This window comes from Thermococcus sp. M36 (assembly GCF_012027355.1).
In the GTDB taxonomy this organism is placed as follows: Archaea; Methanobacteriota_B; Thermococci; order Thermococcales; family Thermococcaceae; genus Thermococcus.
This window is the reverse complement of the sequence record NZ_SNUH01000001.1, coordinates 220,415-277,186: the sequence shown is the minus strand read 5'-3', so window position 1 is coordinate 277,186 and position 56,772 is coordinate 220,415. Positions and strand designations below refer to the sequence as shown.

The following is a 56,772-nucleotide window of genomic DNA, read 5'->3' as shown; positions in this document are numbered from 1 at the left end:
ACCGTACCCCTCTGGAGCGAGCATATCTGCCGCGAGAACCTTTCTCGGATCGTCTGGATCCTCCTTCATGTAGAATGCTTTGATGTGCTTCGGATAGCCGTAGACGAAGAACGGGGCCTCGAACTCCTGGGTCAGAATGCGCTCCTCGTCGGCGCCCATGTCCTCGCCCCACTCTATCTGAACGCCCTTGCTCTGGAGTATGTCTATCGCCTCGTCGTAGCTTATCCTCGGGAACGGCGGGACCGTGTTCTTGAGGGTCTTGATGTCGTCCTTTCTGTAGAGCTCTATCTCCTTCTTCCTGAGCTCAAGCGTCCTCTGCACCATGTAGCTGACGAGCTCCTCCTCGACCTTCATGATGTCCCAGAGGTCCATCCAGGCGGCCTCAAGCTCCAGGTGCCAGAACTCGGTGAGGTGCCTTCTCGTCCTGCTCTTCTCTGCTCTGAAGCTGGGCGTGAGGCTCCAGACCTTTTCGAGGCCGAATATCGCCGCCTCAAGGTAGAGCTGGGCGGACTGGCTCAGGTACGCATACCTGTCGAAGTACTTGAGCTTGAAGAGCGTTGCGCCGCCCTCAACAGCTCCAGTGACGAGTATCGGCGGGAAGACCTCGTACCAGCCGTCCTGGAGGAGCCACTCTCTCGCCGCCTGCATCATTGTCGCTTTTACCTTCATTACCGCGGCAACCTTCGGCGAGTGGAGATGCAGGTGCCTGATATCGAGCAGGAACTCCTCGCTCGCGTCCTTTGTTATGGGGAAGAACTCAACGTCCTGGACGACCTCTATCTTGTCTGCCTGAACCTCGACCCCGGTAGGCGCGCGGGGGTCTGCCTTCACGGTGCCCTCAATGATGACGCTCGACTCTATGCCAACCTTCCTGGCCCTGGTGTAGGCCTCCTCACCCACTTCTTTCTTGAATATCGTCTGGATTATCCCGCTCGAGTCGCGGAGGACTATGAAGACCTTTTTTCCAACTTCCCTCTTTCTGTAAACCCAACCTGCCAGCTTAACACGCTTGCCTTCCATCTCGGGCTTAACGTCAGCGCAATAAACCTTTTCAATCATCTTCAATCACCTCCGGAGGCTTTGAGGGCGGGTTTATAACGGTAGCGATAGGCCGGCTGCCAGAAGAGGACTATTTGCCCACGGCTCAATGACGAGGATTCTGTTTTTGACCAGGAGGATCGGCGGCATGCTGGTAGTTTGGGTGTTCCCAATTTAAACTCTTTGCCTTCTTTTTTGATGTTATGTCATCAGAGGGGATGGTACGGCAGTAATCTGACAACGCCCAACCCTCTTGGGAGTCCTGGGGCTGTTTGGATCTTATCCAAATCCTGGAGTTGTGCTGAATATGTGCAAGAAATTTCCAATCATGGAAAAAATGCCCCAGATAATGGCTTCATTTTGAAAAATTAGAACCCCTTTGAATTTCGTTAATGGTAATACTTATATAGTTTATCCCTATTATATTATACGGCTGATTGTAGGGTATACAACGTTCGAAGATTCAATGCTCGGATCACGCGGGTGATGTCTAATGTTCATTGACCCCTTTGTGATAAGATCCATCAACCGCAGTGAGCTGAGGAAGAGGATACTCTTCTATCTGGATGAGATCTACCCCACCCCCACATACCTCTCTGAAATAGCAAGGGCCGTCAAATCGGACCCGTCCAACGTGAAGGGAGCACTCATCGGGCTCGGAAACAGGTACAACGGACACAGCTCCCTGGTAAGTCTTGGTCTCGTCGAGGTCGTAACCGAGAAGGGCTTCAAGTACTACAGGCTCACAGAGTACGGGAAACAGGTTGTCAAGCTGTTAAAATCGTACTACCCGTATTATTCCAGGTACACGTGAGGTGGAGTCCATGGCATCGTTACTAAAGGTCCTCGACCGGAACATTGAGCTCATGACAGAGCTTTCCGTTGGCTACGTCTTCCACCTGGGGCTCAAGCACGGGCTGTTCGGCAACCTGGTGGCCGGAAAGTCCTGCGAGGAGATCCTGGCCTCAACACCCCTGCCGAACAAGGCCCGTCTGAGGGAGCTCGTGAAGACGTACATCTCCCTCGGCATCGTAAAGGGAGCTGGATGCACCTTTGAACAGGCCGGCTTTTCCTATGAGTTCCGCCTCACCCCGGAGGACGCGGGGCTCCTCCTCCCCGACTGGGTTCAGATATTGGATGAGATATATAAAATGGCTGACTACGCATTTATCTCCCAGGAGCACCCCAAGGTCCTGATGGACTTTGACAGGGGTGCCGATTTCTGGGACATGCGGCTCATGACGGAGATCAACAGGCTGTCGCGCCGGCTCGCCGTGGAACTGACGGGCATAGAGGACGGCATGCGTGTCCTGGATCTCGGATGCGGCTCGGTTTCTCCGGTTGAGATAGGAGAAGCGGTCGGGCCCAACGGAAAGTACGTTGGGGTTGACTTCTCTCCGGGGCTCATGAGCATAGCGAATACCCGTGTTAGAAATTCGAGGATGGACTGGGTGGTTTTAAAGGAGATGGACATCAGGAAAATCCTCCCGAGAAACACCTACGATGCTGTCATCATGAGCTTTGTCCTGGAGTACGTTGAGAACCCGGAGGCTGTCGTCCGTAAAGCGCTTGATCTGCTGGATCCGGGTGCCAAGCTCGTTATTATCGAGCCGTTCAGGGACATGTATCCAGCTGCCCCGGCACTGGAGTTTTTTGAGTCTCTTACACCCGAGTTTGCCGGATTTCCAGCGACCTCCCAGATAATAAGTGCCGTTGAGGGTAGTCCCCACGACACCAAGGTCGAGACCTACGGAAAGTCAGCGGTCGTCGTGACCAAACGTGCATGAGTTTGCTCCACTCCGTTATGTGCCCTGGAGGATCCTTGAATCATATTTTAATTCTTTGGAGTAGTACCAACCTACATATGTAGTTACATTAGTTTCTACATAATTACAAACAAAAAATTGATTTATATTCAAACTCTATTATTGTATATTGCAAAATCCCTAAGGGGGTGCCACGTGATGAAGTTGCTCAGGAAAAAGAGGGGTGCTGTGGGTATCGGCACCCTGATTGTGTTCATAGCCATGGTTCTTGTGGCTGCAGTGGCTGCCGCGGTTCTCATCAACACCAGCGGCTACCTCCAGCAGAGGGCTGAGTCCACCGGCAGGCAGACGACCCAGCAGGTTGCTACGGGTATAAGCATTGACAAGGTTCTTGGACACGTTGACTCTACTGGCAGCAGCATGGACAAGATGGCTGTTTATGTCAGCCTCAGGCCGGGTTCGGAGCCAATTGATCTCAACCAGACTGTTCTCATCCTTGACGACGGTAACACTGTTGCTACTCTTAGATACAAGTGGGGTAATGCAACTACCGCGGCTTTTAGCTCAGTAATCCCAAGCGATCTCTTTAGCAACACGAGCAACCTTGCTTGGACAAACCTGGACAGCACACACTTTGGTATCATCGTCATACAGGATGCAGATGGATCCCTCAGTGCAAGCAACCCGACCATCAACGCTGGTGATGTAGTCATCCTTACTATTGACACCAGCCAGGTCTTTGGTACTGTTAAGCCAAGAACCGAGATTTCCGTTGAGCTCAAACCCGAAGTCGGTGCTCCTGGCTACACCAAGGTTGTTACCCCGTCCAGCTACAGCCAGCAGACTATCCTCGACCTCAAGTGACATCTTTCCCGCCTTTTTCACTTTTCCTTTTCCCTAACAACATTCCAAGGTGATCACGATGTCCTTTTCATACCTGAAGAACAAGTTCAAGAAAGGGAACGGGGAGGGCGGAAAGGAAGGGGATGGTGTTGAGGCTCCGGTGGAAAACCGGGAAATCATAAAGCTGGACGAGCTCCAGGAGGGGCCCGCGCAGGAGACCCTCGAGGAGGGGCCCGGAAAGGGGGCCGAGGACGAGCTCCTGACCCAGGTCATGACCCGGATAAACGAGATTGAGAACGACATTCCCCGCATCAAGGTCAGCATAGACACCCTCAAGACCCAGATAAACGAGCTCCGTGAGGAGATAGACAGGCTCGACAGGGTGATAAAGGACGTTATGGTCCTCTACGAAATCGTCTCACAGCAGATTAACCCGTTCAAGGACGTTGATTCGTCCAACCCCCTGCTTGGCGAGATACAGGAGCTTAGTGAGCAGGTTGAGAGCCTGAAAGCCGAGATATCCCAGATAAAATCTGATCTCAGGCTCCTTGTCATAGATGGTGTTGATCTCGATGAGCTGATATACGATGCCCTGTCGGAGGGGAGAACATGATCACAGAGGTGGAGATAGACGAGAGGCTGAAACGTCTTAGGGGCAAGGTTCCGAACTTCCTCATCGAAGACCTAAAGGGACGGCTTATGAAAAAGAAAGACATACTGACTCCCGAGCAGGTTGACAGGGTCGTGGACAGGGTGCTCCAGGTCTACACTGGACAGATAGAGAAGCTGTCCAGGCTGGACAGCCGTGTGGAGGAGATAGGCCGCTACCTTGAGGAGATCAGGAATCAGCTTTTGAATCTGTCTCAGAGCCAGTCAGGTTTACCTGAAGTGAACGGGGGACGGAACGCTTCAGCAGGGGAGGCCCCGTCAGGTTCCGTGGGGGATATTCTTGATTCCAAAGGTTCGCTAGATCCCAGCAGGGGGTCTCCCGCCGTTGAGTCTGAGACTGCCACGGGGGCATTAAACGCTTCAGCCCCCGATAGCCGGGAGGTGGGTCAGGTGGAAAGGGAGTTTGAGGTTCCAAAGGGCTTTGATATTCCTCAGGATATCAAGAACCTCCTCATAAGCCCGTCGGACACAAAGGCCCGGCTCGAACGCATACCGACGGACATGGTGTCCACAATGATGGCCCTGAAGTGGCTTGGGTTCCTCATAGACCGGGTCGGCATGCAGAACCTTGAGAACGTCCTTGAGTTCTACTACCAGATAGGGTGGATCTCTGAGGAGGTGCTGTACACACTGCTGAGGTACGCGGAAGGCATAAGGCCCCACCACAGGGAGTCGGACTGGAGGCCCGATGAGAAGCTCACGATTCAGGATCACCTCGTCTCCCTGCTATTCATAGAGCGGCTCAGGGGTGTCAGGATAACCCGGGAGGTTATGGACGCCATAGAGAGGGAGATGAGGATAATCGGCAGAGTGCTGGAGGACGTCTATGGTGTTTAGGGGATCCCGATGGGTGTCAGCGTTCCCGCGGCCTTTGCAGTGGTGCTCATAGCCGCACTAGTCTCGTTCGGGGTGCTCTATGTCTCAAGCGAGAACGCCTATTCCGAGATACACGGGGCGCTGGAGGACTACAACAGAATGGTGCTGAAGGAGAGGACCATAAGGCTCGAACTCTCAGGCTACAGCTTTGCAACACTCTCCAACGTCACAGTCTACGACATAACCTTCAACATCACCAACGCGGGGAGCGTAACCTCCCCCACGAGATGGGCGTTTATCTATGACGGCGTCATCGCCGCACCGTCCGTTGTGTCCCCCCGGACGGAGTACCTCCTGCCGGGAGAATGGGCCAACGTGACGGTGCTCAACGTCCAGAAGGATCCCGGAGTGGTTCACTCCCTGGTGGTGAGCACGGAGGTCGGATGCGCCCTGAAGGTAAAGTGGGAGTGGGTGGGAAACACCACCAGTGGGGCCCCCCAGGTGGTCAGCAGTGCATGGTACTGTCCGGTGGAGGGGTAGCGATGGCGGGCTCAGTGGTGTCAGAGCTGGTGCTGTTCATAGTCTCGCTGCTGGTGGCAGGGATGGTGGCTGGGGGGCTGTACGTGGTTACGCAGGATATATCGGACGGTATAGTCATAAAGGGGCGTGCCGTTGCCAAAGACCTGCGCACTGACTTTGAAATAATCAACGACCCTGAGAGGATACCCCTGCTGAACAATTCGTATGTTTTCTACGTTCGCAATACTGGCAGTACGCCCATATCCTTTGACGCGAGCTCGATAATTGTCATGGTTGACGGGGGGATGATCCCGCCCTCCAACCTGACCTTTGATCCCTCCGGCATGCTGGCCCCCTACGATGTGGGCATGATCTACGTGCCCTCGTCCTTCATAAACTCGACCGGCTATCACAGGATCACCGTTGTCCTTGAAACCGGGAAGAGGAGGTCTCTGGTGTTCCGCACAGGGTGATCAACATGGGGCGCCTCTTTAAGATCCAGATACCCAACGACGAGCTCCACAGGCGTCTTGGTGGCGGGATTCCCGCGGGAAGCGTCGTGCTCATAGAAGGTGACAGGGGAACGGGTAAGTCCATATTCTCCCAGAGACTGCTCTACGGCTTCCTCAAAAACGGCCACACCGCCACGTACGTCTCCAGCCAGTACACCACGCCGGAGTTCATAAGCCAGATGGACTCGCTGGGGTATGGGATAATCCAGGATCTCATCAGGAGGCGTCTTGTTTTCGTATCATTCTACCCTCTACTTGTCGGGCTTTCTGAGAGGAAAAGGTTCCTGTCCAGGTTCATGGGTGAGCCGAGGCTCTGGAAGACCGACGCCGTCATAATAGATTCACTGTCATCCCTCCTGCCGCCCGAGCTGGGGGAGGACGAAATACGGGCGTTCTCACTTCATATCAAGAGGGTGAGCTCCCTGGGAAGGGTAGTCATAATGACGGTAAACCCCGACGATGTCGAGAGGAGGTTTCTCAGGATCCTTGAAGAGGCGTCGAGCCTGCTCATCAGGCTGAGCGTAAAGACCTTCGGCGGGGATCTGAAGAACTCTGCCACGATAGTGAAGTACAACAACGCCGCGGGGATATTCCAGAAGATAATACCCTTCAGGGTCGAGCCTAGGGTGGGGTTCATCGTTGAAATAGCCGCGGTGGTGTAGCATGCCGGCAGTGGGGAACGTCAGCGACAGTCTTGAGGCTGCGGTTGCAAGGAACCCCCACCTGAGGAAGTATATAGACCAGTTCGTCAGGAAGACGGGCAAGTTCCCCGAGTTCCATCCCCAGCTCAGCAGGGACATGAAGGACATAAAGTACCCCAACATAATATACCCCGTGGGTGACCCGATCTTCATCCACATCTACGGCGACATGAACACGGAAAAGAGGTACATCATAATCGAGCCGAGGATAACCGGCGTGGAGGAGGAGAGGAAGTACGACCTTCTCAAGGACAAGATACTGGAGCTGGCTCCTGACAAGAGGATTCCTGAGGATCCAGAGGAATTTGAGCGCTTTCTCGACGATCTGGTTGACGAGGCCCTGAGTAAGCTGGGCGGGGGCCTCTTCAGCCGCAGACGGGTCACCTTTACGGCCGCCGATGTTGCAAAGTTCCGCTACCTGCTTAAGAGAGACATAATAGGTATCGGCCCGCTTGAGCCCCTCATGCGCGACCCCTACATAGAGGACATCCACATAATAGGGGCCAACTACGTCTCGCTCATCCACAAGATATTCGACGCCATGGAGACCAACATAACCTTCGGCGACAACCTCCGCCTGGCTGACTACTTCAAGAACCTCAGCGAGAGGATGGGGAGGCCGGTAAGCGACAAGAACCCGATAGTGGACGGAACCCTGCCGGACGGTTCGCGTATCAACATCATCTACTCTCCAGACGTCAGCATCCAGGGCCCGAGTGCGACGATCCGTAAGTTCTCCGCAACGCCGCTCAGCGTCATCCAGCTCGTGAAGTGGAACACATTCTCTGCGGAAGTTGCCGCCTACCTCTGGCTCGCCCTCGAGTACGGGATGAGCATCTTCGTCTGCGGTGAGACGGCGAGCGGAAAGACTACCACGCTCAACTCAATCATCCCCTTCATAAAGCCGGAGGCTAAAATCTACACAGCTGAGGACACCCCGGAGGTTGTCGTCCCCCACAAGAACTGGCAGAGGCTCACGACCCGTGAGAGGGGCCCGGAGGAGAGCAGGGTTACCCTCTTCGACCTCCTAAAAGCCGCCCTCCGTTCGAGGCCAAATTACATCATAGTCGGTGAGATTCGCGGTGCCGAGGGCGCTATAGCCTTCCAGGCAATGCAGACGGGGCACCCCGTCATGGCCACGTTCCATGCCGGCGACGTCAGGAAGATGATACAGCGCTTCACAGGCTCTCCGATAAACATCCCAGTCACCTTCATTGACAACCTCAACATCGCCCTTTTCCAGCAGGCCGTTTACGTGCGCGGTAAGTTTCTGAGGAGGGTTGTCAGCGTCGTTGAGATTGAGGGCTACTACGAGGAACTCGGGGGAGTTGCAACCAGGAACGTCTTCGAGTGGGACTCCGTCACGGACAGGCACATCTTCCGCGGGATGAACAACTCCTACATCCTTGAGAGGAAGATAGCCGAGGTGGCCGGCTACGAAGACCCGAAGGAGATATACAACGAGCTCTTCCTGAGGGCCAGGATCATCAAGAGGATGGTCGAGCTCGGAATAACAGACTACTACGCCGTCCACCGCGAGATAAAGGCGTTTTACGAGAAGGGAATAGAGGGGCTGAGCTTCAGACTGTGAGGTGGTACGATGGCTGGGCAGAAGGCGGGAATACTGGTGCAGTCGGGAATCAACATGCGCGATTATCTCAGAAAGGTTCTCCTGCCCAGCCTGCTCGGCGCGGTGGCCCTCTTTGTAGTGGTTTCCCTGCTCAAGAGGCTCGTTACCCTCCCAACGGCCCTGTCCTTCGCCCTCTACGGCATGCCCGTTCTGCCCCTAGTCTATGCCTTTGCATACCCCTACGCCAAAATCAGCAGCAAAAGGGTTCAGATAAACTCCAAGATCCCGTACTTCGCCACGTACTTTGCGGTTCTGTCCACCAGCGACGTGGGCAGGAGCGAGCTTATATGGAACCTCGCCACGGAGAAGATACTGGAACCAATAGCAAGCGACATGAAAAAGGTTTACTACCTCATAGCCAAGCTCCACAGGGGGATGCCTGAGGCGCTGAGGTTCCTAGCGCGGAGGACGCCGAGCAAGGTCTTTGCTGACTTCCTTGACAGGCTTGCATACTCCCTCGACAGCGGTGTTGAGCTGAGGGACTACCTACTCCAGGAGCAGAAGACTGTCATGGACGACTACGAGACGTTCTACGAAGGTGCGCTCTACGATCTGGACGTGTTTAAAGAAATATACTCCTCCCTCATAATCTCCGTGGTCTTCATGGTGACGTTCATCATCATAGGCCCCATCATAACCGGACAGGACATAGTCAGCCTCAGCGCTTTCATGTTCGTTCTCGTTTTAACAACGGAGCTTGGGGTCATGCTGGTCATAAAATACAAAATGCCCGAAGACAGGATATGGGCGGACTACGCCATGACCTCCGAGAGGAAGGCAAGGTTCTTCAGGGCGGCCATTATGTCCGTTGCGGGCGTGGCGGTGGCCGCGCTGTTTGTCGCGCTCCTGCTGAGGCCCCGCTTTGACGTCCCTCCCCTCATACAGATGGCCATAATCCTGACTCCCCTCATGCATCTGGGGAAAACCCTAGACAGAGAGGAGAAGCGGATCTTAGTAAAGGACGAGAACTTCCCGGCGTTCATGAGGAGTCTGAGCTCCTCTCTAGCGGCGAGCGGTGCCTCTCTCCACCTCGTTCTCAAATACCTGAGCTCCCATGATTTTGGGGTCCTGACCCAGGACATACGGAACCTCTACCGGAGGGTCTCAATGAGGATAGACAACAGCAAGTCATGGCGGTACTTCACGATGGACACTGGGAGCTGGCTCATTGGGATCTTTTCGGAGATATTTCAGAAAAGCATAAAGCTCGGTGCAGAGCCCGACTACGTAGGTATGGTAATCTCCAGGAATTTTGAAAGGCTTATAAGGCTCAGGCGGAAGCGTGCCCAGACTGTGGCGAGTTTCAGGGGGGTCATATACGGCATAACGGGGGCCTTTGCGTTCTCCGTTGCCTCCGCGTTCCAGGTTGCAATATACATGAACCAGCTTTTTTCCAGCCTCCCTGTACAGGGGGACTTCCTGCAGAGCATAATCTTCATACCCTCCGAGACGGGCATTAGAATTACCGGATACATCCTGACGGTGATACTGGTGGTTCACTGCCTCATATCGGCGCTCTCCATAAAGTTTGCAGATGGCGGGCACCTCGGAATAACGGTTTACTACTTCGTTGTCCTGGTCTGGCTTGCCGCCATAGGACAGTACATCGGCAGCGTTGTTATGGGGAAGATGATGAGCTTCACCTCGGTAACAACCTTCCTCCTGAGTGTCACGGGGGTGGTACCTTGAGAAGGCTGGCTGTCATTCTTGCGTTCCTGATCACGCTCTCAGGTGCGGCGGCCGATTCGACCATAAGCGGATGGTTTGAGATCCCCTCAGAAATCGGTTCCCCGTGGGGTGCGATTCTGCTTGAGGACATGTCCGTGGACGGCGGATCGGTACTCGTGGGTCTGGACGGGGGCCAGAATGGCCCCGCGGCGCTCCCCTTAGGGAACAACCTTTCGTTCGGGAGGGCGTACCTTGCGTTCCGGGGGGGCGTTACAACGTCCGCGGCGAGCTATGTCAATGTATCTTACGGGTTCCCCTACCTCTTGGAGGGGGAAGCCCTCCACCTGGGAGAATACAGGCTTGTTCTGAAGTCTGTTGACAGGGATTCCGCTGTATTGGTGCTGTCAAACGGCTCCGGCTCCACAGAGGTCGGCGTCCGCCCGGGGACTGCTGTTCTGTACGGGAGGCTCAGGATATCGCTGGATCCGATGCCAGTCCTGTTTGAGGGCTACCTCCAGAGGGGGGCCGCCGTCTCCATTGGCGACTGGTCGCTGGAATTTGTAAACTACACCGCTTCACTGGGGGCGAACGGTGAAGTGGAGGAGATAATCGAGCTCTCTGTTAACGGCAGGAGGTACCCCGCCGAGCCCGGCGACACTGTTGACGCGGAGGGAGTTGTGATCGAGGTGGGCGACCCCGTCGGTTCGGAATATCTGCCCGTAACGGTGCTGCTCAAGGGCGCCTACGTCAGGGTGAAGGCGCTCCCCTTTTTCGATTCGTGGCTCAAGGAGGGGAAGACGGTAAGGGTCGGGCCTTATCTGCTCAGGATCGAGAGGATCGTGGGGGACAGCGCCTACGTCTCAATAATGAACCAGTGCGGGGGTGCGCTGAAGAGCGGCTTCATCCGTATAGGCGACGTTTCGTCGGGCATTTCTTACGGCGGCCTGACCGTGGGCGCCCTCGAAGCCCGCGTTGAAGGTGGTTCCCGGGAGATCCGCACTTTGGCGTTTCTGGACGTAGGTGCCCTCCCACGGGCCAGCGATGCGGCCCTGCTGAACGTTTCGTTCCTGGCCCCTGAGAACGCCACACAGTTCGTTCCTTTCGACGCAAAGATCGTAATAAAGAACGAAGGGCCGGATGATGTCCGGTACGTTGAGATCAGGCTCAATCTCACCAGCGAGTTCAGGGTGATGGGGGGCTACAAGAGCTATGTGGAAGACCTGCCCGCGGGGTCGAGCCTGGAGATACCGCTGAGCATACTCCCGGTGGGGCAGGGAAATCTGACGCTTGGTAGCGCCGTGGTTGTTGGCCACGTCCCCTACGGCCTCTCCTGCTACGGCATCGGTGAGGTGAGGTTCAGCTCTGAGAACCGGAGGGTGGTCGTGGCCCCCGCCGATATCTTTTACCGTGTGCATGTCGCGGCCGGAAGCGGGATTGCGGGTGAGGGGATACCCCTCAACGTAACCGTGTTCAACCAGGGGAACGCCGGGGTTCCCTTCACCCTAACCGTGGCGATGCCTGGTGGATTCGGAGTTATTGCGGAGAACTTCACGGCGTACGGGAGGTGGCTGGTGCGGAAGGATGCCCTGGATCCGGGGAAGGAGAAGGTGTACCACCTCACGCTCATCCCAACGTCCCCCGGTGAGTACGAAATAACGGTCGGTGTAGAGAGCTACGGGGAGGTCTTCTACAACTCCACGGTGATAGAGGTTCGGGCACCGCCCCAACCGAGCAGGGAAAGCACGAATTCCACCTGCCAGAAGGAGGTGGTGACCAAGGTCGTCACGGTTACCGTGCCCGGCAACGGGAGCGTTCCGGAGACCCCGGGGCCCGGGATGATGTCCCTCGGGGAGAAGGCACTCTACATCGGCGGCTCGTTTGTGGGGGGTATGGCGTTCATCCTCCTCCTGGCGTGGATAGCTGCGAAGATGGAGGAGCGCTAACCCAAAAGTTTAACTCGACCGAGGGGGATGTCTTACTGGTGGGAGCATGAAGGCGGTGGTGGGGACTGCGGTTGATTCCAAGGGCGTCCTGAGAGGGTCTGCTGTAATAGTGGACGGGGCTGTGATAGCGGACGTTGTGCCGGCTGAGGATCTCGAGGAGTACGACGTTGATGAAATCTACGGTGGAAAGGGATATATCATCCTGCCCGGCCTTGTAAACGCGCACACCCACGTCGCGATGGCGAAGTTCAGAGGGCTCGGCGAGGACATTCCTATCGAGCAGTGGCTCAACGACGTCATCTGGCCGGCGGAGCTTGAGTGGACCCCCGAGGAGATACGTCGCTGGGCCCTTCTCGGAATGGCGGAGGCTCTGGCAAACGGCTCGACGACGATAAACGACCACTACTTCTTTGCGGACGAGATAGCGGAGGCGGCAAGGGAGCTTGGAATCAGGGCGTTTGTGGGCCAGACCGTCATGGACGCGGTGGACTTTCCAATAGCCGCGCCGGAGGAGGGCTTCCGCTTCTTCAGGCGCTGGGACGGAAAGGATGAGCTTGTCAGGCCGACTTTGGCGCCCCACGCCACAAACACCGTCTCGCTTGAGCTTATGCAGGAGATCGGCGGCTTCGCTCACGAGAGGAACGCGTTAATCCACGTCCACCTCTCCCAGAGTATGGGGGAGGTTGAGACGGTAAAGCAGCGCTACGGCCTCACGCCTGTGGAGTACCTTGAAAGGGCCGGTGTCCTGGACGATCACCTGATCGGCGTCCACGGCATCTACCTGAGCGAAAAAGAGGTGGGTCTCTACTCGGGGAGCGGAGCAGCGCTCGTCCACTGCTCCCTGAGCATGGCGAAGCTCGAAGGCAGGATAGCTCCGATAATCGAGCTGGCCCAGAATGGCACGAACATAGCCCTCGGCAACGACTCCCCGAACCCTGTCGGAATGATGGATCCATTTGAGGAGATGCGCTTTGCGGCCGTCTTAAACAAGGTCTGGCGGAGAAGGACGGACGTTGCCAGTGCTAAGGAGGTCTTCCGCTGGGCGACCGCTGGCGGTGCCAAAGCTTTGAAGCTGAAGGCGGGCCTGATAAAACCTGGCTATCTCGCGGACCTCGTGCTGATAAACGCAAGAAAGCCCCAGTTCCTTCTGGGGGAGAACCTGTATTCCCACATCGTCTACTCGACGAGGGGCAGTGACGTCGAGCTGGTGATGGTGAACGGGGAAGTGGTTTACAGAAACGGCCTGTTCACAAGGATAGGGAAAACGCTGGGGGAGCTGTGGAAAGAGGCCAGGGAATGCCTGCCCGGCTGACTCCGGTTTTTATTCCAGAACCCTTTTCACTATGAGCTTGACTCCGTCAACGTCAACGACTTCGACCACGTCGTTTATTTTCAGCTTTTCGCCACCCTTGGCGAGGGCTATCCACCTGTCCCCCTCAAGCTCGACTATGTAGTGATCTTTCCCAATCTCCACCACCTTTCCACGCTTACCCTTCAGTTCAAAGGTGTACTTGCCCTTGCCGGCGTCCTGGACGTCTTTCCTGATGTATCTGCCCACCGCAATGTACGAGATGAGCGCCGCTATGAGTGCCACCACGAAGCTCTCGGTAAAGTTCACGCCAAAGCCCATCAGGAGGCCGAGGACTATCATTGCCACGCCGATTGGAGTTATAAATGCCGTCACCATCATGTCGAGGACGACCGTCAGGAGGCCGAGTATGAGGAGAAAAATCGGGAGGGGGTCCATGTCCACCACCGTTAAAAATTAGTGGGGAGTGGTTTAAGCCTTTTCCCCGCCCGCTGAATTTTTACCGGGGTTTCCCTTCTCGGGCGGCTTGGGTTCTGGAAGGGGCGTCTCCTTGACCTTCTGGAGTATCCTCAGCAGGCCGATGAGGGATTCGGTATCGTAGGGTACGATGAGGTTGCCGTACTTGGCCAGCTCGGGCATCTTCTCGATGTACTGGAGGGTCAGGTACTTCTCGTCAGCCTGGCTTAGAGCTTCGAGAACCTTCCTTATCGCCTCGGCCTGGCCCTCCGCCACGAGTATCTGCCTCTGTTTCTCACCCTCTGCCTTGAGTATCGCTGCCTGCTTCTGTCCCTCCGCTTCCTTAATGGCGGCCTCCTTCTTACCCTCTGCGATGAGTATCATGGCCCTCTTTTCACGCTCGGCCGTCATCTGCTTGGCCATGGCCTCCTGAATGTCCTTGGGCGGGTCTATGCGCTGTATCTCAACGCGGGTTATCTTGACACCCCAGCGGTCGGTTATCTTGTCGAGCTCCTCCCTCAGCTTGGCGTTGATTATGTCCCTCCCGCTGAGGGTCTCGTCGAGCTCCATTTCACCTATTATGGCACGCAAATTAGTTTGCGCGAGCTTGATTATCGCCATGAGGAAGTTGCTGACGTTGTAGACGGCCTTGACCGGGTCAAGTATCTGGTAGTAGACGATGGCATCAACGGTGACAACCACGTTGTCCTTACAGATGACCTCCTGCGGGGGGACATCAACGACGTGCTCGCGCATGTCCACGACTCTAACGCGCTCCATGAAAGGGATTATGAAGTGTATTCCCGGTTCAAGGATCCTGTTGAACTTTCCGAGCCTCTCGACGAGGCCCTTCTGGTACGGCCTTATCACCTTGACGCTCAGCAGGAGCATTATCAAAAGAAAAACCCCAAGGATCAGCAGGGCAGCACTTGCAAAAGCCGGCATTACTATCGCCTCCAGTTGTTTTCAACGAATGTTAAAGTATAAATCCTTTAAAAACTTTTAGTTGGTGCTATTGCCGTCAATCGCCTTTATAAACCCCCGCTCCCTTCTCGCCACAGGTGAGGGAAAATGGGAAGGCCGGTCTTCCTTGGCAAAGCCTACATTCACTGGTGCGAGGAGTGCAACGTCCCGCTCATTGGCGATTCCTGCGCCGTCCATGGGAAAGAGGGAGTGTTCAAGCTCGCCATAACCCCACCGGGCGACCTGCGTTTTGCCTTCGAAAAGGACACCGAGTTCATCCGCTCGGTCTTCAAGGAGCACTACGGCGTGGACGTTGGTGAACTCTTCGAGGGCAAAATCGTACTGCTCAGCAAGACTCCAGGGGAGGACGACGCCTACGAGATAATCCTCGACGGCTACGTTTTCGGCTGGGTGCGCTTCGACCCGTTGGAGCTGAAGTGGAAGCCAGGTTTAAAGGTCGAGGGAGCCATTGCCCTCTGGAAGCGATTCGGAAGGTCCATGAGGAAGTGGATAATCGTCGATGAAGGGGCCATAGAGCCCATACTCAACGGCTCCAACCTCCTGCCAGTCGGCATAATCGAGGCTGAGGGGAGCATAAGGCGGAACGATGATGTGGTTCTCATTTCCGAGGGCGGAGACGTCATCGCGACGGGCATAGCGAAGAAGGACTACGAAGCCCTGGCCAACAAGGAGCGCGGAACCGGTGTCAAGGTCAGGCGGCAGAAGAGTGTGAACTACCGCGAGGGCAGAAAGGCCACGATGGAAGATGTGCTGAGGGCCAACTCCATCGAGCTGGAGAAAAAAGTAGAGGAAGCGAGGCGCTTCATGAGGAAGACTGCCACCCGCTACTCTGACCTTCCGGTTGCAGTGGCTTTCTCCGGCGGCAAGGACAGTCTGGCGGTTCTCGGCCTGGCTTTGGAAGAATTCGGGGACGAGGGCTTTACGGTCTTCTTCAACAACACAGGAATAGAGTTCCCCGAAACGCTTGAATACGTCGAGGAACTGAGGAAGGAGCTTGAGCCGAAGGGTATAAAGTTCATCGTTGCCGATGCCGGCGATGCATTCTGGCGCGCCCTCCACGTCTTCTCGCCGCCCGGTCGCGATTACCGCTGGTGCTGTAAGGTCACCAAGCTCGGCCCGATAACGATGGCAATAAAGGAGAACTATCCGCAGGGCGTTTTGATGTTCGTAGGTCAGCGTAAATACGAGAGCATAAAACGCTTCAAGCAGCCCCGGATATGGAAGAACCCCTGGGTGCCGAACGAGACCGGCGCTTCACCGATATTCCACTGGCGCGCGCTTGAGGTGTGGCTCTACATCTTCAGCAGAAACCTTAAGTACAACCCGCTCTACGAGGACAGGCTTGACAGGATAGGCTGCTTCCTCTGTCCGAGTTCATCCCTGGCGGAAATCTACACACTGAAGGAAGAGAAGCCCGAACTATGGGCCAAGTGGGAGAGGGAGCTTAAGGTCTGGCAGAAGCGCTTTGGAATGCCCGATGAGTGGATAACCTACGGCTTCTGGCGCTGGAAGAGGCTCAGCAGGGGAGAGAAGGCCATAGCAAGGGAGCTGGGAATAGAGGTCAGGGATGACCGTTCCTGGGAGCCCGTGAGGTACTCCATCGAAGAGACCGGGGACGGCTTCGTGACCCGCTTCAACACCGTTGTGAACCTGAAAAGGATTAAGGAAGTTGCTCCAATCCTGGGGGAGGTCGAGGAAGGCGAAAACTACATAAGAGCGGGCGATGTTACATTTAAACCGGATGGTGCCTATACGGGCGACTCCAGGGAGGCGGTGCAGGCATATTACCTCGTCAAGAGGGCCTATGAGTGCGTTGGCTGCGGCGTCTGCGTCGGCAAGTGTCCGGAAGGGGCACTCAGCATTGACCCGAAGAGCAGAAAAATCGTGGTCGACCCTGTGCTGTGCACCCACTGCAGGGAGTGTATGGACGTATGCCCGCTCCTAAAAATCAAAAATCCCTCGGAAGGAAGTCAGCTGTAATCGGGTTATTCCTGATTCTATCTCTCCTTTTCCTCCCGCTGGTCGGCGCAGGGGAGTACGACTATGAAATAAACGCCTACGCGGTCTACTTTGAGGTGATTAGCCCAGATAACATCAAGGAAACTATCGAGATAGACGTGACATCCTACACCAATCTTACCCAGTACGTTATCTACACGGACTACCCTGTGGAGAATGCCAGCGCCGTGCTGGACTTAGGGAATACTGTGGAGAGAATTAACGTTACCGTCAGGGAAGTCCTTGGGGGAACCAACGCAGTATATATGACGTTTCCCACCATCAAGCCTGGCCAGAGCGCCCGGATAAATCTGGCATTTACAACCCGGGGCATGATAAGCAAGAACGGTGAGAAGCAGCAGTTCACGTACTACGTTAAGTTCAGCCAGCCTGTTGGGGTCTTTCACATGCAGCTGCTCGTCCCGAAGGGCTACGCCATACTCTCACCGATAATCCCCTCGCCTGACAGGGTTGAGAGCTCAACGAACAGACTTCTTCTCGAATGGAAGCGCAGTAACGTCCGTCCGGGGGACGAGTTCTACTTCATAGTCGGCTTTTCCGGAGAGATAACGCCGCCCAAGCAGACTTCGCCGCTAGTTTACGTGGCTATATTCATGGCGGGGCTGGTAGTTGGCGGTGGCGGCGTTTACGGCTACATCCTCTACCGCGAGAGGAAGCGGAGCGAGGAGGTGGCCCACCTGAGAACAGACGAGGAGAAGGTTTTGGCAATCCTGAAGGAAGGGCCTATTCTCCAGAGCGAGCTTGCCGAAAAGCTGGGCGTTTCAAAGGCGAAGGTCAGCATAATCCTCCGCGAGATGGAGGAGAAGGGACTGATAACTCGCGTGAAGGAAGGGAGAACCTACAGGGTTTTCCTGAGGGAGTGAGTAGCTTTATAAACGCCTTTCCTATTCTTCCATCTGGTGAGAGACATGGAGGAGTGGTTCATCTGTCCTGAGTGCGGTAGCGATGACGCCGAGGTCATCAAGGAGAGAGGAAGGGAGCTGACGCTCCGCTGTAATGAATGCGGCAACGTCTGGATAATCACCCTGCCAAAGATGGTCAAGGTTCCCCTCATCGTCAGCAAGCACGAGAGGAGCTTCAAGACCTTCGCGGAACTGCCGGAGGGCGAGGAAATCAAGGTGGGCGACATCGTCGAGACCGAGGGGGACGAGGTCAGGATAACGGGAATAGAGCTTGAGGGTGAAAAGCGTGTCGAGAAGGCAAAGATCGGCGAGATAAAGGCCCTCTGGGGTGAGAGCCTCACCTATCCGAAGGTTATCAAGGTCTCCATATACCTTCCCAAGGGCGTTACCCAGGCCTTCAAGGTCAAGGTTCCGAGGGATGAGGAGTTCGTCGTCGGCGAGGTTCTGGAGGTCGGCGGATACACCTTCAAGGTCGAGAAGATAAAGACGGAAACCAAGATGCTCCACTACGGCAAGGCCAAAGCCGATAGAATAGTAGCCCTCATGGGGCACAGCATTCCCCGCGCGAGGGCAAGACGGAGCCTGGAGATATACCGGGGCTACGGCAAGGAATCCACGTGAAAGACTCGGTCGTGATGAGCCTTTCTTTTTCCTTCCTGACCCTTTGGGGAATGAAGAGCTTGGCCGCTGCTGATGGCGGCCGCTCCACTCTGCCTTTTTCCGTTGGTTATCGAAATCCTTTTAAAGCCTCCTCCGGAATTGAGCACGCAAAACTCGATGAACGATGAGGTTTCGGAGGGATGAAGGATGGCGAAGCCAAGCTACGTCAAGTTTGAGGTTCCGCAGGAGCTCGCTGAGAAGGCTCTCGAAGCAGTCGAGCTCGCTCGCGACACCGGAAGGATTAGGAAGGGTACCAACGAGACGACCAAGGCCGTTGAGAGGGGCCAGGCCAAGCTCGTTGTCATAGCTGAGGACGTTGACCCCGAGGAGATAGTTGCCCACCTCCCGCCGCTGTGCGAGGAGAAGGAGATACCGTACATCTACGTTCCGAGCAAGAAGGAGCTCGGCGCTGCTGCTGGTATTGAGGTTCCAGCTGCCAGCGTCGCTATCCTTGAGCCCGGCAAGGGCAGGGAGCTTGTTGAGGACATCGCTATGAAGGTCAGGGAGCTCATGAAGTGAGCTCCTTTTCCTTCCTTCACTCACGGAAAGGTTTAAGTTCATCTCTGCGAGGAGATTTTTAGGTTAAGGGGTGTGAGGAATGAGCGACGAAGGATACCCGGCTGAGGTTATTGAGATCGTCGGCAGGACCGGCGTCACCGGTGGCGTTACTCAGGTCAAGGTTCGCGTCCTTGAGGGGCGCGACAAGGGCAGGGTCATCAGGAGGAACATCAAGGGCCCGGTCCGCGTCGGGGATATAGTCATCCTCAGGGAGACCGAGCGCGAGGCTAGGGAGATCAGGGCCAGGAGGTAACCGAGATGGCCAGGTGGAACGTCTGCTCCTACTGCGGAAAGGAGTTCGAGCCGGGAACGGGCAAGATGTACGTCAGGAACGACGGCAGAGTCCTGTTCTTCTGCTCCAGCAAGTGTGAGAAGTACTACTTCATGGGCAGGAACCCGAGGAAGCTCAAGTGGACCAAGGCCTTCCAGGAGGCAAGGCTTCAGAGGGCCAAGAGGAGGAAGTGATTTCTTTCTTTCCCTTCCTGTTTCTGACTTCGACGTTTCTTGTATGTTGATGCCTTTCCAAAAAACCTATTAACCACCCGGCTAACTAACTTCGGTGTTGCCAATGGCCGAGAGGAAGATAGAAAGAACACTCGTCATACTCAAGCCCGATGCCGTTGTAAGGGGTCTCGTGGGTGAAATAATCAGCCGTTTTGAGAAGCGCGGGCTTAAAATCGTCGGGATGAAGATGATATGGATCACTCGCGAGCTGGCCGAGAAGCACTACGAGGAGCACAAGGGTAAGCCTTTCTTCGAGCCGCTGGTCGATTACGTCACCAAGGCACCGAGCGTTGTAATGGTCGTCGAGGGACGCTACGCCATAAGCGTCGTCAGGAAGATGGCCGGTGCCACCGACCCCAAGGACGCCGAGCCGGGGAGCATACGCGGTGACTACGGCCTCGACGTCGGCGATGCCATCTATAACGTCATCCACGCCTCCGACAGCCCGGAGAGCGCTGAGAGGGAGATAAACCTCTACTTCAAGCCCGAGGAGATCTTTGAGTACTGCAAGGCTGCTGACTGGTTCTACCACACCCACGCAAAGGGGAAGAAGGAGTACTTAGACAGCATGAACTGCCTTGAGCGCTAGTCGATCACGAGAGCCCGCTTGTCTTTTTCTTTAGCCTTCCTTTTGAAAAGTTTCGCGTATTCTTCCATGACCCCCCTGCACTTTTCCCCTGTGTTCTGCTTTGATCTTCTGACGGTGTAGCTTCCCCAGATGACCATTGAGACAAAGGCCAGGGAGAAAAGCGCCGCCGCTGTCAGCGCGCCGGGGCCCAGGGAGGCGCCCACGATGGCAGGCAGGAAAATGAATCCGTAGCCTAGAACTTTATCCTTCGTGCCTGCGGATGGGGCCCTCAGCACACATTCCACCAGCTCCCTCCAGCGAGGGAACTCCTCGATGACCTTTCCGCCCACCACGAGGGTGTTCCCGAGTTTGTATATCGCGTAGCTCTCCCCGTCGGTGAGGCAGTCCAGACCGTTCTTACTTACCAATTCTTTGAGCTCTCCTCTGCAGGGAACCGCCTTAAGGGCGCGCAGGGGTTTTCTGTCTGAGAGCACTAGGAGAACCGCGAGCAGGGCCGAGCCGAGAACGAAGAACATAAAGCTCCCGCTCGCGGATAATCCAATATCCATGCTTAAAAGATACCAAATGAAAAGTGAAGCCCCCGTCATCTCGTCTATTGCCAGGCTTTCCTTCGAGCGGAACCAGAGGTAAAGAACCGCCACGAGCGTCGCCATGAAAGTTTCGAGGCCTATGAGTCCGTTTGGGGTGAACTCACCAAGGGGTGTTGAAACCACCAGGATGCGTCCATTGGGAACCTCCCAGTTCCCGTAGAGCACCCAGTCTGTCAGGTAGGTGAAGAGCGGAATTGCCATCGCCGCCATCACAAGCTCGCCCGCTCGCCCCTTGAACCTGCCGTAGACGAACGCGAGGAGTACCCCAAATCCTGTCCCGATCGCAAACCCTATCATCGCACCACCGCACAAAATTACCACGGCCGTTTTTAATTTTTGCGCCGCCGAACCCTTTAAAAGCCCCCACCGGAGTTAAGCTCAGAGGTGAGGACGATGACGAAGAGGATTAGGCAGCCGATCATAGCTGTTCTCGGTCATGTTGACCATGGTAAGTGCCTTCTTCCAGGGGAGAAGGTAGTGCTCCCAAGCGTTGGAATGGTCACCCTTAAGGAAGTCTTTGAACATGGAAAGGATATTGTGGAAAAGGACCAGGAAAAAGAGGTAAGGCTCTTTGGAGAAATCGTAATCGGGGCCACGGAGGATGGGAAACTTTCCCCTCTGAAAAGTCCCTACGTTTGGAGGGTAAAGCACAGGGGTAAAATCGTGAGGGTTAAGCTCAAAAACTGGCACGGCGTTGGAGTAACCCCGGAACATCCCTTCCTGACGACACGGGGATGGGTGAGGGCCGATCAACTCAAACCTGGGGACTACGTTGCCGTTCCAAGGTTCATCCACGGAAACGAGGATAAAGGGGTATTCAGCTCATACGTCATTTCGAAGATCTCAACGGAGGAGCTCATTGCAAAGCTCGATGAGAACGGCCTAAAGAAAGCAGAGATGATGTTTAGAGGGGAAAAGGCTTACAAGGTGAAAAGAAACGTCTTCCGCACGGAAGACATTGAGAATATCGGCTGGGAGCACGTTGAGAGGATAGCCTTCACGCCGAGAATCCACCGCTCCGGCAAGCCTCTCCATTACGTAAAGCTTCCCAAAACCGATGAGGAGTGGAAGACTCTCTTCTACTTTGCCGGAGTGATGTTCGGGGACGGTAGTCAGGAGAAGATAGCAAACAACGACGTTGAGATCTTCGAGAGGCTGAAGGGGATTGAAAGTCTCGGGGTTGAGCTGAGGCGCGTTAAGAGGAAGACCTCTTGGGAAATTGAGGTGAGAAAAGGTAAGAACGCCCTCCTGCGCCTCTTAAGGCATCTCTTCGAGTTCCCGGATGAGAAGAAGGCGCACAGGATGAGAGTCCCCAACGTCCTCTTCATGGCCCCCAGGGAGTATGTGGCCGAGTTCCTCAGGGGATACTTTGACGCCGATGGTTACGTGAACCTTAAAGACGCCAGAATCGAGGTGACGAGCGCGTCGAGGGAGTTCATCGAGGATCTCTCACTGGTTCTTCTCCGCTACGGAATAGTTTCCAAGATCTACCGCTCGGAATACACCACGCTCGTCATCTCCGGAAAGAGAAACCTCCTTGCATTCGAGAGGCACATCGGCTTCACGGTGAAGGAGAAAGGGGAAAGGCTCGAGCGGATCATAGAAAAGAGCAGGAAAAGTGAGTCCTACCCGATCTTCGAGGAACTCAAGAGGCTCAGACTGCTCTTTGGATTCACGAGGACAGAACTTAACTCCTACGTTCCGTTCTACGGCAAATACGAAGGTGAGGAAGCGCCAAGCTATGAAACGCTGATGAGGATCCTTGATGCCATCGAGAGGGGCTCCCCAACGCTCCAGCGCAAGCTCGCAGTCCTTGAGGGGCGTTCGAGAGACCACAACTACCTGAAGGCCCTTGAGAGGGACGGCCTGATCAAAGATGGAAAGCTAACCGAACTTGGAAGGGAACTGCTCGAGGTATGGCGCAACAGGGAGTTCGACTCAAGGGATATAGCCTATGTCCGCAACATCGCCGAGAACCTTGTTTTCATTCCGGTTGAGACCGTTGAGGAGGAAGAATACAACGGCTACGTCTATGACCTCACCACTGAAACCCACAATTTCGTGGCCAACGGCATACTCGTTCACAATACAACCCTGCTTGACAGGATCAGGCGCACAAACGTCGCCGGCAAGGAAGCCGGCGGAATAACCCAGCACATCGGTGCGACTGAAGTGCCCATTGAGACCGTCAAGCAGCTCGCCGGCCCGCTCATTAAGCTCTGGAAAGGCGAGATAAAGCTCCCTGGACTGCTCTTCATCGATACCCCTGGCCACGAGGCCTTCACGAGCCTGCGCGCGAGGGGAGGGAGCCTTGCCGACCTTGCGGTCCTCATAGTTGATATAAACGAGGGCTTCCAGCCGCAGACGATAGAGAGCATCGAGATACTCAGGAGGAACAGGACACCGTTCATAGTGGCCGCTAACAAGATAGACAGGATAAAGGGCTGGAAGGTCGAGGAGGACGAACCCTTCCTCGTGAACGTCAAGAAACAGGATCAGAGGGCCCAACAGGAGCTTGAGACCAAGCTCTGGGAGCTGATAGGTAAGTTCTACGAGATGGGCTTCCAGGCGAACCGCTTTGATCGCGTCCAGAACTTCACAAGGGAGCTTGCAATAGTTCCGATTTCGGCCAAGTATGGGATAGGCGTCCCCGAACTGCTTGTCCTCATTGCAGGCCTCAGCCAGAAGTATCTTGAGGAGAAGCTCAAGATTGAGGTCGAAGGTCCGGCGCGTGGCACAATTCTCGAAGTTCGCGAGGAGCTCGGCCTTGGAACCACGATAGACGTCATCATCTATGACGGAACCCTCAGAAAGGACGACACCATAGTCGTCGGTGGAAAGGACAAGGCGATAGTCACCAAAATCCGCGCCCTGCTCAAGCCCAAGCCCCTTGACGAGATAAGGGATCCACGTTTCCGCTTCGACCAGGTTGACGAGGTGGCAGCCGCGGCGGGTATTAAGATAGCTGCGCCCGGCCTTGAGGAGGCCCTGGCAGGTTCCCCTGTAATCGCGGCGCGCTCTGAGGAGGAGGTAGAAAGGGCCAGGGAGGAGATACTCAGCCAGATACAGAGCGTCGTTATAAGCACCGGCAAGGTGGGTGTCATAGTCAAGGCCGATACCCTGGGAAGCCTTGAGGCCCTCAGCAAGGAGCTCGGAGAGAAGAACATCCCGATAAGGAAGGCTGATGTAGGGAACATCAGCAAGACCGACGTCATGGAGGCTCTGAGCGTCAAGGACGAGGATCCAAAGTACGGCGTCGTCCTCGGCTTCAACGTCAAGGTGAACGAGGACGCCCAGGAGGTCGCCAAGGCAAAAGGGGTTCCGATATTCGTCGGCAACATCATCTACAAGCTCATCGAGGACTACGAGGCATGGGTAAAGGCCGAGGAGGAGAAGAAGAAGCGCGAGCTGCTCAAGAGTGTTACCTTCCCGGGCGTCATCAGGCTCTACCCGGACGAGCGCTATGTGTTTAGAAGGAGCCACCCGGCGATAGTCGGCATCGAGGTAGTTGAGGGCAGGATACGGCCCGGCGTGATTCTTATCAAGCAGAACGGCCAGAAGGTCGGAGTCATCAAGTCCATCAAGAACAAGAATGACTTCGTCCAGGAGGCAAAGAAGGGCGACGCTGTGGCAATAGCCATCGAGGGTGCGATAGTCGGCAGGCACATCCATCCTGGTGAGACCCTATACGTTGACCTCAGCAAGAACGACGTGATAACACTTGCCAAGCAGCTCAAGAACGAGCTGGATGAGACAGATATAAAGGCCCTCAAGATGACGGCAAGGGTGAAGGCCCAGAAGGATCCGTTCTGGAAGGCTGTTTAGCCTTTTACTTCTTTTCCAGCATTAAAACAGCTTCAACGTGCGGCGTGTGCGGGAACATATCAATGAGGATGGCGTTTTCAATCCGGTAGCTCTTCTTTAAATGCCTCTCATAGTCGAGCCTGAACGCCTTGGGATTGCAGGAGATGTAAACGACCCTCTCGACGCTGCTCTTGGCAAGAAGCTCCCCCACTTCTCTCAACCCCTTTCTCGGCGGGTCAACTATTACGGTGTCGTAGTCGCCGATTGGAGTCTCCTCCGCCCTGCCAACGTGGAAGGTGGCGCTGACGCCGTTCAGCTCTGCGTTTTTCCGCGCCATCTCGACCGCAAAGGGATTCACCTCAACCCCAGCAACCTCAAAGCCCCTCTTCGCCAGCCAGACGCCGAAGGTCCCGACGCCGGAGTACAGGTCAAGGACTCTCTCGCCATCTGCAAAGTCCTCAACGGCCTTCATAAGCAACGGCAGGGCGTAGCTGTTGGTCTGGAAGAAGCTGTTGGGGTGGATGAGGTAAGTCACGTCCTCAACTCGTTCGCGGATGTAGTGCCTTCCCGCCACCAGTCTCGGCTCTCCGCGCGGGTCGTCTCGTTCATCGGTCTTGAGGCTCCAGTAGAGGGAATCAGAAAAGGAGAAGTAGTCCCTAAAGGCCTCCAGAATCTCATCTGGAGGGTCAACGTGGGCGATTAGGTTCACCATGACCTCTCCAGTGAACTTACTCTCCTTTACCTGGAGGTAGTGGACTCCCCCGGTTTTCTTCCGGAGGTTCCAGGGCCTGACCTGGGTCTCCTCCATGAAATCCCGAAGGGCGCGGAGGTACCGGGCAGTTCTCTTCGAGAAAACCGGGCACTCCACAAGGTTAACAACTCCGAGCGGGTTCCCGTACTCCTTCAGTCCGGTTCCGGAGGTGGCAACTATGAAGTTGCTCACGTTCCTGAAGCCCCAGATTTTGGGTGAGCCCTTAATCTCTGCTTCTATCCCTGTAATCCGTTCGAAAACCTCCGCTTTGAGCCTCAGCTGCTCCCTGTACTTCAGCCCCTGCCAGAGGCAACCGCCGCAGGTTCCGAAGTGGGAACAGCGGGGAGCCTGCCTTATCGAGGATTCTTTAATGAGCACAAAATCGGTGGCTATTTTCCTCCCGAAGCGGCGCTTCGCCTTTTTAACACTAACAACGTCCCCTGGATAGGTGAAGGGGACGTAGAACTCTCTATTCTCTACCTTTAGAACCCCGAGGCCATCGTCGCTGATGCTGCCGATCCTCCCCGTCAGCTTCATGTCCCCAGCTTGGAGCGGGCTCTTAAGAAAGTTACCTTGGGGCACAAAAACTTTTTATTGTTTCGGTTTCTACTGGCTTTGGTGGTAACGATGGAAAAGCGCCAGCTCACGTGTCCCCTCTGTGGAGGGACGGACTTCCAGGTCGAGGAGGGCAAGCTCGACAGCAAGTGGGGCTTCACCGCCCACAAGGTGAAAATCGTCATCTGCAGAAACTGCGGCTACGTAATGATGTTCTACAAGGGACGGACGATATGGGACTTCGACTGAGGGCAAAATCTTAAGGGCTTTCCCTTTACCTTTTTCCGGTGGTCGAAGTGAGGCCAAAGGTCTTCATCACCCGTGCCATCCCGGAGAACGGAATCAAGATGCTGGGGGAGCACTTCGAGGTTGAGGTCTGGGAGGACGAGCACGAGATCCCGAGGGACGTTCTCCTTGAGAAAGTCCGCGATGTTGATGCCCTTGTTCCAATGCTCAGCGAGAAGGTTGATAGGGAATTGTTCGACTCTGCACCGAGACTCAGGATTGTGACCAACTACGCCGTCGGCTACGACAACATTGACGTCGAGGAGGCAACCAAGCGCGGGATCTACGTCACCAACACCCCGGACGTTCTTACCAACGCGACCGCCGACTTCGCCTGGACCCTTCTGCTTGCCACCGCAAGAAGGCTCATCGAGGCGGACAAATTTACCCGCTCCGGCGAGTGGAAGCGGAAAGGAATAGCCTGGCACCCGCGCTGGTTCCTCGGCTACGACGTCTATGGCAAGACCATAGGAATAGTCGGCTTCGGCAGGATAGGCCAGGCAATAGCGAGACGCGCTAAGGGCTTCGGGATGAGGATACTCTACAACTCGCGCACGAGGAAGCCCGAGGCCGAGAAAGAACTCGGCGCTGAATTCAAGCCTCTCGACGAGCTCCTTAGGGAGAGCGACTTCGTTGTTTTAGCCGTCCCGCTGACGAAGGAAACTTACCACCTCATCAACGAGGGGCGGCTTAGGCTGATGAAGCCAACAGCGATACTCGTCAACATCGCGAGGGGCAAGGTGGTTGACACCAACGCGCTAGTCAAGGCCCTCAAGGAGGGCTGGATCGCCGGAGCTGGCTTAGACGTCTTTGAGGAGGAGCCGTACTACCACGAGGGGCTCTCCAGCCTTGACAACGTTGTTTTGGCCCCCCCACCTCGGCAGTGCCACCCACGGCGCGAGGGAGGGAATGGCGGAGCTTGTGGCCAAAAACCTCATAGCCTTCAAGAACGGCGAGGTTCCGCCGACACTTGTCAATCGGGAGGTCGTGAAAGTTAGGGAGCCGGGGTTTGAGTGAAATCCGCCGGCGATGATGACGACACCCTCGTCTGACCCGTGATGAACTGGACCCGTGCCTGAGCCTAAAGGAGTTCCTTAAAGCGCTTGGCATCCCGACACATGTTCGAGTTGTTAAAGAAGACGAAGCTCTCCGAGCGGTTCCAGCCGAGAACCCTCTCCTTCACCTTTTCGAGCTCCCCGTCGCTGTAGGCGTGCCTGTAAACAATCTTCCCGTTCTCGTAGCGCCCGTGCAGGCGATAGTAGTTGGTCTCTCCGCTGTGGAGCGGGATCCTCACGAGGGGGTCGGTCACGTCTATAACGTCGAACTCCCTGACGAAGCGCTTAATTCCCTTTTCGCTCCATCCCCTAAGCTCGACGGCTATCTCGAAGTCTCTCCTGTCTATCATCGCAAAGAACTTCTCCGCGTTGACAAAGCTCTCTTCGCTCTCCTTGAAGCTCGTCGGGAGCTGGATGAGGATGAACCTGGCCCCCAAGATTTCCGCTTCCCTCAACGTAAGTCGCCAGAAGTGCAAAACGTCGCCGCTGGGTCTCAGAAGGCCTGCTTCCCTTGGAGGTTTAACGTTGCTCCTCCGCCACGTGGGGCTGTTCGGTGGGTGGGTTACGCCCTGAAAGGCTTTGAGGGCAAAGGTAAAGCCCTGGGGCGCTTCTTTCCGCCAGCGTTCGAGTGTTTTTTCCTGCAGAACTCGGTAAAAGGTTTGCTGCACCTCTATCGCGTCGAAGTCGCGGTAGTACTTCGCGTGCCCCTCGCAGAAGCCGCAGGTTCCGACCCGTATCATCTCCCTCACTCCAGCGGTTCCCTCCCGTAGCGCAGAAAGCTGAGGAACCTCTCGTCTTCTCCCACCAGTGCGCTCAGCACCGCGTTCACATAGGCGTCGAACTCCTGCTTTTTGATGACAACGGAATGGTGGGCGTACTCGAGAGGAATCACGTACTCGTCCTCGGCGACGGAGAGGATATTCGCAAGGGTTCCCTCGAAGTCCTGCCTTTCCGGCACCTCAAGAAGGTATATCAGCCCCCTTTCGGCGAAGCGGACGTATGCCGGCCTTATCCTGGCTCCGAGTATCTTTCCGTCCTCCATGATGAGGATTTCCTTGAGGTTCTGGAGTTTTCCGTGGTGCATCAAATCGACGACCAGCTTGGGAAAGGCCTCCTTGGGCTTTTCGAGGTACCTGAACTCCAGGTAGCCGCTCTCGTCCGAAAGCGAAGCCACAACGGGGGTATCGACTATCATCGGCGCCCCCTTGAGCCTCTCTTTCTCCCTCTCCCTAACCGTCTTAACGACGTCAGACTTGTAGAATGTCTTAGCTACCGCCGCTATCCTGCCCCCAAGGAGCCTGTCCAGCGCGTGGAGATACTCCAGGTACTCGAAGAGGACTATAAGATCCTCCTTGTCGTTGATCCACCAGAAGCTCTCCCTTATACTCCTCGCGCCCCTTTTCATGAGCATTGAGAATATCTCCTCCCCGTTCCAGCCCCTTGAGGGGAGGGAAAAACCGTTGAGCACGCCGGTTTTCTCCAGCTCCTTCCGCCACTCGGCCCACTGTTCGTCGAGGAAGTCGAGGAACTCCAGGGCCGCTTCGAGGAGCTGCTTTCCGTGCCGGCTGTAGAGTTCCCTCGTCGTCGAAGATGCGTAAGTGGGAGGGGTGATTATGGCGCTGCTTATCGTGCCGTCCATGAGCACCAGATCGGCGCCGAGTTCGAGCATCATCGCGCCCATTCTCTTCTCCAGGATGTCCATGTGAATCCTGACCCTCTCCTCGACGTTCTTGTAGGGGAAGACCATGCCGATGTCGTTCCAGTAGTAGAGCCTCTCACCTATCGCAGAGGCCGAAACGGCGTAGATTATCGCCCCGCTGAGGCGCTTCATCATCCTGCTGCCGTCGATCGCGTAAACGTTCCCACCCCTCGGAGCGGGCAGGGACTTCCAGGTGAAGTGTTTCGCCACAGCACTTCTCAGCCTCTCGACGTCCCTGAGGCTCCTGAGGAGAAAGTCCCTGATCTCCCTGAGGTGAACGTCGCTAATACGCTCCAAGGCTCTCAACCTCCACGCGGCTCTTCCCCCCGACGTTCAGGACGCGGATGACATAATCAGCGGCGTCCTTCAGCTCTTCGTCGTGGGAAACTATTATCACCTGCGGTATCTTTCTCAGCTGGCTCGATATTATCTCCACGAGTTTCTTCCTCCTTTCCTCGTCGAGGAACGGCGTCGGTTCGTCTAGGATGAGCAGCTCAAGGTTCCTGACCTTGTAGAGCGAAAGGGCCAGACGGAACGCTAAACCAAGCGCTATCCTCTCGCCGCCGCTGAGGAACTCCAGACCAACTTCGTTGCCCGCGTAGAGCACCTTCAGCTCTATCCTCTCCTTACTATACTTCTTCTCGCGTTTGAGCTTTATCCCCTGGTACTTGCCCTCGGTCATCTCCGAGAACATCTCCCCTGCGAGTTTCTGCACCTCCTCAAGGCCCCTCAGCTCCTCCTCTGCCTTGAGTCTTGCCACTTTCTCCCTGAATGCGGTCATGTCGGCTATGGCCTTCTCAACGGTCTCGAGTTCTTTTTGGGCCTCCTCGATCTCCTTCCTCTTGGCCTTCAGCCCCTCCAGGAGCTTCACAACCTCGTTTCTCAGCTCTTCTGCCCCCTTCAGCTCTGCCCTGGCCTTCTCAAGCTCCCTGGCTGTCTCCATATACCTCTTTTCGGCCTCTGAATAGGCCTCCTCCGAGAAGTCCTTGGAGAGCTTCTTTAACTCTATATCCAGTTTTCTGAGCTCCGTTTCGAGGTTCTCAAGACCCTTAACCGCCTCACTGCGCCTCTTCTCCAGGAGGGCAAGCTTCTTCCTAGTCCTCTCAAGCTGCGCCGGAACACTCCTGAGCGAGAGGTACTCCCGGTAAGCCGGCTCAAGCTCGGTAAGCCTCTCCTCAACGGCTTCGAAGGAGTCAAAGCCTTCCTCTTTCAGCTTCTTTTCTATGCCCCTCTTCTTTTCTTCTATCTCCGCAAGTCTCTTCTCTGTCTTCTCCAGCTCCGTTTTGGCCTTTTCAAGCTCTTCGAGCTCCTCCATGAGGTGCCTTAGTTCCTTCTTTATCTCGATGAGCCTGGCCTTTGCGTTTTCGAACTCCTCTGCGGCCCTCTCAAGTTCCTCCAGGTCGTACTTGCCCAGCTTCTCCTCAACTTCCTTCAGCAGGTCAGCGGTCTTCTTCAGCCTTATGAGCTTCGGCTCCCTCTTCACCAGCTCCCTGAGCTCGGCCTCCCTCTTCCTGAACTTCTCAAGCTCCTTTGAGAACCTCTTCAGCTTCTTCTCTATGGAAGCTATCTCTGCGTCGTACTCTGCCTTTATCTCCTCCTCGTCATGCTCCTCGATGGGCCTCTTGCAGAGCGGACATACCTTGGCCCCTTTGAGCTTCGAGAGGTTTTCAAGGAGGCTCTCCCTCTGTCCGTTGAGGCTCGCCATCTCTTCCCTTATCTTCGCCGTCTCCTCGCGGAGGTTCTCAAGCTCCTCCTTCGCGCTCTCAACTGCCTTAATTTCTTCTCCCAGTTCCTCCGGCGTTATGCCCGCCCTCTCAAGTTCGCCCCTGTACCTCTCTGCCTCGGCCTTAAGCTGGAGGGCACGCTGATAGAGGCCGTTCTTCATTTTCAGCTCCTCGTAAGTCTCCCTGAGGGTTTTTTCCTCCTTTTCAAGCTCTCTGATATTAGCCGAAACCTCGTCTATCTTGCCCGTCTTCTCCTCAAGGGAGCGCTTTTTCTCCGCCAGCCTTGCCGCGGAGAGGTCGAGCTTTGAGAGCTCGTCCTTGAGTGCAAGGAGGGACTTCAGCCTGAGGTACTCCCTCTCGAGCGGTTCGAGTTCCTCCAACCGCTTAAGCTTCTCCTCAAGCTCTTCTATCTCCTTCTTTGCCTCCGAAATCTGGGTCTCGTAGTCCGCTATCCGGTCCTTTTCAGCCTTTATCTTCTGCTCAAGAACGGCCTTCCTCTTCTCCAGCTTATCAAGCTCCTCCTTCAGTCCCTTCAGGCGGGAGTACTCTTTCTCGGCCTCCTCGAACTCCCTCTGGAGCTCCCTCTCCCTCCCCCTGAGCTTGCTTATCCTCCTCAGCGTCTCGGAGAAGCGCTTCTCGGCATCGCGGAGGTCCTCCTCGACCTCGGTCTTTCTCTCGATGAGCTTCCTTAGGTACTCCCTCTTCCTCTTCAGCTCCCTTATCACATCGGCCGCGTTCCTCTCGGCGTTCTCATAGTCCTCTATGCCCAGAACCTTCCTCAGAACTTTCTCCATTATCTCGCGGTTGGTGATTATGCCCTCTATCTCGCCCTGCCTTATGTAGAGCGCGTTGGTGAAGACCTGTATTGGGTATATGTTCTTCTCGACCCAGCGCGCTATGTCGGAGCTTTTCTCGGCTATCAGACCGCCATCCTCAAGGAGCTCATTCTTCTTGGAGTCCCTGACTATCTTGTATATTTTTCCGTCGTGTTCGAACTCGAGGATAAGCGCCATACCGCCCGTTGAGCCGACGCGGGTGTTGGCACTGAGGTATCCCCTCGGGAAGCTCGGGTGCCCGAGGTAGAGGGCCGCGAATATCGCCTCCAGGATCGAGCTTTTGCCCGCCCCGTTTTGACCTATCAGCAGGTTTATGCCGTCGCTGAACTCCACCTCGCTCCTCTCGTGGGCCCTGAAGTTCCTGATCTTTATCCTCCTTATCCTCACGGCTTACCCCTCCTGAGCCACGCGTCGAGGCTCGATGGGTTTTTGGGTTTAGAAATGGGCTTGGGCTTTTTGGGAGCTTTCCCAGTTTCCTTCCCGGTTTTTGTGGGTTCCTTTGTTTTTGCTGGTTTCCTGGCTTTCGCCGGTTTTTCTCCAGTTTCAGCTTTTGCGGTTCCTTCCTTGGCCTGTCCCTCCGGTTCAGCCCCCTTTTTCGTGACTGGGGCTTTGGCCGGGATTCCCTTCTCGTACCTCTCAACCAGCCAGGAGACGAAATCTGAGAGTCCCTCGGAGAACTCCTTGGGAGAAACCCTGAGGTGCAGGAGAAGCTCCCTTTCCCACTCTGTGAACAGCTCCTCCTCGCTCAGCCTCTCCTTCGAGATAACAGCCTCACCAACGACCCTGCTCCGGAAGGTGTAGTACCTTATTCCGGAGTCCTTGAGGAGGTCGTTGAACTCGGCCAAGCTTATTCCTCCCTTGACGGTTCCTTCGAGCGTTATAACCGCTATCGCGTCCCTCGGGACGAGGGAAGCAGTCTCCTCAACCTTTTCCCTGAGTTCTGCCTTGCCCTCTCCCTCAACGCGTATTGAGTAGAAGGGCCTCGCATCGACTTCTACGAACTCCGGCTGAAAGTCCTCGACTATGTAGAACCCCTTCGGTCCCTCGCGGCTTTCCATCACCTTGGGCTTCTTGTCCCTGGTGGAGTATCGGATTATGTGGCTCGCCTCTCTTATCTCGGTTCTCTCCAGCGAGCCTGGATAAACGATCGGCCCGCTCAGCCCCGTCTGGGCCGTCTCTGCTATTCTGCGCACGTGGATGTGACCAAGGGCATAGTAAGAGAATCCGTCCGGCAGCTCGTTGAGCTTCAGGTCGAAGGCGTCCTGGTAGGGCGTGTCCTTCGCGAGGTAGTCCACCGCCTGGTGGAGCATCAGGATGCCCTTCTTTCCCTTGAAGAGCGCCTTGAGGACGTTTACGGCCCCATCGTTCCTTATGAGCTGCCAGCGCGTGTGGTGCCTCAGTCCGTGAATTTCAACGTCCCCGACCTGCCCCCAGACGAGGTAGCGGTTTTCCGAGAGCTTTTTGCTCCTCTGAAACTCGTTCTCCCTCGGCTCCCTCTTGAGCCCGACGGTGTGGATGAGGCCCAAGTGTTCCAGGAGGTCGAAGACGGAAGTTTCCCTTATCGTCTTGTCGTGGTTGCCCTCTATTGCGAAGACCGGAATGTCCTTCCTCTTCGGGATTTCGAGTATCTCAACGGCATCGCGTATCGTCTTTGGTGAGGGCCTGCTCACGTGGAAGAGGTCGCCCGCGATGAGTATGAAATCCACCCTCTCCTTCACGGCCTTCTCGATGGCTTCGCGGAAAACTCTGACGTAGTCGTCGTAGCGGAAGGGCTGGTTGAACTGCTCCCTTCCCAAGTGGACGTCGGAGATGTGCGCGAACCTCATAGCGACACCTCACAGCGGGAGGGCGTTGATGGCCTCCTCCTCGGTTACCTCTTCCTCCTCGTCCCTTCCGCCGAGCCACTCCGCAACTATGTCGATGTCGCCGCCGCCGTAGTGGCCCTTCATGTCCTTCTCGAAGCTGTATATCTTCACCATCGCCGGGATCGTTATCGCGTAGCCCACTATGACAGCCTCACCAACGCCGAGGGAGGCAATGTCGCTCAGCAGATCCTCGCTTATCTGCTCGCTCGCCTGCTGGACGTAGCGCTGGTCGTTCGGCTCGACGAGCTTGAGGATTATCTTGGTGTTGGTCTGGCTGAGTATATCGTCGTCCAGCTTCTTGGGCCTCTGGGAGACTATGCCGAGGCCGACTCCGAACTTTCTGCCCTCGCGCGCTATCTTGCCGAGCCAGAGCGTCGCCGGGTTCTTCTCGCCCCTCGGCGCGAATATGTGGGCCTCCTCGACTATGACGAGAACGGGCCTTGTGAGGGCCGGATACCTTTCGGAAACCTCCCTCACGAGGGCCTTATCGCCGGTTCTAACGCCTTTCACGTAGTCTATGCGGTTCTTGAGAATTCCGCGCAGGACGAAGCTTGCGAGGGTAATCATCTGATCCTCTTCCATTCCGCTCAGATCTATCACGTTCACCATTCCAGGCCTTATCTCGCTCAGCACATTGACAGGGCTTATGAACTCTCCGAAGTTGGCCCTCAGCTCGCTCAGGTAGTCCTTCAGCCTTATCAGGGCCTCCAGGTCCCTCGCCTGTATCTTCCTGGGCGTCTCTATACCCTTCTCGTCGTAGTAGTGGATGATCTTGTCATCGGTGTTCTCGTAAACGCGTATCCACTCCTCTATCTTGTCCTCCATCTCGTGGATGAACTGCATTCCGCCGACGACCTGGCCCTTCCTTCTCATCTCCTCCCTAACCGTCCTGTAAACCAGCCCCAGAAAGCGCCTCTGTAAACTGGCGTTCTCCGCTATACCGAGCAGTGTGGCGAACTCACTGAGCCTTATCCTTCCGGGGTCAATTGTGGCCTTTATCGGGTTCACGCGTGCGCCGGGCCAGCCCAGCCTCTGATATTCGCCGTGGGGGTCGAGGAGGACAACCGTCGCGTTGACGTTGCTCACCAGCTCCTTCGTGAGAACAGCTATCGTGTTGGACTTTCCGGCACCAGTGACAGCTAAAACTGCGAAATGCCTTGAAACTAGTCTGTTGGCGTCGAGCTTGACCTCTATATCGCTCCTCGCTATAAGCCTTCCGAGCCGTATGTGTCCATCGGAGAAGATTCTCGCCAAGTCTTCATCCCTCGCCAGGTAGACCTTCTCTCCCGGTTTTATCGGGACGCGGTTCGGGGCGGGCTTCGTCAGAAACTCGCCGTCGTGCTTCCTCAGCACGCCGAGGACTTTCGCGGTCGCCAGGATCGCCTCGCTCTTGTCCAGAACTCCCTTCGAGAAAACGTTCACGGTCTTCTCAACGTAGTCGTAGCTCCCCCTGCCGGCGTCCATGAGCCAGTTTATGTTTCTAATCGACTTCAGAAGGGCAAGAACCTCGTCGCCGTCCCTGTTCCTAGCGATGAGGAACTCCCCGAAGCGGGGAAGTTCATTCCTCGGATTTACTATGAAAGTGAAGTGGTCGGTGGTTGATTCACCGAACACGATTCCAACTGCGTCCTCCATATTACCACCTTTAGTTGATTTCTCCCAGTGGAACAAAAACCTTTCGTCCCATTTAAAAACCTCGAGGTTTAGTGCCCCTGCCCGATGAAGAGCTACTCCTGGCTGAGATGTGATGAGCCACCTACCGGCGGAGGGCATTTAAGGGATTCCACCAATTTACACCCATGCGGAAACCCAAGCGAATACTCCTCGTCACTGGAAGGCTTGCAGAGCCCCTCGTCAGGAAGTACGGGAAGGGCTGTAATGTCTTCGTTACACCGGTGAGCGTTGCCGCCTTCCTGACGCCCGAGATGATAGCGGACTACTTAAAAAAGGCGGGCATAAAGAGCGATGACTACGACCTGATTCTCATTCCGGGCCTCGTCCGCGGCTCCGCCCAGCTCATCGAGGACGAGCTGGGAATCCCTGCCTTCAAAGGGCCGAGAAACGCGATGGATCTCCCCCAGACGCTTAAAGCCCTTCGTGAAGGGTTCAAGCCCAGCAAGGAAGTCCCCGCCGATGATCTCTTCTCGGTCGATGCCCTAAAGCGCGTCGAGGACATCAGAAATAAGGCCAAAAACAGGCGCTACATCGAAAAAGCCCTCAAGAAGCCATGGAATGTTCTCATAGGTGGCCTTCCGGCAGGCAGGGACTTTCCTACCCGGATTCTGGGGGAAGTGGTTGACGCTCCAAAGCTTGGGATTGAAAAGGTCATCGAAAAGGCCCTCTACTACCTCCACGAGGGTGCTGACATCGTAGACATCGGCATGATCGCCGGGGAGACCAACCTCGACTTCATCGGGGGAATCCCCGAGATCCACGAGAGGCTGAAAGAGGCCGGCTTTGAAGTCCCGATAAGCTTCGACTCGCTCAACACTGCTGAAATCGAGAAGGCGCTTGACTACGCCGACCTCTTCCTCAGCATTGACGAGGGGAACCTTGAGGAGCTCGTAACGGAGAAGCCTGTCGTTTTAATCCCCACGAACCAGCGGGAGGGCTTCTTTCCCACCAGACCTGCTGAGCGTGTTGAATTTCTTGAGAGGCTGAAGGAGAGAGCCATCGACCTCGGATACAGAACGGTAATCCCCGACCTGATTTTGGAGCACGTACCCCATCTGGCGCGCTCCATCACCGCCTTCCAGCTCTACCGCGAGAGAAACCCCAATGATATTGTCCTGGCGGGTGTTGGAAACGTCGTTGAGCTCTACGACGCCGACAGCGTGGGAATAAACGCCCTTTTAGCTGGAATCGCCAAGGAACTCTCCATAAACCTCCTTCTCACGACCGAGGTCAGTGCCAAAGCCAGGGGCTCTGTCCGGGAGCTCAGGCGGGCGATCGACATGAATCTCTTTGATATCCCCAAAGACCTCGGCTTCGACCTGCTCCTTTTGAAGGAAAAAAGAACCGCGGACTGGCGGTTTGAACCCGCTGGGGAAGTCGTCAAGGCAAGGGCAAGGCCGGTTCAGCTTGAGCCTGTCTATTTCCGGATTTGGGTCGAGCACGGGAAAATCTGGGTGAACGCTCACCGCGGAACGGAGGCCCTCTTAACCATCGTTGGTGACGAGCCGAACGCGATAATCGACACGATTCTGGAGCACTTTGAAATAAGCCCAAGGCACGCATTCTACCTCGGACGGGAGCTGGAGAGGGCTAAAACGGCGCTGAAGCTCAGGAGGAGCTACGTCCAGGAGGTCGGGCTGTTTGGGGAGTTTTACAGAGACGCCCACAAACTTTAACTCCACAGAAACCCTATCTCCTTTTGATGCCCTATGCTCAGCGGAGTATTCGTCCCCCACGTCACACCCTTTGATGGAAAAGAGAATGTAAACGAGCCGGTTCTCAGGGAGCTGGTTCACTATTTCATCGGCGCCGGCCTCAACGGTCTCGTTTCCCTCGGCAGCAATGGGGAGTTCCCCTATCTGAGCTTCGAGGAGAAGCTTAAGGTCGTTGAGATTGTCCGGGAGGAGGTAAAATCCCGCGTTCCGGTAATAGCCGGTGCCACCGAGAACTCGACCAGAGAAACGCTGAGGCTTGGGAGGGCCCTCCTCGACATCGGTGCCGATGCCCTCTTAATTGGTCCTCCCTACTACTTCAAGCCGTCTTCGGAGGAGCTCTTCGCCCACTACTCAACGCTCGCCGACAAGCTCGACGGCAAAATCCTCATATACAACGTCCCCAAGTTCACCGGGATTAACGTTCCACTGGACGCTATCGAAAGACTTGCCGGGGAGCACTCGAACATAATCGGCATTAAGGACTCAAGTGCGAACATGGGGAGGATAACCGAGCTTGTGAGGCGCATGGGCAATAAATTCACTATCCTCGCAGGAACTGCCGACGTTATGTACCCCTCGTGGGTCATTGGGGCGCACGGGACAGTTGTAGCCGTTGCTAACGTCGCCCCTGAACTCTGCGCCGAACTCTACAGGGCATTTAAAGAGGGAGACCACCGGAAGGCGAGGGAGCTCCAGCTCAAGATAAACCTCGTCAACGAGGTCGTCGTGAAGAAATACAACCAGATAAGCGCGATAAAGGCCGCGATGGGAATGAGAGGCCTGAAAGTCGGGAAGCCCAGGTTTCCATCCCTGCCGCTCGGTGAAGACGCGCTTGGGGACATAAAGGAAGCCCTGAAGACCGCTGGAGTGCTTTAAATTTGGGGCCGGCTGGGCCTGCCTTTTTCACTCAACCCTGAGGTTCTGCATCGCGGGCTTCCGGAACAGCTCGTCCAGCTCCTGCCTCCTCGCGCTCACCATCTCCAAGAGCCCTCTGACCTCGCTGTTTTCTGGGTACTTTCTTCTCAGGCTCACCAGTATTCCCTCAAGGAAGCCCAGGATGGAGACCTTTATGAAATCCTCACCTTTCTTGGTTTCCAACCCCTCGTTGAGCCTCACAAATGAGTCAAGCCTTGCTATGAGCGCTTTTTCGTTCAGCTCTTCGAGCAACTTCCTAACCTCCCAAATCTCAGGGACATCACTCGGCATTCAATCACCCCCTAAAGCTTCAGCCCAAAGAAATCTATCACATTTCTCTCGGTTACCTTCTCAACTTCCTCAAAGTCTGCCCCTTTAAGCTCCGCCACTCTCTTCACCGCGTACTCCACGTTCCAGGGGTAGTTCTTCTCCCCCTTGTAAGGGCTCATATAAGGTGTGTCCGTCTCGACGACGATGCTTTCCAGGGGCAGGACTTCCGCTATCTCTCTAACAGCGGGTATGAAATCGATCCCCGTGTTTATGCCGATTATGTGGCCACTCTCCGCTATCTCCAGTGCGAGGTCTCTTGGCCCGCTGTAGGAGTGGAAGTAGGCCCTAACTCCGGCTTTCTGTACCGCTTCGAAAACCTCCCGCTCTGCATCACGGGCATGGAGAACCACCGGAAGGCCGAGGTCGACGGCCATGTCTAAGAAGTGGAGGAATATCTCCCTCTGGTTCTTCCTCTCAGCATCTGTTTTGGCGTAGTGGAAGTCGAGGCCTATTTCCCCGAGAGCGACTATTTCATCCGCGTGCTTGTGGATGAAGGCCTCCACCTTTCCCACCTTCTCCCAGTTGCCCCTCCTGGCCTCGTTGGGCGCGTAGCCGAGCGTCGGGAAGATGAACCCGAAGTGGGGCTTCAAGAGCTCCCAGCTCTTCCAGACGTGGAACTTACGGTACTCTGTGATAGAATCAACGACCGCCCTGAGGCGTTTTCTGCTCTCTTCAGCGATCTTCGGCGCGTCCTTCTTGAACATCTCAATGTGGGCGTGAGCATCAATCAACCTCTCCCCTCCTGTCTTTTCTCGTCTCCCAGATAACCTTTCCATCCTTCCTGAGAACTTTTAGGATACGATGATAGGGTATCTGGGCCTCTCCGACGAAGAAGTATCCGTGCCCGAGCTCGATCATCTCCACGGGAATCTTCTTAATGTCCCCGTAGGCCCCGCGGTGCTCGATGACTATGTAGTATTCCGCCTCGTTTTCGCGAGGATCGTACTTTATCTTCGCCAGAACTTCCTTCACCGAGCCCTTCCGCATCAGAGCCACCCCAGTATTTCCTCAATGTTCCCCCTCCAGTCCTCTATGTACCTGCCGTGTCCAGGCAGTCCGAAGTCGACGTCAAACTCTAAAAGCCTCTCAAGGCTTTCCTGAAGTTTCCATCCGTCCCCTGTGGGAAGGTCGGTTCTGCCGATGGTTCCCCTGAACACGGTGTCTCCGGTAAACATTATTCTAGTCTCTCCATCGTCGAGGTAGAGGCACGAGCTTCCTGCGGTGTGGCCGGGCGTGTGGATCAGCTCCAGCCTGAGGGAGCCTATTCTGAGCTCATCTCCATCTTTAAGGCGGATATCGACCTTCTGCGGCTCGAACTTCCTCCCGTAGGAGTAAGCTAGGATAACGTAATTGTCCCCTTTCTCCAGGGTTTTCGCTGTGGTCTCGTGGGCCGCGAAGAGCACCTCTATCCCTTTCTCCTCCAGCCGGTTCTTCAGGACGGAGTTTCCCCCAACGTGGTCGAAGTGTTCGTGGGTGTTGAAGATTACTGCCCTTCTTATTCCCGTGAGGTAGCCCTCCCTTTCCCAGATTTGGGCGTAGGCGTGCCAGTTGACACCCGTGCCGGTGTCTATTATCAGCGCCTCGCCACCATCTCTCACTAGGTAAACATTGGAGTCCCACCCGAGTCCGCGGAGCATGACCGTGTGCGGCGGTATCTCCACAGGCATCAGGTCTCTTGGAAACTCCTCTATCGGGCTTATCCTCACAATCTCACCTCCAAAGGGGCTCGAGGGGGGGACCGCTTCTTCATCTCGGGGGGAGCGAGTCCCCGTCAGGAGGGATGAATCTCTTCATCGCCCCATTGAATTAAGCGGGGAGGTTTATAAACTCAACCGCAAAAGCTCATTAGGTGACCCAAATGAAGACCGAACGCGCGAAGGAGATACTCCTTCAGCTCTTGAAGATACCCTCCCCCTCTGGACAGGAAGACAGGATAATGCTCCACATCATGGAGTTCCTTCACAGGCTCAACTATGACGTCCACATCGAGAGCGACGGTGAGATAATAGATCTGGTTGTGAACCCTGAGGCAGACCTCTTCTACGAAGTGCACGTCGATACGATACCCGTCCGTGTGAGGCCCTTCGTGAGGGGCAACATAATATACGGAACCGGTGCGAGCGACATCAAAGGCGGCGCCGCTGCCATACTCCTCATGCTTGAGAGCCTCAAAAAGGAAAACAGGGATCTCAACGTTGGAATAGTCTTCGTCAGCGACGAGGAACACGGTGGAAGGGGAAGCGCCCTCTTCATGGAGCGCTACAAGCCCAAGATGGCCGTTGTCCTTGAGCCCACGGATTTGGAGGTGCACATCGCCCACGCCGGCAACATCGAGGCCTACTTTGAGGTAGATGGCAAAGAGGCCCACGGAGCGTGCCCTGAGAGCGGTGTCAACGCCATCGAGGAGACCTACAAGATGCTCGAGGAGATGAAGAACCTAGAACCCTTCAAGAGGAAGGGCAAGTACTTCGACCCTCACATCGGAATCCAGGAGCTCCTCTGCGAGAACCCGGTCTATCTAATCCCCGCTCTCTGCAAGGGGAGGCTTGAGGCGAGGCTTTTGCCCGACCAGGAAGTTGAGGACATACTCGACCTGCTCGACCCGATATTCGACGAGTACACCCTGAAGTACGAGTACACGGAGATATGGGACGGCTACGAGCTCGAACCGGACGAGGAGATAGTCCAGCTGGCGAAGAAGGCGATGGAAGTTACCGACATAGATGAGTTCGGTGGCATGAGAAGCTGGACCGATGCCATAAACTTCATGTACAACGGGACGAGAACCATAGTCTTCGGGCCGGGCAACCTCGACATATCGCACACGAAGAACGAGCACATCGACGTGAGGGACGTTGTAACTGCCAGCGAGTTTTTGAAGGCACTAAACGAGATTTACGGGAGGGGTGGATGAGCCTTTTGTCTCCTCCCAATTTGCCTGCGGGTAATTTACTTGAGAGCATACTGTGCACTGCCTTTGCTTCTTCGCCAAACCTTTTTAAGCAGGGGCCCCACCAGTAACTGGTAGGGGGTCATTCCTCTCCCTCTTTCTCCTCCTTCCTGTCCACCCAGAACCTCCTCGTCCTTATGAACTGTCTCTCCCGCTCCATGAGGGCCATGATGAGGGCATCTCCCTTGTACTGTGCAAGAATTCTGGCGGCGGTGTCCGGGCCGGTACCGTAGCTGGCCAGTGCTAAGACGGCCTCAAAGCCGTAGCTGTCAACTAAATCGGCAGCTTTCAACAGCTTTCTATAAACCCTCTCCTCCTTCCGCTCCAGCGGCCTTCCGTGGCGAACCTTCTCAAGCACAGGGAGGAACTCTTCGGCGTCAATCGGATGGGCCACAGCAAGCATCTTCGAGCCGCAGCGCGGGCACTGCCTCAGCCCTATGTTCTGAAGCCTCGTCACTTTCGTCTTCGAGTGCCATCCGCAGTTTGTGCACACCAGAACGACCTCGTGCTCCAAAAGCCTGTTCCTGAACAGCTCGAGGATCTCGTCCCTCTCAAGGGCTCCAGTGAGCAGAAACTCCCCTCCAACAGTCATGTTGAGCCTCGCGAGCGTTGAAGGTTCCCTTCTCAGGGCGGTCTTCACCCTCAGCGAGCCGATCTTGAACATGCCAAGGACAAGCTCGCCCCTCTTCACATCGACCTTATCGTGGTAGAGCTCGTTGAGGGTTTCCCGCTCAATAACCGTCCCCTCAAAGAGCCTCTCCACGCGCCTTATCTTCGCGTCCCTCCTCAGCGCGCCGAAGCGCTTTGCAACGTTCAGCATCCTCCAGCGGTAGGCGTGGGAGTCCCTGAGGGCCCTCGCCACTATGAACTCCAGAGTTTCGGGCTCCTGATAGAGGTAGCCCTTAACCTCCTCCGGGTTCAGCTGGAAGGGAGTCTTGAAGACAACTGCGTGGGCCTGTGCTCTAACCGAGAAGACCCTGCCGTAGCGCAGAATCAGGAATGAGTGAACCAGCCTTCCGAGGGCTTCGTTAGCTCGGTTTCCAAAGTCGGCGTGGATGACGAGGGCTTTGGGCGTGCTCTCGACGACGATGTCGCGGTCGGTTGAGAATGGCTCGTCCCTGATTTCCTCAAAGGCCCTCCTCAGCTCTTCCTCACTGAACTCGATCCCCTCCAGAAGCTCGAGCGCCTTCTTGAAGTCGAAAGCCAGTTCTCTCTTCAGCCTGCCGACGGCAAAAGCCACCCCAAAGGGGACGGGAATCATCTCGCCCTCCCAGCTCGGTATCGCACTCTCCAGGCTCTTGCTCTCGCGAACCTTCAAAAGTCTCGCCTCATCATCGATTTTAAGCACTATCCAGCTCCGCCCGTTCATCACGAAGTCCATGCCTTCCTCCAAGTCCATGACGAACCTCTCATCGAGGCGGCCGATGATGTGCCCGCTTCCAGCATCGAAGACCCTCCACGAGACCTCGTCCGGTATCGTCGAGAGGTTCTCGTAGTAGTACTGGAAGGCCCCTCTCCTCAGGTAGAGCAGACCGGTTTCCTCGTCGTATCCTATCAGCCGGGCATCCTCCAAAACGCGGAGAACGTCGAGGTAGTCCTCCCAGCTCAAATCCCTGTAAACGTAGGCCCGCCTCGCTATCTCGTAGGGCCTCTCGCGCGGGAGTTTCTTGTACTCGATGAGCAGGCCGACGACGAAGTGCGCCAGGACGTCCAGACCTCCAATCGGCTCGACGGCCTCAAAGCGCCCTTCAAGGGCATGCTTCGCTATGACCAAACTCTGGAGGTAGTCCTCAACGTTGGAGGTGATCACGTAGGCCTCGCTGATTTCACCGATGCGGTGCTTCGCCCTCCCCGCGCGCTGGACGAGCCTGTTCACCTGGCGGGGGCTCATGTACTGAACAACCACGTCGACGTCGCCGATGTCAATTCCCAGCTCCATCGAGGAGGTGCATATCAGGGCCCTGATTTTCCCTTCCTTGAGGGCCTTCTCCGCCGCTATTCGGGCCTCTTTGGAAAGCGAGCCGTGGTGGACTTCAACCGGCTTTCCCCATGCTTTCAGCCGGTGGGCAAGGATTTCGGCGAACTGCCTTGTGTTGGTGAATATCAGCGCCTTTCCATGCCTCTCGACTATACTCCAGAGAAGCCTCAAACGCGCCGCTATCTCCGGAGAAAGGCTCAGCTCCCGGCCGAGCTTCTCGTCCTCTTCCGTCGGGGATGGATACAGCACGTGGAAGCGGTAGCGCTTCTTCCAGGGGGGTTTCACTATGACGTCCGCCTTCAGCCAGTCCCTCACTTCTTCCTCGTTGCCGACGGTAGCGGTCATGCCTATTCTTCTGAAGTCCGCTATCTCGGCCAGCCTCTCGAGCCCAAGGAGTAATTGGGCACCGCGCTTGTTATCGACCAGCTCGGCTATCTCATCGACGATGACGAACCTCACGTTCTCAAGGTGCTTTCTGAGAGACTTAACCGTCAGAATCACGCCGAGGGTTTCGGGGGTTATGATGAGCATCTGCGGGGGATTCTTCGTCTGTTTGGCCTTCCTGTAGGCCGAGGTGTCGCCGTGTCTGACCTCTACGGTTACCCCAAGCTTCTTTCCCCACCATTCAAGTCTCTCAAGCAAATCCCTGTTGAGTGCCTTGAGCGGTGCTATGTAGAGTGCTGAGATTGGTTTAAGCCCCTCTTCAAGGATTTCGTTGAAGACAGGCAGAACGGCAGCCTCGGTCTTTCCCGAGCCGGTCGGTGCTATAATCAGGACGCTCTTCCCGGAGCTAACCTCGCGGAATGCCTTGGTCTGAACCTCGTTGAGCCTTCCGAAGCGTTCCCTGATGGCCTTTCTGAGGGGGGGGTGCATGATGTTTAGAACGATAGTATTTTTTTAAGCTCTGTGGTTTGTATCCGTAAGTTAATCGTGGGAAATCTTTATATTTTTATGATGTATCTCACAATGCGGGGTGATTATGTGGAAGTTTCAAATGTTGAGTGTTACCATGCTCTTCTAGGATACGAATTTAAGACCTATGTCAAAGTTACAAAAGTGGAACCTGGTGAGTACAAGGCTGGGACCTTGAAGCTTGGTGTTGAGGAAACGAGCCTTGGGAAGGACAAGATACTCTCAATCTTCTCGAAATACACTGACAAGACTGAGGAGTGCTTTAATAAACTCCTTGAAAAAGGTTTTCTCGTCAAAGTTGGCAGGGGCTACAGGTCCCTACATATGGACGTTGCCATTAGGAGCGCTTTCGTTAGAACCTCTCCAAATTCGCCACCTTACGTTGTTAGTCCTAGGCTAGCACTCTACGAGATTCCCATACCCTCAAAGGAGGACCGCAGGATTTCTCCAGGTAGAGAGTACACCGATAAGGGTCTTAAAAAGGTTGAGGACGTCCTAATCAAGAGTATAGTTGGCTTTTTCGGTGAAGGTGGTGTGAAATACGCAGATGTATACAAGGAATTCCTTAGAAGGCATTTTGGCGACGGAGGTCTCGACGCGTTTCAAGCTCTCGCCCTTTCAAGACTCCTTATAGAGGGATACCCTCCGGTTGGTAAAACCTTCATAATCACTGCTCCAACTGGTTCTGGAAAAACCGAAATCTTTACCCTTTACATGATAGCTAAGCTCATCAAGGCGGTTATGGACGGTACTGAGGAGCGCGTGGTTTTAGTTTATCCCAGAAAGGCCCTCTCCATTGATCAAGCCGGCAGAATCATTGAGATGTTGAAGCTACTAAATGATATCCTCAGGGAATATGGCATAGAGAGAAAAGTTACCTTTGGAATCAGAGATGGGGAAACACCCCGTGATCTGGGGAAACTTAAAGAGGCCCTCAGGGAGTCCAACTCCTTCAGGGGGATACTCGGAAAGGACAAGAATAAGTTCGTTTACGAAATAAGAGATGGAAAAGCCGTCGTTTCCAAGGATGGCGTCGTTTACGATTTTATAGTTCCACTCAGGAGGGATATGGGAGATAATCCACCAACGGTTCTCGTCACTAATACGTGGGCCCTTGAAACGCGCCTCTTGGACAACACAAAGAAAGACATCGGAGCCTGGTACTTTGAAAACGTTTCATTAGTTGTTTTCGACGAAGCGCACGAGTACACGGGCCTTGGGGGAGCCCTCGTTTCGGGTAACATCGAGCTGATGGCTAAAGTTAGCAAGATGCCTCTGGACATTGTTCTCTCCTCCGCGACCGTTCCCAATCCAAAGGATTTTGCAGAAAGGCTTTCTGGCCGGGGCAATGTTGTCCACGTGGATTTCAGGGAGCACGTTGAGGTCCTTGAGAGGGACTATGGAGTTAAGTTCAAGGGTAAACGCCTCGTCCTTATGGGAATATACGACATCCTTCCCGCAGTATCGTGGAGTACCTATGCCCAACTCTGGACCGTCTACATGTCGTTTCTCAACTACTGCTACTCCAACGGCGGAAAGGACTACTGGCCAAAGTCTCTAGTATTCATACAGAATATCAAGGAGATACGTAGGGTTAAAAGGGGTTTTGACAACAACATCTCCCTCGGCGAGCCGAAGGACCACCTCTACCTGTTTGGAAGTAGACGGCCTTCCACCGACCCATTTTCCTACACCCATTATGTTCCCCCAAACCTGTGGGGGCACCTCGACTCCGTTTTTACTAATGAAAGTCCCTACCTAAGGGAACTCCTCGATAGAGTGGCGATGATGTATAGCGAGCTTCCCAGGGGAGAGCGTGAGGCAGTCATAAAGGATCTGAAAGAGCCAAAATCTCATCTCGCGACCGTTCTGACGACCTCGTCCCTTGAGCTTGGAGTTGACTACGATGGGGTTTCTTTTATTCTCAACGTCGGCTTTGAGAACCCTATATCTCTAAGACAGAGGATTGGAAGAGGCGGCCGTTCAATGGAGTCCATGAGGACTGTCCTAGGCATAATCCTCACCAAGAAGGTGCCCACGGAGGCGTTCCTTCTCTATGATCCAAACATCTGGGACAAGCTTCACCCGATGCAGAGACAGGACGAAGGACAGCTCATAATCTCGACCGAGAATCCGCAGGTCAAGGTGAGAGGTATTCTCACTGAGGCAGTTGTCAATCTTGCCCTCGCCGGAGAACCAACGTATGCCTCAGGTGAGGCGCTCAAAGGTAAGGACAGGATGGTGGAGTTCCTCAAGAAGGTTCTAGATAAGGTGGAGGGTGGGTTATGACCGGTGAGTACAATTACCTGGACCTCATTCGTTCCGTTGTTGATTTACTCTCCCGTGACCTTGACGAGATAGAAGAAATAATAGAAAGTGCCCGCGTTAGGGACGAGGTTCCCTTTGCAGTCATAAAGGCGAGGCGCGCGATTGAGAATCTCATCGAGGACGTTGAGGACTTTGAGTCGGAGATCGAGAGTCCGGAGGCTAGAGAGGTCCTTGAGGAGCTCATCATTAAACTGCAAGAAGCTCTTGAAGCACTTGATAAGTGCCAGAAGGGTTCTGAGAAGTGCTACTCTAGCAATGAGATTGATATGGGGTGTGTTGATTGCTATTATGAGGTTCTGTCTGACATTGCCGACGATGTCATTCACGGTGCAAGAAAGAAACTGAAAAAGATGATTCGCCGTCTTAAGAAGGGAAGTGAGGGAGGTGCTCTTTTCAAATCTCAGAAAGAGAAGCGCAAAAAGGCTCTTGGAGAAGCAAGCAGGTTGCATGATTTCATTGAGGACACTCTCAATGAGCGTGCGAATGAACTCAACGCCATAGCTCAAGTGTTTGATAATGTCTCAAACCCCACCAATCTCTTTGAAAACATAGACGACAGGACGGTCTTCATACTCAGACTCCTTCTTGAACTATCTGAATCCGGGGTGTATGTTGGTGAGGTCCTGAGCGCTCTGACTGGTTTGAAGTCGGTCACGGCCGATCCCGTTGACCGGGAGGTTAATATTAGGCTTCCCTCCAAGAATTCAGAGAAGGGTTACTATGAGCAAAGTCTTCCTCTTCAGACCCTCTTCTATCGCTATCCCCCCTTCGAGCCGATATCCCTAGAGGACAGAGATGGCATCAGTGGCTCCCATACCTGGTTCGTCAAAATCAAGAACACTGACTACTACAATCACCAGGGCTATATGTACGTTCATCCCCAATCAATAAAGGACTTGGGTTTTGATCCAAGAAACCCTGTTCACGATGCCACCATTAGCGACACCCACGAGACGATGGGGGCAATCTATCCCGAGCATGTCTTTAAGATTAAACCCGTGAGTGTTTTAGAAGCCAAAGATGGCTACATAATCCTGGCGGTCTCAATCAATCCGAAAAAACGGGAGAGAGTTTACATAAAGTATGGCTCCGAGTTCATTAAGGAAGTGCTTAAGAAGAAACTGAATAAACAAAGTATCCGGGACATCTACGTTGATGAGCTTAGGAAAAAAGGCCACAGGGGTAAGATCTACGAGCCAACTGATCTTACTTACACGTGGTACTGCACTTCTGGATACGGCCTCTCAACCGATCCCCTTGACGTGAAGTGTCCCTTCCGTAAATGGTGCAAGTATGGTAACGAATGTGGGGGCAGAAAGTGGAAGTGGACGAGACGCATCTTTCCAAAGGTCTTCCTTGACGTTGAGAGGAGTTACAGTGGCATTGATAATACCAATGGTCTATTATCTCCGATAGTCATGAGGAACGTCCGGATTGAGGAGGAGTATCCCTCCGCCCACCTTTCGATGCCCGAATCCGGCCTCCCGGTCGTATTCAAGTTTAAAGTTCCCTTCAGAAGGTCGCTTCCTAAGACCAACATAATCGGCTTCAGAATTGCTCCCGAGTTCCTTGAGCTGGTCGTTAGAACGGTCCTCGATGAGAAGGCCCTCCGTTCTCCTGAGCTTGCCAAGGTCCTCACGTATGAGCTTTGGAAGGGCGGTCCTGAGGTCAAGCTCGGTGATGTCCTACTGACCAAGTTTTTCATTTACGATAAGGCTGAGAAAGGTTTCAGGACCTACGACCTCTTGAGGAAGAGGAGCAACAGCCTACTCAAGGAATATCTCTGGATGAGGGAGAACCTCCTCGTCAAGAGCATGCCATACGATGGTAGGTATTTCAGGAAGTTCCTCGAGTGGGCCACCAAGACGATACTCCACTCCCTCTCCCACGCGTTTCTTTCCTACGTTTCCGTGGAGCTCCAGATTGAAACGAGCAACCTGGTTTACCTCTACGACGAGAGGGAAGGGTTGGTTCTCGTGGCCGAGAACAGCCCTATTGGAGCCATAGACATCATCGGCGCCCTCAACGAGTGGTGTAAGGCCAACGGGTACGGAGACGGAAACTGCTATAAAAGCTTCATCGAGAAATTCTTTAGAAAGGAGCTGGAGTTCCTTCAGGAGCACGAGGAGGATACGGTTCAGTACGCTGACAGGGTCAAGTCCGTTGTCTCATCGGTTTCCAGAGAGGACGATCTTAAAGACCTTAGAGACGCTATAATAAATCTCTACAACGAGTTCATCGAAAACGGTCTAGTACTCGATGTCCACAGCCTATCAACTCATCTTCTCCTCTCTTCAGCTGGGGAGACAAACCTTGAAAAGTTGATAGCTGAAAAGGAGCTTGGTGTGGACATCAAGAAGGCCCACCGCTACTTCGATGATATTCTCCTCACGGCAGTTCCCAACTACTGCATTGACGGCTGTACAACCTGTGTTGTAGTGGATAGAGGCTGCACCGAGGGGCTCAGCCAGACCTACACGGTTTCAAAGAAGCTTATGGAGTTCACCATTGGGGTTCTCCTCGGGGAGTATTCCCTTCGCGGACCTGGAGGAAGCTATCTTAAAAAGCTCCTAGGCATTGCGAGGGAGAGTGTGGAAGCAATGTCCCCTTACCTAGATGACGAAGGAATTGAAACCCTCATTGAGCTAGCCGAGAAGGGAATTCACGTGAAACTTTCAACGAGGCCAGAGTTCGTTCGGGAATACGGAGAGAAACTCAGAAAGGCAGGGATTGAAGTCGTGGAGATCAGGAACGAGCACGACAAGTGGTACTGCCTCGACGGGTGGCTACTCATAAAACCCACCGCAAACATGAACCTCGAGTCCGAGAACTATAACAGTTTCGTCATAAAGCTCGGACGGTGTTGGTAATGGAGTTCTTCGCTGAGGTTGCCAAAATAGATGCGGAACTTGAGAGGTTGGGCAACGCCCTGGCCGTTCCCTTTCTTTACGACCTCTATATTCCATATCACAAACGATTTGTAGATCTACGCTCTGACATGATTAGGGAGTTCTTTGTGTCATATTCAACGTATCCCGTTGTTATGTTGGGGGCCCCTATAATTAGGGGCATTCGAACAACAGCGGACATAGATTTGTCCAGTAGTGCCGTTCATATAGAAACTCTCAAAAGAAAGGGCAAATCTTACGGGACGGACTTTCCGGGAAGTTTTGTAACCTGGGGGAACGTTCACGAATTTTTTAGTGACTCCAAAATCCCTCCCGAACTGATTCAACTTCTTTGGTACTTCGCCGTTCTAAGGGCCAAGCCTCTTGGCATTCCCCACGACAAATCTAAAAGGTATTACAACAACATAATTCCTAGTCCCCTTTCTATCTTCACGATTCTTGATAGGGATAATCAGCCATTAGTGGTTTCACCCTTCTCAGCAGTTATGGTTCTGGAAGTTGAGGAATCCCCTTCGGAGTGGGTGCCCTACTTCCCCGAGACATTTCATGTCAGGCGTGCCAGGGCCTACACCTTCGTGACAGATGGAAGGCACGTCCGCTTTGCGGGACCCTTTAGAGCATTTGTTCCCGACGTGGACGGGATAAACGTGGGGATTGAACCTGGGGAGGCACTTCTTGACCACTACCTTGGGCTTGCGGTGTTTCCCTTCCGAGGCAACTCTATCGGATACGTGAGTAGTATCTATGGAGGCAGATCTTCACCGGGCTACTTCCTCATTCTTGGGCGCCTTCCATTCAGTTCAGAGATGTACTACCTCCTAAACTTTGGGAGCACTGGAGATGGCGGAAAACGTAGAATCGTGGGAGAAGAAGACTTTAGGCTCTGGACCGAGGAGTTCAACAAGGCCCTGGTTGTACTTCACAAGAAAATGAATTTCAGGGAGACGTGGGATGGGGGAATGTTCTTTAAGCTCTATAGAAAATGGGTAGAAAAATCTGACTCCCTGCTGGGAACTTACGAGGGCCACTTTCTTCTGAAAGCCCTGGCATGGGGGATTAACCCCCTCAAGGAGTCTCTGGATGAGATTCTTAGACACCCTCGGGACCCGCTCTTTGAGATTCCTCATCCAGTATCCCTTTCGAAGGTCTCGAAAGACGCGGATCTATTAATAGAGAACCTGCTTAAAATTGGATTAGGGGTTATGATTTAGAGAACCACCACCTCCAGCTCATTATTATAAATCCTGCTTATTGCATTTGAGAGCGCCTTCATGGCTGACTTTTCAACTTTCTTATCCAAGAATATGGCCTCGGAAGCCCTGTGTAGGGGTTCGGTAAACACTATTCTGCTTTTCGCAGGTTTTTCTCTTGTGAGTACGACTACAAAGACACCCCTCAACCTGGACCTAGCAAGCCTTCCTGGGGGTTCCCCAATTACCCAGTAGGAAACGCTCGGATGTAGTCCGCTCTCAACGGAGGCCTGAAGTATGTTCTCCCAGTCAAGCACGGATTTCCTGTTATAGAACAGCACGACCCTCCCACTGGGAGTTAGAACCCTCTCGATGTTGGAGAACACAAGCTTCATGGCCTTTCCAAAGCCCGTCCTATCGCGGGGTATCTCGTTCCTTTCCACATTATCCAGGACTACATCGTTGGACATTCCAACGATTTCATCGAACACGCGCATTGCACCGTAGTGAACTATCGAGAGCGAGGCGTAGCTCCTAACGGTGTCCATATATGGCGGGTCCACTATCGCTATATCAATGGGTTTGTCCGGCACAAACGTTCTGGCATCGTCTATCTTAGCCTCTACAGCTACGTTCCTACTAATCCTAAGCTCGCTACTGGCTATGCGAACCGCCCTCCTTATTGAGGACGCCAAGGCGTTTCTAGCAAGTGGAACTAGTTTTTCGGGAACCCTTGCCAGGGGATTAGTCTCGACTGTGTACTCGGGAACCCAGTAGGTTTTCATGGCAACCGCCGGTACGGGCTCTCCGATTGGAGAGTGCCACTTAGCGACAAGGCTTGACGATTTCGCGCTCTCACTAAGGAACACGGAGAAAACTTCAATGAGCTCTTCATCTAATTCTAGTTCCCTGCAGGCTTCGGCAAAGGCAACGAAAGTTGCCAGCTGTCTCGTGGTGAAGAGCTGTGAGAACCGCTTAATGCCCTCGCGCTTTAGCCTTTTCCCTTCCATCAGATCCTCTAGAGGAACTGGATCAAGGATCTTACGGGCTTTGTTCGCTTTTTCCATAGCTTTAAAGTGACTTTCCTGAAGCCAATTTAGGATTTCCCTGGCGTCGAGGACCCTTTTTCTCCATTTCTTTCCATCCTGCTCGCGAACCTCAACTGCCCATACCGTGTAACCGTCCTGTGTGGGATATCCTTCGCCCAAGCGAAACTTCGGTTTGTGAGTTACCTCAAAGGATCTTCCACAGTGTGGGCACGTTTCCTTTCCAGAGCTCCTAGCGGATTCAAAGATAGTGCCGCAGTAGGGGCATCTTAAAATCCTAATGGGCTTTCCGTTTCTGCTGTACTTGTCGATCCACGACGGAATCTTTCCCCTAGTTACAAAGATGTAGGAGACGATCTTTCCCTCCACATTCCATGACCAGCCAGTTTCAATTAGCTTTTCTTCGGTTTTTCTGAGAATGGTTTTTCCCTTCGACTCAATTTCCTTGGCGTCCACTTTGCCTTTAAGCAGATTCGATGTTGATTTGGCTATTCTAACCGCAACTGGATTAATATCTATCCCTATGGAATGATAACCCATTATGGCCGCTTCGATTAGACCGGTTCCCCCACCCATAAACGGCTCATAGAAGACTTTTCCTCTAGCAAGGATTTCAACGGCTTTTGGGTTATCAAGACTTTTACGAACAAGCTCTTTTGAGTCTGTCAGGTATGAGGCCAGTATTGCCCTGTAGAGAATGGCAAAGCGCCTCGACCACCAGCGGTGAAGACTGTGATGAGGTAGCCTCTGACCCTTTTCGATAAGGGCCTTCTCGACGATCTCTGCCGTGAGCTCTGGTGTCATTTTATCCAGCAGCATTGTAACCCCCACACCTGAATGGGGAGGACGCCTAAAAAGTTAGCGCTCGACGAACCGCTAACTTTATAAAACGATATATCGTCCGATACATCGGTGATAGCAATGGAAGCCCCGAGGAAGGACGGAACCTACGACATGGCCTACGCCAAGAGGGCGATGCTCGTCGTGATCATTCTCCCACTGCTCGTCATGTACACCGAGGCGATGCTGACTCCGGCACTGCCGACGATACAGAAGGAGTTCGGGATAAACCCCAACGACGTCAGCTGGGTTCTGACGGTTTACCTCCTCGTCGGAACGGTGAGTGCCGCCATACTCGGCAAGCTCGGCGACATGTACGGCAAGAAGAAGATGTTTTTGGTCGCTCTGGGCTTCTACACGCTGGGGGTTATCCTCAACGGCTTCGCACCGAGCTTTCAGTGGCTTCTCGTATCGCGCGGAATCCAGGGCCTTGGAATGGCGATATTCCCGTTAGCCTTCAGCCTCGTCCGTGAGGAGTTCCCGCCCGAGATGGTGCCTCAGGTTCAGGGAATGATAAGTGCCATGTTTGGAGTGGGTATGGTCATCGCGCTTCCCCTTGGCGCGTACGTAACCCAGAACTTCGGCTGGCGCTGGACGTACCACTCGGCGGCACCGTTTGCGGTTCTGATGTTTATACTCGCCTGGAGGGTTCTCCGCGAGAGCCGCTACGTGAATCCCGGAAAGCTTGACTGGCCTGGGGCGCTCTTCCTGGTCTGGGCCGTCGTGCCGGCCCTGGTCGCCGTGACGAGGGCACCCAACGTCGGCTGGAGGGCGGAGCAGACCCTCGTGCTCTTCGGAGTGTCCATCATCGGAATCATCGCGCTCTACCTCTGGGAGAAGAGAACCGACAACCCGCTGATCCCGCTCGACATAATATCCTCCAGAAATCCCGCCATAGTGAACCTCGGCATAATGTTCGCGGCCTTTGGAATATCTATGATGAGCCAGGCGAACACCTACATCTTCCAGATGAAGCCGCCGTACGGCTTCGGCAAGACGATACTCGAAAGCGGCCTGCTCATGACCCCGATGGCCCTCGCGATGCTGATCGTAGCTCCCCTCGCCGGCAAGCTGATGCCCAGGACAGGCGCAAAGCCCCTCGCCATAACTGGTGCCCTGACGGCGAGTGCCGGTCTGGCGCTGCTCTCCCAGTACGCCACCCAGCTCTCCCTCACCCAGTTCGTGGCCCTCATAACGGTCGTCGGGGCCGGAATAACCCTGATGAACGTCTCCTTCATCAACGTGCTGGTGTTTTCAGTTCCGCCGAGGGTCATGGGAGTGGCAACCGGTGCCAACAGCCTGTTCCGAAACTTCGGCTCCACATGGGGGCCGGCCATAGCGGGAACTGTGATGAGCACGTACTACATACTCGTGCACATTCCCCAGGCCCCCGTGCCGATCAAGATACCGACGGAGAAGGCTTACGAGGTGCTCTTCGGAACTTCGGCGCTCGTTTACCTCTTCCTCGCCCTGCTGAGCCTTGCCATCGTCGAGGTCATGAAGGGCGGAAAGATACACGAGGTGGAGAACGGGGGAGAAAGGGAAATAACCGTCGGTTGATTTCTTTTTCATTCTCCCCTGTAGGTTCTCAGGTAGAGCTCCCTTATCTCCTCGGGCTTCGGCTCGACGGGGTTAAAAGCCACAAGCCCGTCGCGGTAGGCCTTCTCCGCCATCTCCTCGACCTTCGAGATGAATGTCTCCTCGTCAACCAGCTCGCTCAGCCTAGGAACTCCGAGCATCTCGTTGAGCTCCCCCACGACCTCGATCAGGTCCTTCGCCGTCTGGAAGCCAAGCTCCCTCGCTATCTCCGCGTAGCGCTTCCTCGCGTAGTCGCTCCTCTCGGCGTTGAACTCCATCACGTAGGGCAGGAATACCGCGTTGAGGAGGCCGTGCGGCCCTATCCATGCCGCCTTGTGGCTCATTGCATGGCATAGGCCGAGGCGCGCGTTAAGGAAAGCTATCCCAGCCATTGTTGCCGCGTAGTGTACCCTTGCCCTTGCCTCCTCGTCACCCCTAACTGACAAGGGCAACCACCTGTAAACGGTCTTTATCGCCTTAATCGCCATGGCGTCGCTGAAGGGATTGGCAACCTTCGTCGTGTAGGCCTCTATCCCGTGGACGAGGACGTCAAGGCCGGAGTTCCTCGCGACTTCAGCGGGCATCGTTCTCGGAAGCCTTAGGTCAAGTATTGCGACCTCGGGCGCTATATCTGGCGTCACTATGTTGTACTTGATCTCGCCTTTCTTCAGCACGCTTGCGGCAGAAACCTCACTACCGGCTCCGCTCGTCGAGGGTATCGCTATGAGGGGTGTTTTGAGCCGGGGAACAGGCTTCGGCTTCGAAAAGCGGTCGATGAAGGCAATCTCCTCGAAGTTCAGCTCGGGGACGTCATAGAAAACCTTGAGGGCTTTAGTTGTGTCGATGACGCTCCCGCCGCCAAGGGCAACCAGTAAGTCCGGCTGGAACTCCTCCCTGAGCTTTGGCAGCAGCTCTTCGACGGTCTCAACGCTTGGCTCTGCTGGTAAACCCGCAATCGAGAAGACCTCGGCTCCGGCTTCCTTCACGTAGTCCTCGGCCTCGCTCAGGAAGCCGTGCCTCTTCATAGACTTTGAGGCCAGAATGAGGACACGCTCGTACCCCTTGATTTCCTTTTTCAGTCTCTCGAGGGAGCCCTCCCCCTCGATTATCCTAGTTTTCAGCCAGAACATTGGCACCACCTGGATGAAGTTGGGCAAGAAGGCTTTTAACATTCTCGGAGGGTTTAACCACCGGTTTAAAACCTTCCGATTAAGAAACCCTTTAATCCGTGGACTCAATTTAGCAGACGATGCTTGTTAAAGGTAAGATAATTGCAGAAAACGGCACGTTCCCCTTTGAAGTACTGAAAACTGACGGGGGAGTATCGCTCCGGGTCGAGCTTTCTGAAGAACCTTTTGAGTATTCCACCGACTGCAACTGCCTTGAGCCTTTGGAGCTCCTAGGCCTGCTCCTGCCCGCTTTGGAGGAAGAAATTGGTGAGATAAAGGGCGTTTTTGTTGAGGAGGTTGTTGAAGAGGAAAAGAAAGGGGCTCACTCCATCTTAAAGAGCCTGCGTAGGTTTCTCTCGAAGGGCGGCCACACGACGCCCTGATCCGTGATTATTCCAGTGAGATACTTGTGGGGCGTGACGTCGAAGGCTGGGTTGTAGACGTCCACATCGGGGGCAATCCTGCAGCCCCCGCAGGTGAGAACTTCCTCCGGTTTCCTTTCCTCTATGGGTATCTCTTTCCCGCTCTTGAGGCTCATGTCTATCGTCGAAAGCGGTGCGACGGTGAAGAATGGAATCCCGTGCTCCTTCGCGAGAACTGCTAGTGTGTAAGTGCCGATCTTGTTGGCAAAGTCGCCGTTCGCTACAATCCTGTCAGCGCCGACTATTATCGCGTCGACCTTTCCCTGCTGCATCACGAAGCCGGCCATGTTGTCGCTTATAAGCTTGAGTGGAATTCCGTCGTAGTGATACTCCCAGGCGCTAAGCCTTGCGCCCTGAAGGACGGGCCTCGTCTCGTCCACCCAGAGGAGCTTTAGAGTACCCTCCTTGTTCATGACTCTGAGAACTGCCCCAACTGTTCCGAGGTGGACGGTTGCCAAGCTGCCAGCGTTGCAGTGCGTTAGAACGTTACCTTCCGGGAGGACTTTGGCTCCATAGTGCCCCATCCTGAGGTTCGCCTCAACATCTTCGTCTGCTATTTTCTGGGCCTCGGCGACGATAAGCCTCTTAATCTCGTGGAGCGGGTCTTCAAAGTGCTCCTCCACGAGCTTCTTTATCCTGTTGAGGGCCCAGAAGAGGTTTACAGCCGTCGGCCTCGTGTTCTTGAGCCTGTCGTAGGCAGAGTAAAATCCGTCCATGAACTCGTCCTTCGTCTTTGCCTTGGTTGTGTCCGCGTAGAGGGCCAAGCCAAAAGCGGCAGCCGCGCCTATCGCCGGCGCACCGCGGACTTTCATCGTGACTATCGCTTCCGCGACTTGGTCAACGGTCGTCAGCTCGATAGTCTTGAACTCCCTCGGCAAAAGGGTCTGGTCGATCATGATGACCTTTCCTTTCTCGTAGGTCACGCTCCTTGGAAGCCTCGTCAACTCCTCTGGCCTGTATCTTACCTCCATAGACACCACCCCAAAGGGTTTAAGGAAGGAACTTAAATCTCCTTCGGTGATGAGAATGACGCTGAGAATATTCGTGACCGGCCCTGCCGGGGTTGGAAAGACCACGCTCGTGGAGCGCATTGCTAAAGAAGCCGACCGCTGGGGATATATCGTTGGCGGAATGATAACCAGAGAGGTGCGCAGAGACGGCAGGAGGATTGGATTTAAGATCACCGCACTCGACACGGGCGAAGAGGGGACCCTCGCCAGCATCAGGGGAACTTCTCATTTGCCAGGGGTTCCCTTCGGGAAGTACGTTGTCCACGTGGACGAGATCGAGCGCGTCGGCGTTTCAGCGATAAGAAGGGCGCTCGTTGAGGCGGATCTGATAGTCATCGATGAGATCGGCCCGATGGAGTACAAGAGCGACGAGTTCATCAGGGTCGTGGGGGAAGTCCTGAAGTTCGAGAAACCTCTTCTGGCGGTTGTTCACAGAAAGTTCGCCGACAGGTTCAGGCCGCTGGGGAAACTTCACACGCTGAGTGTCGAGAACAGAAACAGGGCTTTCGCTGAGGTGCTCGATGAAGTTATGAAAGAGCTGAAGGGAGTCAGAGGT

At 54.7% G+C, this 56,772-nt stretch carries 49 protein-coding genes and 1 pseudogene (3 of these 50 cut by a window edge); 31 read left to right on the top strand and 19 right to left on the bottom strand.

Annotation, left to right across the window (positions count from 1 at the left end):
* Positions 1-1,059 carry the 5' portion of an asparagine--tRNA ligase gene (gene asnS / locus E3E36_RS01535; RefSeq protein WP_167893670.1) on the bottom strand. Its footprint begins 237 nt before the window's first position, so only the first 1,059 of its 1,296 coding nucleotides appear in the window; it begins with the start codon at positions 1,057-1,059; its stop codon lies off the left edge, out of view.
* A 472-nt stretch (positions 1,060-1,531) separates the two neighbouring features.
* On the opposite strand from asnS, the gene E3E36_RS01530 reads away from it, so the two are divergent.
* The 12 genes from E3E36_RS01530 to E3E36_RS01475 all read left to right on the top strand — a co-directional run bounded on the left by E3E36_RS01530 (position 1,532) and on the right by E3E36_RS01475 (position 13,417).
* Entirely contained in the window at positions 1,532-1,852 is a 321-nt protein-coding gene (locus tag E3E36_RS01530) for a helix-turn-helix domain-containing protein (RefSeq protein WP_167893669.1), read from the top strand.
* A gap of 10 nt (positions 1,853-1,862) precedes the next feature.
* The gene (locus E3E36_RS01525; protein ID WP_167893668.1) at positions 1,863-2,825 is read left to right on the top strand and encodes a class I SAM-dependent methyltransferase; all 963 of its coding nucleotides are present in this window, start codon (positions 1,863-1,865) and stop codon (positions 2,823-2,825) included.
* Positions 2,826-3,002: 177 nt separating this feature from the next.
* Positions 3,003-3,668 (top strand): flagellin, encoded by a 666-nt coding sequence (locus E3E36_RS01520; protein WP_167893667.1) that lies wholly within the window; start codon positions 3,003-3,005, stop codon positions 3,666-3,668.
* A 58-nt stretch (positions 3,669-3,726) separates the two neighbouring features.
* Complete coding sequence (locus E3E36_RS01515; RefSeq protein WP_167893666.1) at positions 3,727-4,260, top strand: flagella accessory protein C; 534 nt, start codon at positions 3,727-3,729, stop codon at positions 4,258-4,260.
* A complete protein-coding gene (locus tag E3E36_RS01510; RefSeq protein ID WP_167893665.1) occupies positions 4,257-5,153 on the top strand; it encodes a FlaD/FlaE family flagellar protein in 897 nt (298 codons plus the stop codon). Before E3E36_RS01515 ends, E3E36_RS01510 begins: the two co-directional genes overlap by 4 nt.
* A gap of 9 nt (positions 5,154-5,162) precedes the next feature.
* Positions 5,163-5,672 (top strand): hypothetical protein, encoded by a 510-nt coding sequence (locus E3E36_RS01505; protein ID WP_167893664.1) that lies wholly within the window; start codon positions 5,163-5,165, stop codon positions 5,670-5,672.
* A gap of 2 nt (positions 5,673-5,674) precedes the next feature.
* Positions 5,675-6,124 carry a flagellar protein G gene (locus E3E36_RS01500; RefSeq protein ID WP_167893663.1) on the top strand — a complete coding sequence of 150 codons (450 nt, stop codon included), beginning with the start codon at positions 5,675-5,677 and terminating at the stop codon, positions 6,122-6,124.
* A 5-nt stretch (positions 6,125-6,129) separates the two neighbouring features.
* A complete protein-coding gene (locus E3E36_RS01495) occupies positions 6,130-6,825 on the top strand; it encodes an ATPase domain-containing protein (RefSeq protein ID WP_167893662.1) in 696 nt (231 codons plus the stop codon).
* 1 nt (position 6,826) lies between these two features.
* Positions 6,827-8,455 (top strand): type II/IV secretion system ATPase subunit, encoded by a 1,629-nt coding sequence (locus tag E3E36_RS01490; protein ID WP_167893661.1) that lies wholly within the window; start codon positions 6,827-6,829, stop codon positions 8,453-8,455.
* A 9-nt stretch (positions 8,456-8,464) separates the two neighbouring features.
* Entirely contained in the window at positions 8,465-10,183 is a 1,719-nt protein-coding gene (gene flaJ, locus E3E36_RS01485) for an archaellar assembly protein FlaJ (protein ID WP_167893660.1), read from the top strand.
* A complete protein-coding gene (locus E3E36_RS01480) occupies positions 10,180-12,105 on the top strand; it encodes a hypothetical protein (protein ID WP_167893659.1) in 1,926 nt (641 codons plus the stop codon). The genes flaJ and E3E36_RS01480 overlap by 4 nt, the downstream gene beginning before the upstream one ends.
* A gap of 46 nt (positions 12,106-12,151) precedes the next feature.
* Entirely contained in the window at positions 12,152-13,417 is a 1,266-nt protein-coding gene (locus E3E36_RS01475; protein WP_167893658.1) for an amidohydrolase family protein, read from the top strand.
* Positions 13,418-13,426: 9 nt separating this feature from the next.
* Here E3E36_RS01475 and E3E36_RS01470 read toward each other — a convergent pair whose 3' ends face one another.
* Together E3E36_RS01470 and E3E36_RS01465 are read right to left on the bottom strand one after the other, a co-directional pair.
* On the bottom strand, positions 13,427-13,852 hold the full coding sequence (locus E3E36_RS01470) for an NfeD family protein (RefSeq protein WP_167894686.1): 426 nt from the start codon (positions 13,850-13,852) through the stop codon (positions 13,427-13,429).
* Positions 13,853-13,885: 33 nt separating this feature from the next.
* Positions 13,886-14,815: an SPFH domain-containing protein gene (locus E3E36_RS01465; RefSeq protein ID WP_167893657.1), complete on the bottom strand. Its 930-nt coding sequence runs from the start codon at positions 14,813-14,815 to the stop codon at positions 13,886-13,888.
* Between the two features lie 126 nt (positions 14,816-14,941).
* Here E3E36_RS01465 and E3E36_RS01460 point away from each other — a divergent pair, with 126 nt between their 5' ends.
* The 7 genes from E3E36_RS01460 (at position 14,942) to ndk (ending at position 20,086) form a co-directional block, all read left to right on the top strand.
* Positions 14,942-16,834, top strand: a complete 1,893-nt coding sequence (locus E3E36_RS01460; protein ID WP_167893656.1) for a phosphoadenosine phosphosulfate reductase family protein — start codon at positions 14,942-14,944, stop codon at positions 16,832-16,834.
* Positions 16,786-17,736, top strand: a complete 951-nt coding sequence (locus tag E3E36_RS01455; protein ID WP_167893655.1) for a MarR family transcriptional regulator — start codon at positions 16,786-16,788, stop codon at positions 17,734-17,736. The genes E3E36_RS01460 and E3E36_RS01455 overlap by 49 nt, the downstream gene beginning before the upstream one ends.
* 45 nt (positions 17,737-17,781) lie before the next feature.
* Positions 17,782-18,396 (top strand): HVO_0476 family zinc finger protein, encoded by a 615-nt coding sequence (locus E3E36_RS01450; RefSeq protein ID WP_167894685.1) that lies wholly within the window; start codon positions 17,782-17,784, stop codon positions 18,394-18,396.
* A 186-nt stretch (positions 18,397-18,582) separates the two neighbouring features.
* Positions 18,583-18,954 carry a 50S ribosomal protein L7Ae gene (rpl7ae, locus tag E3E36_RS01445; protein WP_167893654.1) on the top strand — a complete coding sequence of 124 codons (372 nt, stop codon included), beginning with the start codon at positions 18,583-18,585 and terminating at the stop codon, positions 18,952-18,954.
* A gap of 79 nt (positions 18,955-19,033) precedes the next feature.
* The gene (locus E3E36_RS01440) at positions 19,034-19,246 is read left to right on the top strand and encodes a 30S ribosomal protein S28e (RefSeq protein WP_012571913.1); all 213 of its coding nucleotides are present in this window, start codon (positions 19,034-19,036) and stop codon (positions 19,244-19,246) included.
* A 5-nt stretch (positions 19,247-19,251) separates the two neighbouring features.
* Positions 19,252-19,458, top strand: a complete 207-nt coding sequence (locus E3E36_RS01435; protein ID WP_055429496.1) for a 50S ribosomal protein L24e — start codon at positions 19,252-19,254, stop codon at positions 19,456-19,458.
* A gap of 103 nt (positions 19,459-19,561) precedes the next feature.
* Positions 19,562-20,086 (top strand): nucleoside-diphosphate kinase, encoded by a 525-nt coding sequence (ndk, locus tag E3E36_RS01430; RefSeq protein WP_167893653.1) that lies wholly within the window; start codon positions 19,562-19,564, stop codon positions 20,084-20,086.
* On the opposite strand, the gene E3E36_RS01425 is transcribed toward ndk, so the two are convergent.
* Complete coding sequence (locus tag E3E36_RS01425; protein WP_167893652.1) at positions 20,083-20,973, bottom strand: hypothetical protein; 891 nt, start codon at positions 20,971-20,973, stop codon at positions 20,083-20,085. The two genes, ndk and E3E36_RS01425, sit on opposite strands and share 4 nt — an antisense overlap.
* A 96-nt stretch (positions 20,974-21,069) precedes the next feature.
* Between E3E36_RS01425 and infB the strand changes: the two genes are divergently transcribed.
* Entirely contained in the window at positions 21,070-24,501 is a 3,432-nt protein-coding gene (gene infB / locus E3E36_RS01420) for an intein-containing translation initiation factor aIF-2 (protein ID WP_167893651.1), read from the top strand.
* 4 nt (positions 24,502-24,505) lie between these two features.
* Here infB and rlmD read toward each other — a convergent pair whose 3' ends face one another.
* A complete protein-coding gene (gene rlmD / locus E3E36_RS01415; RefSeq protein WP_167893650.1) occupies positions 24,506-25,768 on the bottom strand; it encodes a 23S rRNA (uracil(1939)-C(5))-methyltransferase RlmD in 1,263 nt (420 codons plus the stop codon).
* Between the two features lie 90 nt (positions 25,769-25,858).
* Between rlmD and E3E36_RS01410 the strand changes: the two genes are divergently transcribed.
* Positions 25,859-26,035, top strand: a complete 177-nt coding sequence (locus E3E36_RS01410) for a zinc ribbon domain-containing protein (protein ID WP_240911795.1) — start codon at positions 25,859-25,861, stop codon at positions 26,033-26,035.
* 47 nt (positions 26,036-26,082) lie between these two features.
* Positions 26,083-27,088, top strand: a pseudogene (gene gyaR, locus E3E36_RS01405) (glyoxylate reductase).
* Between the two features lie 64 nt (positions 27,089-27,152).
* On the opposite strand, the gene E3E36_RS01400 reads toward gyaR, so the two are convergent.
* Genes E3E36_RS01400 through E3E36_RS01380 form a run of 5 tightly spaced genes read right to left on the bottom strand, consistent with a single transcriptional unit; the run spans position 27,153 to position 34,885 of the window.
* On the bottom strand, positions 27,153-27,866 hold the full coding sequence (locus tag E3E36_RS01400; protein WP_167893649.1) for a DUF72 domain-containing protein: 714 nt from the start codon (positions 27,864-27,866) through the stop codon (positions 27,153-27,155).
* 5 nt (positions 27,867-27,871) lie between these two features.
* Positions 27,872-29,122 carry a DNA double-strand break repair nuclease NurA gene (locus tag E3E36_RS01395; RefSeq protein WP_167893648.1) on the bottom strand — a complete coding sequence of 417 codons (1,251 nt, stop codon included), beginning with the start codon at positions 29,120-29,122 and terminating at the stop codon, positions 27,872-27,874.
* Positions 29,109-31,772 (bottom strand): DNA double-strand break repair ATPase Rad50, encoded by a 2,664-nt coding sequence (rad50, locus tag E3E36_RS01390; protein ID WP_167893647.1) that lies wholly within the window; start codon positions 31,770-31,772, stop codon positions 29,109-29,111. The genes E3E36_RS01395 and rad50 overlap by 14 nt, the downstream gene beginning before the upstream one ends.
* Positions 31,769-33,211: an exonuclease SbcCD subunit D gene (locus E3E36_RS01385; RefSeq protein ID WP_167893646.1), complete on the bottom strand. Its 1,443-nt coding sequence runs from the start codon at positions 33,209-33,211 to the stop codon at positions 31,769-31,771. Before E3E36_RS01385 ends, rad50 begins: the two co-directional genes overlap by 4 nt.
* 9 nt (positions 33,212-33,220) lie before the next feature.
* The gene (locus tag E3E36_RS01380) at positions 33,221-34,885 is read right to left on the bottom strand and encodes an ATP-binding protein (RefSeq protein WP_167893645.1); all 1,665 of its coding nucleotides are present in this window, start codon (positions 34,883-34,885) and stop codon (positions 33,221-33,223) included.
* A gap of 164 nt (positions 34,886-35,049) precedes the next feature.
* Here E3E36_RS01380 and E3E36_RS01375 point away from each other — a divergent pair, with 164 nt between their 5' ends.
* Together E3E36_RS01375 and dapA are read left to right on the top strand one after the other, a co-directional pair.
* Complete coding sequence (locus E3E36_RS01375; RefSeq protein WP_167893644.1) at positions 35,050-36,600, top strand: dihydropteroate synthase-like protein; 1,551 nt, start codon at positions 35,050-35,052, stop codon at positions 36,598-36,600.
* Positions 36,601-36,633: 33 nt separating this feature from the next.
* Entirely contained in the window at positions 36,634-37,515 is an 882-nt protein-coding gene (gene dapA, locus E3E36_RS01370; protein WP_167893643.1) for a 4-hydroxy-tetrahydrodipicolinate synthase, read from the top strand.
* A gap of 27 nt (positions 37,516-37,542) precedes the next feature.
* On the opposite strand, the gene E3E36_RS01365 is transcribed toward dapA, so the two are convergent.
* The 4 genes from E3E36_RS01365 to E3E36_RS01350 are packed head-to-tail and all read right to left on the bottom strand — an operon-like array spanning position 37,543 to position 39,590.
* On the bottom strand, positions 37,543-37,845 hold the full coding sequence (locus E3E36_RS01365; RefSeq protein ID WP_167893642.1) for a DUF3216 domain-containing protein: 303 nt from the start codon (positions 37,843-37,845) through the stop codon (positions 37,543-37,545).
* Between the two features lie 11 nt (positions 37,846-37,856).
* A complete protein-coding gene (locus tag E3E36_RS01360; RefSeq protein WP_167893641.1) occupies positions 37,857-38,615 on the bottom strand; it encodes a YchF/TatD family DNA exonuclease in 759 nt (252 codons plus the stop codon).
* Complete coding sequence (locus E3E36_RS01355) at positions 38,608-38,871, bottom strand: DUF504 domain-containing protein (protein ID WP_167893640.1); 264 nt, start codon at positions 38,869-38,871, stop codon at positions 38,608-38,610. Before E3E36_RS01355 ends, E3E36_RS01360 begins: the two co-directional genes overlap by 8 nt.
* The gene (locus E3E36_RS01350) at positions 38,871-39,590 is read right to left on the bottom strand and encodes an MBL fold metallo-hydrolase (RefSeq protein ID WP_167893639.1); all 720 of its coding nucleotides are present in this window, start codon (positions 39,588-39,590) and stop codon (positions 38,871-38,873) included. The genes E3E36_RS01355 and E3E36_RS01350 overlap by 1 nt, the downstream gene beginning before the upstream one ends.
* Before the next feature lie 152 nt (positions 39,591-39,742).
* Here E3E36_RS01350 and E3E36_RS01345 point away from each other — a divergent pair, with 152 nt between their 5' ends.
* Positions 39,743-40,798: a M20/M25/M40 family metallo-hydrolase gene (locus tag E3E36_RS01345; protein WP_167893638.1), complete on the top strand. Its 1,056-nt coding sequence runs from the start codon at positions 39,743-39,745 to the stop codon at positions 40,796-40,798.
* A gap of 118 nt (positions 40,799-40,916) precedes the next feature.
* Here E3E36_RS01345 and E3E36_RS01340 read toward each other — a convergent pair whose 3' ends face one another.
* Positions 40,917-43,685, bottom strand: a complete 2,769-nt coding sequence (locus E3E36_RS01340) for a DEAD/DEAH box helicase (RefSeq protein WP_167893637.1) — start codon at positions 43,683-43,685, stop codon at positions 40,917-40,919.
* Positions 43,686-43,793: 108 nt separating this feature from the next.
* Here E3E36_RS01340 and E3E36_RS01335 point away from each other — a divergent pair, with 108 nt between their 5' ends.
* Genes E3E36_RS01335 through E3E36_RS01325 form a run of 3 tightly spaced genes read left to right on the top strand, consistent with a single transcriptional unit; the run spans position 43,794 to position 50,172 of the window.
* Positions 43,794-46,013 carry a DEAD/DEAH box helicase gene (locus E3E36_RS01335; RefSeq protein WP_167893636.1) on the top strand — a complete coding sequence of 740 codons (2,220 nt, stop codon included), beginning with the start codon at positions 43,794-43,796 and terminating at the stop codon, positions 46,011-46,013.
* Positions 46,010-48,922 carry a hypothetical protein gene (locus E3E36_RS01330; protein ID WP_167893635.1) on the top strand — a complete coding sequence of 971 codons (2,913 nt, stop codon included), beginning with the start codon at positions 46,010-46,012 and terminating at the stop codon, positions 48,920-48,922. The genes E3E36_RS01335 and E3E36_RS01330 overlap by 4 nt, the downstream gene beginning before the upstream one ends.
* On the top strand, positions 48,922-50,172 hold the full coding sequence (locus E3E36_RS01325; RefSeq protein ID WP_167893634.1) for a hypothetical protein: 1,251 nt from the start codon (positions 48,922-48,924) through the stop codon (positions 50,170-50,172). Before E3E36_RS01330 ends, E3E36_RS01325 begins: the two co-directional genes overlap by 1 nt.
* Here the strand turns inward: E3E36_RS01325 and E3E36_RS01320 are convergent.
* Positions 50,169-52,016 (bottom strand): hypothetical protein, encoded by a 1,848-nt coding sequence (locus E3E36_RS01320; protein ID WP_167893633.1) that lies wholly within the window; start codon positions 52,014-52,016, stop codon positions 50,169-50,171. The two genes, E3E36_RS01325 and E3E36_RS01320, sit on opposite strands and share 4 nt — an antisense overlap.
* Positions 52,017-52,118: 102 nt before the next feature.
* Here E3E36_RS01320 and E3E36_RS01315 point away from each other — a divergent pair, with 102 nt between their 5' ends.
* Entirely contained in the window at positions 52,119-53,597 is a 1,479-nt protein-coding gene (locus tag E3E36_RS01315; RefSeq protein ID WP_167894684.1) for an MFS transporter, read from the top strand.
* An 8-nt stretch (positions 53,598-53,605) separates the two neighbouring features.
* Here the strand turns inward: E3E36_RS01315 and E3E36_RS01310 are convergent, their stop codons facing one another.
* Entirely contained in the window at positions 53,606-54,745 is a 1,140-nt protein-coding gene (locus tag E3E36_RS01310; RefSeq protein WP_167894683.1) for an iron-containing alcohol dehydrogenase, read from the bottom strand.
* A 119-nt stretch (positions 54,746-54,864) separates the two neighbouring features.
* Between E3E36_RS01310 and E3E36_RS01305 the strand changes: the two genes are divergently transcribed.
* Positions 54,865-55,167, top strand: a complete 303-nt coding sequence (locus E3E36_RS01305) for a hypothetical protein (protein ID WP_167893632.1) — start codon at positions 54,865-54,867, stop codon at positions 55,165-55,167.
* On the opposite strand, the gene mtnA is transcribed toward E3E36_RS01305, so the two are convergent.
* The gene (mtnA, locus tag E3E36_RS01300) at positions 55,107-56,177 is read right to left on the bottom strand and encodes an S-methyl-5-thioribose-1-phosphate isomerase (RefSeq protein ID WP_167893631.1); all 1,071 of its coding nucleotides are present in this window, start codon (positions 56,175-56,177) and stop codon (positions 55,107-55,109) included. The two genes, E3E36_RS01305 and mtnA, sit on opposite strands and share 61 nt — an antisense overlap.
* A 55-nt stretch (positions 56,178-56,232) precedes the next feature.
* On the opposite strand from mtnA, the gene E3E36_RS01295 reads away from it, so the two are divergent.
* A protein-coding gene (locus E3E36_RS01295) for an NTPase (protein ID WP_167894682.1) crosses the window boundary here: on the top strand, positions 56,233-56,772 show its 5' portion. Its footprint extends 3 nt past the window's final position; the window shows 540 of its 543 coding nt (coding positions 1-540); the start codon lies at positions 56,233-56,235; its stop codon lies off the right edge, out of view.
* Positions 56,765-56,772, bottom strand: the 3' end of a protein-coding gene (locus E3E36_RS01290) for a cyclic nucleotide-binding/CBS domain-containing protein (protein WP_167893630.1). The gene runs 523 nt beyond the window's last position; the window shows 8 of its 531 coding nt (coding positions 524-531); the start codon falls outside the window, past its right edge — the gene reads right to left on this strand; its stop codon occupies positions 56,765-56,767. The two genes, E3E36_RS01295 and E3E36_RS01290, sit on opposite strands and share 11 nt — an antisense overlap.

What these genes read in the sequence shown, in the direction of transcription:
- E3E36_RS01530 (WP_167893669.1), top strand. Translation starts at nt 1,532, where the DNA reads ATGTTCATTGACCCCTTTGTGATAAGATCCATCAACCGCAGTGAGCTG.
- E3E36_RS01525 (WP_167893668.1), top strand. Translation starts at nt 1,863, where the DNA reads ATGGCATCGTTACTAAAGGTCCTCGACCGGAACATTGAGCTCATGACA.
- E3E36_RS01520 (WP_167893667.1), top strand. Translation starts at nt 3,003, where the DNA reads ATGAAGTTGCTCAGGAAAAAGAGGGGTGCTGTGGGTATCGGCACCCTG.
- E3E36_RS01515 (WP_167893666.1), top strand. Translation starts at nt 3,727, where the DNA reads ATGTCCTTTTCATACCTGAAGAACAAGTTCAAGAAAGGGAACGGGGAG.
- E3E36_RS01510 (WP_167893665.1), top strand. Translation starts at nt 4,257, where the DNA reads ATGATCACAGAGGTGGAGATAGACGAGAGGCTGAAACGTCTTAGGGGC.
- E3E36_RS01505 (WP_167893664.1), top strand. Translation starts at nt 5,163, where the DNA reads ATGGGTGTCAGCGTTCCCGCGGCCTTTGCAGTGGTGCTCATAGCCGCA.
- E3E36_RS01500 (WP_167893663.1), top strand. Translation starts at nt 5,675, where the DNA reads ATGGCGGGCTCAGTGGTGTCAGAGCTGGTGCTGTTCATAGTCTCGCTG.
- E3E36_RS01495 (WP_167893662.1), top strand. Translation starts at nt 6,130, where the DNA reads ATGGGGCGCCTCTTTAAGATCCAGATACCCAACGACGAGCTCCACAGG.
- E3E36_RS01490 (WP_167893661.1), top strand. Translation starts at nt 6,827, where the DNA reads ATGCCGGCAGTGGGGAACGTCAGCGACAGTCTTGAGGCTGCGGTTGCA.
- flaJ (WP_167893660.1), top strand. Translation starts at nt 8,465, where the DNA reads ATGGCTGGGCAGAAGGCGGGAATACTGGTGCAGTCGGGAATCAACATG.
- E3E36_RS01475 (WP_167893658.1), top strand. Translation starts at nt 12,152, where the DNA reads ATGAAGGCGGTGGTGGGGACTGCGGTTGATTCCAAGGGCGTCCTGAGA.
- E3E36_RS01470 (WP_167894686.1), bottom strand. Translation starts at nt 13,852, where the DNA reads ATGGACCCCCTCCCGATTTTTCTCCTCATACTCGGCCTCCTGACGGTC.
- E3E36_RS01465 (WP_167893657.1), bottom strand. Translation starts at nt 14,815, where the DNA reads ATGCCGGCTTTTGCAAGTGCTGCCCTGCTGATCCTTGGGGTTTTTCTT.
- E3E36_RS01460 (WP_167893656.1), top strand. Translation starts at nt 14,942, where the DNA reads ATGGGAAGGCCGGTCTTCCTTGGCAAAGCCTACATTCACTGGTGCGAG.
- E3E36_RS01455 (WP_167893655.1), top strand. Translation starts at nt 16,786, where the DNA reads ATGCCCGCTCCTAAAAATCAAAAATCCCTCGGAAGGAAGTCAGCTGTA.
- E3E36_RS01450 (WP_167894685.1), top strand. Translation starts at nt 17,782, where the DNA reads ATGGAGGAGTGGTTCATCTGTCCTGAGTGCGGTAGCGATGACGCCGAG.
- rpl7ae (WP_167893654.1), top strand. Translation starts at nt 18,583, where the DNA reads ATGGCGAAGCCAAGCTACGTCAAGTTTGAGGTTCCGCAGGAGCTCGCT.
- E3E36_RS01440 (WP_012571913.1), top strand. Translation starts at nt 19,034, where the DNA reads ATGAGCGACGAAGGATACCCGGCTGAGGTTATTGAGATCGTCGGCAGG.
- E3E36_RS01435 (WP_055429496.1), top strand. Translation starts at nt 19,252, where the DNA reads ATGGCCAGGTGGAACGTCTGCTCCTACTGCGGAAAGGAGTTCGAGCCG.
- ndk (WP_167893653.1), top strand. Translation starts at nt 19,562, where the DNA reads ATGGCCGAGAGGAAGATAGAAAGAACACTCGTCATACTCAAGCCCGAT.
- E3E36_RS01425 (WP_167893652.1), bottom strand. Translation starts at nt 20,973, where the DNA reads ATGATAGGGTTTGCGATCGGGACAGGATTTGGGGTACTCCTCGCGTTC.
- infB (WP_167893651.1), top strand. Translation starts at nt 21,070, where the DNA reads ATGACGAAGAGGATTAGGCAGCCGATCATAGCTGTTCTCGGTCATGTT.
- rlmD (WP_167893650.1), bottom strand. Translation starts at nt 25,768, where the DNA reads ATGAAGCTGACGGGGAGGATCGGCAGCATCAGCGACGATGGCCTCGGG.
- E3E36_RS01410 (WP_240911795.1), top strand. Translation starts at nt 25,859, where the DNA reads ATGGAAAAGCGCCAGCTCACGTGTCCCCTCTGTGGAGGGACGGACTTC.
- E3E36_RS01400 (WP_167893649.1), bottom strand. Translation starts at nt 27,866, where the DNA reads ATGATACGGGTCGGAACCTGCGGCTTCTGCGAGGGGCACGCGAAGTAC.
- E3E36_RS01385 (WP_167893646.1), bottom strand. Translation starts at nt 33,211, where the DNA reads ATGAGGTTCGCGCACATCTCCGACGTCCACTTGGGAAGGGAGCAGTTC.
- E3E36_RS01380 (WP_167893645.1), bottom strand. Translation starts at nt 34,885, where the DNA reads ATGGAGGACGCAGTTGGAATCGTGTTCGGTGAATCAACCACCGACCAC.
- E3E36_RS01375 (WP_167893644.1), top strand. Translation starts at nt 35,050, where the DNA reads ATGCGGAAACCCAAGCGAATACTCCTCGTCACTGGAAGGCTTGCAGAG.
- dapA (WP_167893643.1), top strand. Translation starts at nt 36,634, where the DNA reads ATGCTCAGCGGAGTATTCGTCCCCCACGTCACACCCTTTGATGGAAAA.
- E3E36_RS01365 (WP_167893642.1), bottom strand. Translation starts at nt 37,845, where the DNA reads ATGCCGAGTGATGTCCCTGAGATTTGGGAGGTTAGGAAGTTGCTCGAA.
- E3E36_RS01355 (WP_167893640.1), bottom strand. Translation starts at nt 38,871, where the DNA reads ATGCGGAAGGGCTCGGTGAAGGAAGTTCTGGCGAAGATAAAGTACGAT.
- E3E36_RS01345 (WP_167893638.1), top strand. Translation starts at nt 39,743, where the DNA reads ATGAAGACCGAACGCGCGAAGGAGATACTCCTTCAGCTCTTGAAGATA.
- E3E36_RS01340 (WP_167893637.1), bottom strand. Translation starts at nt 43,685, where the DNA reads ATGCACCCCCCCCTCAGAAAGGCCATCAGGGAACGCTTCGGAAGGCTC.
- E3E36_RS01330 (WP_167893635.1), top strand. Translation starts at nt 46,010, where the DNA reads ATGACCGGTGAGTACAATTACCTGGACCTCATTCGTTCCGTTGTTGAT.
- E3E36_RS01325 (WP_167893634.1), top strand. Translation starts at nt 48,922, where the DNA reads ATGGAGTTCTTCGCTGAGGTTGCCAAAATAGATGCGGAACTTGAGAGG.
- E3E36_RS01320 (WP_167893633.1), bottom strand. Translation starts at nt 52,016, where the DNA reads ATGCTGCTGGATAAAATGACACCAGAGCTCACGGCAGAGATCGTCGAG.
- E3E36_RS01315 (WP_167894684.1), top strand. Translation starts at nt 52,119, where the DNA reads ATGGAAGCCCCGAGGAAGGACGGAACCTACGACATGGCCTACGCCAAG.
- E3E36_RS01310 (WP_167894683.1), bottom strand. Translation starts at nt 54,745, where the DNA reads ATGTTCTGGCTGAAAACTAGGATAATCGAGGGGGAGGGCTCCCTCGAG.
- E3E36_RS01305 (WP_167893632.1), top strand. Translation starts at nt 54,865, where the DNA reads ATGCTTGTTAAAGGTAAGATAATTGCAGAAAACGGCACGTTCCCCTTT.
- mtnA (WP_167893631.1), bottom strand. Translation starts at nt 56,177, where the DNA reads ATGGAGGTAAGATACAGGCCAGAGGAGTTGACGAGGCTTCCAAGGAGC.